This window comes from Accumulibacter sp. (assembly GCF_036625275.1).
Taxonomy (GTDB): domain Bacteria; phylum Pseudomonadota; class Gammaproteobacteria; order Burkholderiales; family Rhodocyclaceae; genus Accumulibacter.
On sequence record NZ_JAZKUD010000010.1, the window covers coordinates 1 to 57,671 of the forward strand.

49 protein-coding genes, 1 tRNA gene and 1 pseudogene (1 of these 51 running past the window's edge) are annotated in these 57,671 nt (G+C 61.1%); 28 read left to right on the plus strand and 23 right to left on the minus strand.

Annotated elements, in window-relative coordinates:
• Positions 1 to 123: 123 nt before the first annotated feature.
• From V5B39_RS06350 to V5B39_RS06370, 5 genes are all read right to left on the minus strand, one after another.
• On the minus strand, positions 124 to 519 hold the full coding sequence (locus V5B39_RS06350; RefSeq protein WP_332342083.1) for a hypothetical protein: 396 nt from the start codon (positions 517 to 519) through the stop codon (positions 124 to 126).
• A gap of 138 nt (positions 520 to 657) precedes the next feature.
• A tRNA-Thr gene (locus V5B39_RS06355) sits at positions 658 to 733 on the minus strand.
• 658 nt (positions 734 to 1,391) lie between these two features.
• Entirely contained in the window at positions 1,392 to 3,335 is a 1,944-nt protein-coding gene (locus V5B39_RS06360; protein WP_332342084.1) for a polysaccharide biosynthesis protein, read from the minus strand.
• Between the two features lie 55 nt (positions 3,336 to 3,390).
• Positions 3,391 to 4,284 (minus strand): NAD-dependent epimerase/dehydratase family protein, encoded by an 894-nt coding sequence (locus V5B39_RS06365; protein WP_332342085.1) that lies wholly within the window; start codon positions 4,282 to 4,284, stop codon positions 3,391 to 3,393.
• Positions 4,277 to 5,191, minus strand: a complete 915-nt coding sequence (locus V5B39_RS06370; protein WP_332342086.1) for a glycosyltransferase family 2 protein — start codon at positions 5,189 to 5,191, stop codon at positions 4,277 to 4,279. The genes V5B39_RS06365 and V5B39_RS06370 overlap by 8 nt, the downstream gene beginning before the upstream one ends.
• Positions 5,192 to 5,450: 259 nt before the next feature.
• Here V5B39_RS06370 and rfbA point away from each other — a divergent pair, with 259 nt between their 5' ends.
• The 7 genes from rfbA to V5B39_RS06405 all read left to right on the plus strand — a co-directional run bounded on the left by rfbA (position 5,451) and on the right by V5B39_RS06405 (position 13,156).
• Complete coding sequence (gene rfbA / locus V5B39_RS06375) at positions 5,451 to 6,338, plus strand: glucose-1-phosphate thymidylyltransferase RfbA (protein ID WP_332342087.1); 888 nt, start codon at positions 5,451 to 5,453, stop codon at positions 6,336 to 6,338.
• Between the two features lie 102 nt (positions 6,339 to 6,440).
• Entirely contained in the window at positions 6,441 to 6,986 is a 546-nt protein-coding gene (gene rfbC / locus V5B39_RS06380) for a dTDP-4-dehydrorhamnose 3,5-epimerase (protein WP_332342088.1), read from the plus strand.
• Positions 6,986 to 7,804, plus strand: a complete 819-nt coding sequence (locus tag V5B39_RS06385; protein ID WP_332342089.1) for an ABC transporter permease — start codon at positions 6,986 to 6,988, stop codon at positions 7,802 to 7,804. Before rfbC ends, V5B39_RS06385 begins: the two co-directional genes overlap by 1 nt.
• The gene (locus tag V5B39_RS06390) at positions 7,794 to 9,260 is read left to right on the plus strand and encodes an ABC transporter ATP-binding protein (RefSeq protein WP_332342090.1); all 1,467 of its coding nucleotides are present in this window, start codon (positions 7,794 to 7,796) and stop codon (positions 9,258 to 9,260) included. Before V5B39_RS06385 ends, V5B39_RS06390 begins: the two co-directional genes overlap by 11 nt.
• Positions 9,257 to 10,351 (plus strand): FkbM family methyltransferase, encoded by a 1,095-nt coding sequence (locus V5B39_RS06395; protein ID WP_332342091.1) that lies wholly within the window; start codon positions 9,257 to 9,259, stop codon positions 10,349 to 10,351. The genes V5B39_RS06390 and V5B39_RS06395 overlap by 4 nt, the downstream gene beginning before the upstream one ends.
• Complete coding sequence (locus V5B39_RS06400) at positions 10,344 to 12,005, plus strand: glycosyltransferase (RefSeq protein ID WP_332342092.1); 1,662 nt, start codon at positions 10,344 to 10,346, stop codon at positions 12,003 to 12,005. Before V5B39_RS06395 ends, V5B39_RS06400 begins: the two co-directional genes overlap by 8 nt.
• The gene (locus V5B39_RS06405; RefSeq protein ID WP_332342093.1) at positions 12,005 to 13,156 is read left to right on the plus strand and encodes a glycosyl transferase; all 1,152 of its coding nucleotides are present in this window, start codon (positions 12,005 to 12,007) and stop codon (positions 13,154 to 13,156) included. The genes V5B39_RS06400 and V5B39_RS06405 overlap by 1 nt, the downstream gene beginning before the upstream one ends.
• A 15-nt stretch (positions 13,157 to 13,171) precedes the next feature.
• On the opposite strand, the gene V5B39_RS06410 is transcribed toward V5B39_RS06405, so the two are convergent.
• Positions 13,172 to 14,233, minus strand: coding sequence for a glycosyltransferase family 2 protein (locus V5B39_RS06410; RefSeq protein ID WP_332342094.1), 1,062 nt, complete (start codon positions 14,231 to 14,233; stop codon positions 13,172 to 13,174).
• A gap of 317 nt (positions 14,234 to 14,550) precedes the next feature.
• Between V5B39_RS06410 and V5B39_RS06415 the strand changes: the two genes are divergently transcribed.
• On the plus strand, positions 14,551 to 15,666 hold the full coding sequence (locus tag V5B39_RS06415) for a VanZ family protein (RefSeq protein ID WP_332342095.1): 1,116 nt from the start codon (positions 14,551 to 14,553) through the stop codon (positions 15,664 to 15,666).
• A gap of 5 nt (positions 15,667 to 15,671) precedes the next feature.
• On the opposite strand, the gene V5B39_RS06420 is transcribed toward V5B39_RS06415, so the two are convergent.
• Positions 15,672 to 16,700, minus strand: a complete 1,029-nt coding sequence (locus tag V5B39_RS06420) for a J domain-containing protein (protein ID WP_332342096.1) — start codon at positions 16,698 to 16,700, stop codon at positions 15,672 to 15,674.
• A 202-nt stretch (positions 16,701 to 16,902) separates the two neighbouring features.
• Here V5B39_RS06420 and V5B39_RS06425 point away from each other — a divergent pair, with 202 nt between their 5' ends.
• Both V5B39_RS06425 and V5B39_RS06430 read left to right on the plus strand, forming a co-directional pair.
• Entirely contained in the window at positions 16,903 to 17,211 is a 309-nt protein-coding gene (locus tag V5B39_RS06425; protein WP_332342097.1) for a (2Fe-2S) ferredoxin domain-containing protein, read from the plus strand.
• Between the two features lie 34 nt (positions 17,212 to 17,245).
• Positions 17,246 to 17,884, plus strand: a complete 639-nt coding sequence (locus tag V5B39_RS06430) for an alpha/beta hydrolase (protein ID WP_332342098.1) — start codon at positions 17,246 to 17,248, stop codon at positions 17,882 to 17,884.
• A 26-nt stretch (positions 17,885 to 17,910) separates the two neighbouring features.
• Here the strand turns inward: V5B39_RS06430 and V5B39_RS06435 are convergent, their stop codons facing one another.
• From V5B39_RS06435 to rlmD, 4 genes are all read right to left on the minus strand, one after another.
• Positions 17,911 to 18,675 carry an energy-coupling factor ABC transporter ATP-binding protein gene (locus V5B39_RS06435; RefSeq protein ID WP_332342099.1) on the minus strand — a complete coding sequence of 255 codons (765 nt, stop codon included), beginning with the start codon at positions 18,673 to 18,675 and terminating at the stop codon, positions 17,911 to 17,913.
• Positions 18,672 to 19,481, minus strand: a complete 810-nt coding sequence (gene cbiQ / locus V5B39_RS06440; protein WP_332342100.1) for a cobalt ECF transporter T component CbiQ — start codon at positions 19,479 to 19,481, stop codon at positions 18,672 to 18,674. The genes V5B39_RS06435 and cbiQ overlap by 4 nt, the downstream gene beginning before the upstream one ends.
• A gap of 50 nt (positions 19,482 to 19,531) precedes the next feature.
• Positions 19,532 to 20,599 carry an energy-coupling factor ABC transporter permease gene (locus V5B39_RS06445; protein WP_332342101.1) on the minus strand — a complete coding sequence of 356 codons (1,068 nt, stop codon included), beginning with the start codon at positions 20,597 to 20,599 and terminating at the stop codon, positions 19,532 to 19,534.
• Between the two features lie 95 nt (positions 20,600 to 20,694).
• Complete coding sequence (rlmD, locus tag V5B39_RS06450) at positions 20,695 to 22,002, minus strand: 23S rRNA (uracil(1939)-C(5))-methyltransferase RlmD (RefSeq protein WP_332342102.1); 1,308 nt, start codon at positions 22,000 to 22,002, stop codon at positions 20,695 to 20,697.
• A 473-nt stretch (positions 22,003 to 22,475) separates the two neighbouring features.
• Between rlmD and V5B39_RS06455 the strand changes: the two genes are divergently transcribed.
• Positions 22,476 to 23,063, plus strand: coding sequence for a TRAP transporter small permease subunit (locus tag V5B39_RS06455; protein ID WP_332342103.1), 588 nt, complete (start codon positions 22,476 to 22,478; stop codon positions 23,061 to 23,063).
• A complete protein-coding gene (locus V5B39_RS06460; RefSeq protein WP_332342104.1) occupies positions 23,063 to 24,571 on the plus strand; it encodes a TRAP transporter large permease in 1,509 nt (502 codons plus the stop codon). Before V5B39_RS06455 ends, V5B39_RS06460 begins: the two co-directional genes overlap by 1 nt.
• 162 nt (positions 24,572 to 24,733) lie before the next feature.
• Here the strand turns inward: V5B39_RS06460 and V5B39_RS06465 are convergent, their stop codons facing one another.
• Positions 24,734 to 25,813 (minus strand): TRAP transporter substrate-binding protein, encoded by a 1,080-nt coding sequence (locus V5B39_RS06465; RefSeq protein ID WP_332342105.1) that lies wholly within the window; start codon positions 25,811 to 25,813, stop codon positions 24,734 to 24,736.
• Between the two features lie 119 nt (positions 25,814 to 25,932).
• The gene (gene pmbA, locus V5B39_RS06470; RefSeq protein ID WP_332342106.1) at positions 25,933 to 27,306 is read right to left on the minus strand and encodes a metalloprotease PmbA; all 1,374 of its coding nucleotides are present in this window, start codon (positions 27,304 to 27,306) and stop codon (positions 25,933 to 25,935) included.
• Positions 27,307 to 27,421: 115 nt separating this feature from the next.
• Between pmbA and yjgA the strand changes: the two genes are divergently transcribed.
• Positions 27,422 to 27,958: a ribosome biogenesis factor YjgA gene (yjgA, locus tag V5B39_RS06475; RefSeq protein ID WP_332342107.1), complete on the plus strand. Its 537-nt coding sequence runs from the start codon at positions 27,422 to 27,424 to the stop codon at positions 27,956 to 27,958.
• Positions 27,942 to 28,625 (plus strand): molybdopterin adenylyltransferase, encoded by a 684-nt coding sequence (mog, locus tag V5B39_RS06480; RefSeq protein ID WP_332342108.1) that lies wholly within the window; start codon positions 27,942 to 27,944, stop codon positions 28,623 to 28,625. The genes yjgA and mog overlap by 17 nt, the downstream gene beginning before the upstream one ends.
• Before the next feature lie 24 nt (positions 28,626 to 28,649).
• Here the strand turns inward: mog and V5B39_RS06485 are convergent, their stop codons facing one another.
• Positions 28,650 to 28,844, minus strand: coding sequence for a YjfB family protein (locus V5B39_RS06485; protein ID WP_332342109.1), 195 nt, complete (start codon positions 28,842 to 28,844; stop codon positions 28,650 to 28,652).
• 285 nt (positions 28,845 to 29,129) lie between these two features.
• Here V5B39_RS06485 and V5B39_RS06490 point away from each other — a divergent pair, with 285 nt between their 5' ends.
• The 3 genes from V5B39_RS06490 (at position 29,130) to mobA (ending at position 33,819) form a co-directional block, all read left to right on the plus strand.
• A complete protein-coding gene (locus V5B39_RS06490; RefSeq protein ID WP_332342110.1) occupies positions 29,130 to 31,865 on the plus strand; it encodes a nitrate reductase in 2,736 nt (911 codons plus the stop codon).
• A 17-nt stretch (positions 31,866 to 31,882) separates the two neighbouring features.
• Positions 31,883 to 32,869, plus strand: coding sequence for a DNA-binding protein YbiB (gene ybiB / locus V5B39_RS06495; protein ID WP_332342111.1), 987 nt, complete (start codon positions 31,883 to 31,885; stop codon positions 32,867 to 32,869).
• A gap of 329 nt (positions 32,870 to 33,198) precedes the next feature.
• A complete protein-coding gene (gene mobA, locus V5B39_RS06500) occupies positions 33,199 to 33,819 on the plus strand; it encodes a molybdenum cofactor guanylyltransferase MobA (RefSeq protein ID WP_434735658.1) in 621 nt (206 codons plus the stop codon).
• Positions 33,820 to 33,941: 122 nt separating this feature from the next.
• Here the strand turns inward: mobA and V5B39_RS06505 are convergent, their stop codons facing one another.
• Positions 33,942 to 35,054: a CaiB/BaiF CoA transferase family protein gene (locus V5B39_RS06505; RefSeq protein ID WP_434735659.1), complete on the minus strand. Its 1,113-nt coding sequence runs from the start codon at positions 35,052 to 35,054 to the stop codon at positions 33,942 to 33,944.
• A gap of 437 nt (positions 35,055 to 35,491) precedes the next feature.
• Here V5B39_RS06505 and V5B39_RS06510 point away from each other — a divergent pair, with 437 nt between their 5' ends.
• The 3 genes from V5B39_RS06510 (at position 35,492) to V5B39_RS06520 (ending at position 40,254) form a co-directional block, all read left to right on the plus strand.
• A complete protein-coding gene (locus tag V5B39_RS06510) occupies positions 35,492 to 37,621 on the plus strand; it encodes a DEAD/DEAH box helicase (RefSeq protein WP_332342113.1) in 2,130 nt (709 codons plus the stop codon).
• Entirely contained in the window at positions 37,618 to 38,280 is a 663-nt protein-coding gene (locus V5B39_RS06515) for a DUF2290 domain-containing protein (protein WP_332342114.1), read from the plus strand. Before V5B39_RS06510 ends, V5B39_RS06515 begins: the two co-directional genes overlap by 4 nt.
• A 774-nt stretch (positions 38,281 to 39,054) precedes the next feature.
• Positions 39,055 to 40,254: an eCIS core domain-containing protein gene (locus V5B39_RS06520; RefSeq protein ID WP_332342115.1), complete on the plus strand. Its 1,200-nt coding sequence runs from the start codon at positions 39,055 to 39,057 to the stop codon at positions 40,252 to 40,254.
• Positions 40,255 to 40,265: 11 nt separating this feature from the next.
• On the opposite strand, the gene V5B39_RS06525 is transcribed toward V5B39_RS06520, so the two are convergent.
• On the minus strand, positions 40,266 to 40,547 hold the full coding sequence (locus V5B39_RS06525; RefSeq protein ID WP_332342116.1) for a hypothetical protein: 282 nt from the start codon (positions 40,545 to 40,547) through the stop codon (positions 40,266 to 40,268).
• Between the two features lie 59 nt (positions 40,548 to 40,606).
• On the opposite strand from V5B39_RS06525, the pseudogene V5B39_RS06530 reads away from it, so the two are divergent.
• A pseudogene (locus V5B39_RS06530) lies at positions 40,607 to 40,813 on the plus strand (IS91 family transposase); the annotation flags it as partial.
• 30 nt (positions 40,814 to 40,843) lie between these two features.
• On the opposite strand, the gene V5B39_RS06535 reads toward V5B39_RS06530, so the two are convergent.
• Positions 40,844 to 42,007, minus strand: a complete 1,164-nt coding sequence (locus tag V5B39_RS06535) for a CaiB/BaiF CoA transferase family protein (RefSeq protein ID WP_332342117.1) — start codon at positions 42,005 to 42,007, stop codon at positions 40,844 to 40,846.
• 176 nt (positions 42,008 to 42,183) lie between these two features.
• Between V5B39_RS06535 and V5B39_RS06540 the strand changes: the two genes are divergently transcribed.
• The 3 genes from V5B39_RS06540 (at position 42,184) to V5B39_RS06550 (ending at position 44,553) form a co-directional block, all read left to right on the plus strand.
• Positions 42,184 to 42,975 carry an amino acid ABC transporter substrate-binding protein gene (locus V5B39_RS06540; RefSeq protein WP_332342118.1) on the plus strand — a complete coding sequence of 264 codons (792 nt, stop codon included), beginning with the start codon at positions 42,184 to 42,186 and terminating at the stop codon, positions 42,973 to 42,975.
• 152 nt (positions 42,976 to 43,127) lie between these two features.
• Positions 43,128 to 43,781 (plus strand): amino acid ABC transporter permease, encoded by a 654-nt coding sequence (locus tag V5B39_RS06545; protein ID WP_332342119.1) that lies wholly within the window; start codon positions 43,128 to 43,130, stop codon positions 43,779 to 43,781.
• A 19-nt stretch (positions 43,782 to 43,800) separates the two neighbouring features.
• Positions 43,801 to 44,553 (plus strand): amino acid ABC transporter ATP-binding protein, encoded by a 753-nt coding sequence (locus V5B39_RS06550; RefSeq protein ID WP_332342139.1) that lies wholly within the window; start codon positions 43,801 to 43,803, stop codon positions 44,551 to 44,553.
• Positions 44,554 to 44,696: 143 nt separating this feature from the next.
• Here V5B39_RS06550 and V5B39_RS06555 read toward each other — a convergent pair whose 3' ends face one another.
• From V5B39_RS06555 to V5B39_RS06580, 6 genes are all read right to left on the minus strand, one after another.
• Positions 44,697 to 45,707: a glycosyltransferase family 2 protein gene (locus V5B39_RS06555; RefSeq protein ID WP_332342120.1), complete on the minus strand. Its 1,011-nt coding sequence runs from the start codon at positions 45,705 to 45,707 to the stop codon at positions 44,697 to 44,699.
• A 41-nt stretch (positions 45,708 to 45,748) separates the two neighbouring features.
• Positions 45,749 to 47,077 (minus strand): TolC family outer membrane protein, encoded by a 1,329-nt coding sequence (locus V5B39_RS06560; protein ID WP_332342121.1) that lies wholly within the window; start codon positions 47,075 to 47,077, stop codon positions 45,749 to 45,751.
• 2 nt (positions 47,078 to 47,079) lie between these two features.
• Positions 47,080 to 48,429: an HlyD family type I secretion periplasmic adaptor subunit gene (locus V5B39_RS06565; protein WP_332342122.1), complete on the minus strand. Its 1,350-nt coding sequence runs from the start codon at positions 48,427 to 48,429 to the stop codon at positions 47,080 to 47,082.
• Positions 48,430 to 48,466: 37 nt separating this feature from the next.
• Positions 48,467 to 50,194 carry a type I secretion system permease/ATPase gene (locus V5B39_RS06570; protein ID WP_332342123.1) on the minus strand — a complete coding sequence of 576 codons (1,728 nt, stop codon included), beginning with the start codon at positions 50,192 to 50,194 and terminating at the stop codon, positions 48,467 to 48,469.
• A 46-nt stretch (positions 50,195 to 50,240) separates the two neighbouring features.
• Positions 50,241 to 51,980 (minus strand): type I secretion system permease/ATPase, encoded by a 1,740-nt coding sequence (locus tag V5B39_RS06575; protein WP_332342124.1) that lies wholly within the window; start codon positions 51,978 to 51,980, stop codon positions 50,241 to 50,243.
• 69 nt (positions 51,981 to 52,049) lie between these two features.
• Positions 52,050 to 52,691 carry a hypothetical protein gene (locus tag V5B39_RS06580; protein WP_332342125.1) on the minus strand — a complete coding sequence of 214 codons (642 nt, stop codon included), beginning with the start codon at positions 52,689 to 52,691 and terminating at the stop codon, positions 52,050 to 52,052.
• Positions 52,692 to 52,972: 281 nt separating this feature from the next.
• On the opposite strand from V5B39_RS06580, the gene V5B39_RS06585 reads away from it, so the two are divergent.
• The 4 genes from V5B39_RS06585 to V5B39_RS06600 form a co-directional block, all read left to right on the plus strand.
• Positions 52,973 to 54,295, plus strand: a complete 1,323-nt coding sequence (locus tag V5B39_RS06585; protein ID WP_332342126.1) for a FecR family protein — start codon at positions 52,973 to 52,975, stop codon at positions 54,293 to 54,295.
• A gap of 13 nt (positions 54,296 to 54,308) precedes the next feature.
• On the plus strand, positions 54,309 to 56,288 hold the full coding sequence (locus tag V5B39_RS06590; protein WP_332342127.1) for a CHASE2 domain-containing protein: 1,980 nt from the start codon (positions 54,309 to 54,311) through the stop codon (positions 56,286 to 56,288).
• Between the two features lie 377 nt (positions 56,289 to 56,665).
• Positions 56,666 to 57,157: an endonuclease domain-containing protein gene (locus V5B39_RS06595; RefSeq protein WP_332342128.1), complete on the plus strand. Its 492-nt coding sequence runs from the start codon at positions 56,666 to 56,668 to the stop codon at positions 57,155 to 57,157.
• Positions 57,117 to 57,671: the 5' end (the start) of a tetratricopeptide repeat protein gene (locus V5B39_RS06600; RefSeq protein WP_332342129.1), read on the plus strand. 975 nt of this gene lie beyond the right edge of the window; 555 of the gene's 1,530 nt are visible here — the first part of the coding sequence; the start codon lies at positions 57,117 to 57,119; the stop codon falls past the right edge of the window. Before V5B39_RS06595 ends, V5B39_RS06600 begins: the two co-directional genes overlap by 41 nt.

Sequence of the window (57,671 nt, forward strand, 5' to 3'; positions counted from 1 at the left end):
CATGCCTGTGGGCCGCCAGTATCGGGTAGATCGCCTCCCATTCTTCGTCGCTGATTTCGAGCCGGTTCACCATCGCCAAAAGGCTTTAACCTTCGCAGTAAACGGTGCTTGTGTCAACAGAACCTAGAATGAGGAACTGCCAAGTGTCCCGAGATCGGTCATACCGACCCCATTCGGGCCGGTGATGAAGGCATGAGAGTCGCCGTTCAGTGTGGTTGCATACCCTACCACCTGCCCGAAGGCATTGACACTGGTGGCACGACTGAATGAACCACCAAGTGTCCCGAGGTCGGTCATGCCGACCCCATTCGGGCCGGTAATAAAGGCATGAGCGGAGGGTGTAAACGCCGTCCCCACCACCTGCTCGGATGCGTTGATGCCGGTGGCAGGACCGTCAAGGGTAGATCCGCCGAAGGTCCCGAGATCCAGGGCAGACCAAGTCAAGGCGCTGGTCGAGGTGGAAAGAACGAGCCCAACGCTCAGTGCGGCAACCAGGGTCAAAGAACGGCGAGTAGTCATCGAAAAAGACCCCGGAGGATACATAGATTGGCGACCGTGATTTTCCCGGAAAAACCTGTCGAAGCGCGGCAAATGTAACCCCGGCGTAACCCCGGAAAAAAGAACGTCCTTGTGATGTGCCCTAAGCGCTTGATTTCTTGGTGCCGCTGCCCGGAATCGAACTGGGGACCTACGCATTACGAATGCGCTGCTCTACCGACTGAGCTACAGCGGCACGGGTATTATTGATGACACCCCATGCAGATTTGAAATTGTAACAGCGGACTCCTTCCTTGAAAATACCCCCGCATTTTCTGGGGTGCGAATGAAAGTGTTGGGAGGTACCGATATGCCCCACCCTCGCGGGGGTGATCACCGATGTCAACGCCTCTCGAGCGAACAAGGCACTTCAACCCACACTGTCATTCGCGTGCGCTGTGCAAAGGCGCCGTTTTCCAGCGGATGCGAAACCCGCCCGGCAACTTTCGCTCCGGCCGGCAGCAACTGGAGCCGTCGTGGAGGAAACGAAACGGCTGAAGCCTCTGGTGTAGAGAGTTCTGTCAGGAACTCGGCGAACATGCCGGCCGTATAAGTTGATTGAACCCTGAGCAGGCCTCGAAAAAGTGTGATGCAAAAGCCGACCCGGCGCGAATACGGGGAAGGCCACTGTGCCAGGTGAACGCGAGCGAAACACAGCCTGGGGTTCTGCCGGGGTATGGGTGACGGCAGGTGGGGAAGAGGAAGACCCCGAGTCAGCGCTCTTCTCCCTACGCGGCGATGTCTTCGAATCACACCCCATTCACTCCGGGGGCTCCCTGGTTGGCTTGGCAGCTTCGCTCGGCGTGGTCGAGCACGTCCCGTCGATCAATCTTGTCGGTCACAGTTTGAGCAGTTCATCCTGTCACCTCCCTGGAGCCTTGCAAGCCTGAGAAATCTGTGGCCAGGCGACGACGCCCGGAGCGATCGCCGGCCACCCGCATCAATACCTGGCGCACGGCTGCCTCATCGCGCGCCTCCAGAGCCACGCCGAGCTGCCCAATCAGCCCGTTCAGCACCTCCGCGTCGAGACAAGGCTCGTCACCTTTCATGATCTTGGGGTGCAAGGTGCCCTCGGCGTTACTGCTGGCGATAAGCAGCTCCTCGTAGAGTTTTTCGCCGGGACGCAGACCAGTGATGGCAATTTCGATGTCGCCTTCGGGGTTGTCCTCATCACGTACCGAATGGCCAGCCAGCCGGATCATGTTGTGGGCCAGATCGAAGATTTTCACCGGCTCGCCCATGTCAAGCAAGAAGACCTCACCGCCGAGCGCCAGGCTGCCGGCCTGGATGACCAGTTCCACGGCTTCATGAATCGACATGAAATAGCGCGTCACTTCGGCGTGCGTGACGGTCACCGGACCGCCCTGGGCAATCTGGTCCTTGAACAGTGGAATCACCGAGCCGCTGGAACCGAGGACGTTGCCGAAGCGAACCGCACAGAATTGCTGACCGCTGCCTTGCGCACTGGCCTGCCGGGCGATGCCCTGGACGACCAGTTCTGCCCAGCGTTTGCTGGCCCCCATGATATTGGTTGGGCGCACCGCCTTGTCGGTCGAAATCAGGACAAAAGTTTGTACACCGGCAGCAAATGCCGCCTGCGCCAGGGTCAAGGTGCCGAGCACGTTGTTGCGGGCGCCTTCGAGGGGGTTGGCCTCGACCAGCGGTACATGCTTGTAAGCGGCGGCATGGTAAATGGTTTGCACCCGATGTTCGGCCAGCAGCCCCGACACCAGAGCGGCATCGCCAACCGATCCCAGACTGGCGATGATCCTGCAGTCCGCGATCGAACGTAGCAGGCGATCGATCTGGTACAGGGCATGCTCGCTCGTTTCCAGCAACACCATCCGGGCCGGGGCGAGAGCGGCGATTTGCAGACACAACTCCGAGCCGATCGAACCGCCGGCACCGCTCACCAGAACGGTCTTGCCGGTGATGCAACGTCCGAGTAGGCTGGGATCGGCGCCAACGGGGTCGCGGCCCAGCAGGTCGCCGATATCCACTTCCCGAACCATGTTCACCAAGTGCCGGCCGGTGGCAATGTCGGTCAGTGCAGGGAGAATGCGTACCCGTACCGGATGCTCCTCGAGAAACGACACGACCTCACGCCGCCGGGCACTGGAGGCAGAAGGCAGGGTCACGATCACATCGTGAATGTCGAAACGCTCGATCAATGCCGGCAGGTGCTCGGGTGGATACACCCGCAGACCGCCCATGTCCTTGCCTTGCAGGGTGGCGTCATCATCCAGGAAACCGGCGGGGAAGAGATCCCGCCCGCGTCGCAGTGAAGCGGCCAGTTGCCGACCGGCTTCGCCGGCACCGTAGATCAGCACCTGCCGGCCGGCAAAACGATTGCGCAGTGGAAACCAGAGCAACCAGCGTGCGGAAAACCGAGAACCACCGACCAACACCATGCCAATCAGCCAGTACAACAGCGGTACGGCCCGGGGTACGCCTTCGAGTCCGGTCATCTGGGTCATGAAGGCCAGCACCGCCCACGACAGTGCTGCCAGCGACATCCCCTTGAACACCGACCACAGCGCTTGTTCGCCCAGGTAGCGAATCACCGAGCGATACAAGCCCATCTTGAGGAAAACGGGCATCGCCAGCAGTGGTGCGACGGCCATCAATACCAGTTGTGAACGGTTGGGAATGAACCACTCGCCCAAACGCAAGGCATACGACGCCCAGACAGCGAATACCAGCAGCAGTGCATCGGCAAGCAGCATCAGACCCTGCTTGCCATGGCGTGGCAAGAGGATCAGTGCGCTCGAAATATGCTCGGGAATGAGTCTAGGCATCATTCCTCCTGACTGGCTGCAAAGGATGGGACGGTGGCACGTGCAGCCTTCGGCTTCATCTCGGCAGGTCCTTCTGCCCAAGCAGAAAAGGGCGAGGGGAAAATCCGAGATCACGCGCTGCGTCGGTATGATCGAACACCAGGTCCCGATTCATGCGTTCAGCCATGCCGCCTGACCAGTGCCGGCATCTGGGCAACAGTCGCAAGAGTGCCAGCACCGACTTGAATGCCGCCAGTGGGATGGCAAACAGCCGCGGTCGAAGATGAAGTGCAGCAAAGACGCGCCTCACCATCTCCCGGTAAGGCAGGGTCTCCCCGCCGGAAATGTTGTATGCCCGGTTTGCCGCGGCAGCACAGTGCAATCCCGCCAGGCATGCCCATGCGACGTCTTCGGCATGAACGGGCTGACGCGCCCCGATTGCCTCGCCCAGCAGCGGAAAAAAACCGAAGCGTTGAATGAAGCGGGCCAGCTCCGCAATGTTCTTGTCCTGCCCGCGACCGTAGATCAGGGTTGGACGCAGGATCACCCATTCCACGCCGTGATCTTCAGCCCAGGCCTGCAGGCGTGCCTCGGCCTCGGCCAGGCGATGGGCCACAGCGCGTTCTTGCTGATCAGAGGAATCATCTTTCGTGAAGCGACTGGTCGAAGACAGGGCGACCACGCGCCGTGCGCCATGCGCCGACAGCAAGGCGAAATGCTCAGGCAATACCCAGATGGGTGCCACGCAAATCCACAAAGGTAAACGCCTTGCCGCGGGCAGAGGCTCGGGGCCGGGGGGTGAGGGAAAAGCCGCGTTCGACAGGCATCTCCACTCCACTCCCTCAGCCACTTGTCCGATCTGCCGTCGCGAGAAGGCGGCGACGCGCCAGCCGGCCTGCGTCAGCAGGGGCAACAAGCATTCCCCCACCAGGCTGGTGGCGCCGAGGACGCCCATCGGGTACTCAGCCACGGCCTATTCCCATTCTGACCAGAGCGTAGTGGATGCCATGATAGCCGGCAACCATGATGAACCGCATCCATACCCCCGCCACGACCAGCCCCCAGAGGAGGCCAGGGTACTGATGATGGTAGAACTTGCGATAGAACCGCAACATTCCATGATGCTTGTGCCATTCCACAAACAGGGGACGGTTGCGGCCACACGCTCCCCGGACATGAACAACCTGGGCATCGGGAACGAACATCACCTTCCAGCCCCGTTGTGCAAAGCGCATGCACCAGTCGAGATCCTCACAATGGAGAAAGTATCCTTCGTCCCAAAGCCCTACGTCCTCGATCGCCGTACGTTTGACCAACATGCAGGCCCCGGAAATTGCCTCGACAGCCACCGGCTGATCAGGCAATGGCTCGGCGTGCTGGAGAAAATCTGAAAACGTTTCCGGGAAGAAGCGGGCCAGGCGAGAGAGGCCAAAAGCCCGCAGGAAGGCTCGCTGGGGGGTAGGGAAAGAACGTCGGCCCCCAGCCTGTTCAGACCCATCGGGATTGCACAGGAATCCGCCGACCATTCCAATCGTCGGTGAAGAATCCAGCACCTCGATCATGCGTGCCAATCCGCGCTCGGTCAGAACACCATCTGGATTCAGGAACAACAAGCGGCTGGCCGATGACGCTCTTGCGCCAATATTGCAGGCAAAGGCAAATCCCAGATTCTGGTGGTTGCAAAGTAGCGAAAGTTTCTTGCTCGGGATGGCACGTTCGAGATATTCCAGGCTGCCATCTGTCGAACCGTTATCCACCACAATGGCCCGCGCGGCATTGGCGTTGAGCACGGAGGAGACGCAGTCGGTCAACAGTTTGCCTGCGTTGTAATTGACGATGACTACATCACAATCAGGAGGGGATGCCGTTGGCGTCAAGAGGCCCCCTGTGGATTGCTTTCCCAGTGTTGTTATTCATTTATGGCAGATTTCCAGGTGATTGCCGAGTGGGCCCGTCTGGCCGGAGAGGGTGAATTCTATCTTGATCCCCTCGCCGTGGTGAGATTGCCAGCTTTTTCGGGTGGTCCGACCGCCAATTTTGGCAACTTCCCCGCTCCGCGTACTGTGTCTGGAAGCTCCCAAGTGGTAGACTCGCAGGCCACTCCAATGATGATCCGTCTTGACTGGAAATATCTGCATGAAACGTAAAGGCATCATTCTTGCTGGTGGTTCTGGCACCCGGCTTCACCCAGCCACCCTGGCAATCAGCAAGCAGTTGCTCCCGGTATTCGACAAGCCAATGATCTATTATCCGCTCAGCACCCTCATGCTGGCGGGAATACGTGACATCCTGATCATCTCGACGCCACAGGACACGCCGCGCTTCGAGCAACTGCTCGGTGACGGTTCGCGCTGGGGTATCCGTCTTCACTATGCCGTTCAGTTCAGTCCCGACGGTCTGGCGCAAGCGTTCATCATCGGGGAGTCGTTCATTGGCGATGATCTGTCGGCCCTAGTGCTGGGTGACAACATCTTTTACGGCCATGACTTCCACCACCTCCTGGCGAATGCCATGGCTCGTGACGAGGGGGCAAGCGTCTTTGCTTACCATGTGAAAGACCCCGAGCGTTACGGAGTGGCCGAGTTTGATTCCTGCGGCAAGGTGCTATCGCTGGAAGAAAAACCCAGGCAAGCAAAGTCCAATTACGCCGTCACCGGTTTGTATTTCTATGATCGACAAGTAGTCGGGCTGGCCAAGAACCTGCAACCCTCGCCGCGTGGCGAACTCGAGATCACCGATCTCAACCGCCTGTATCTGGAACAGGGGAAGCTCAAGGTCGAAATCATGGGACGGGGCTATGCCTGGCTGGACACCGGTACCCACGAATCGCTGCTCGATGCCAGCCAGTTTATTGCCACGCTGGAAAACCGCCAGGGACTCAAGGTGGCCTGCCCGGAAGAAATCGCTTATCGACAGCGATGGATTGATGCCGAGCAACTGGCCAACCTGGCACAGCCAATGGCCAGGAACGGCTACGGGCAATACCTGCTGCGCCTACTGAACGAAAGAAATCTGGCCGGTTGAAGCAGATGCTTCCGGCCGCCTCTATCACCGCCCCTTGTTGCGGCACCGCCGGTCAGGAAGAACTCTGGCCACATCCTCATCACGAAAGGCAGCCCAGACGCAATGAAAGCAACTGCTTTGGCCATCCCTGATGTCATGTTACTCGAACCCAAGGTATTCGGAGACGACCGAGGCTTCTTCTTCGAAAGCTTCAACCACGCACAAATCGAAACCGCGCTTGGCCGGAAAGTCAATTTCGTACAAGACAATCACTCCCGCTCGGCAAAGAACGTACTGCGTGGCCTGCATTACCAAATCAGACAGCCTCAGGCCAAATTGGTACGCGTTGTGCTTGGCGAGGTTTTTGACGTGGCGGTGGATATTCGCAAGTCCTCACACACCTTTGGTCGATGGGTGGGCCAAATCCTGAGCGCAGAAAACAAGAGACAGATGTGGGTCCCCGAGGGCTTTGCCCACGGCTTCGTCGTGCTCAGCGAGACAGCCGAATTCCTTTATAAGACCACTGACTACTGGGCACCGGAGCACGAGCGCTGCATCGTCTGGAATGACACCAATCTGGCGATTAACTGGCCCATCGATGGCGATCCCGTGGTCTCTGCGAAAGATGCGGAAGGTGCCGCATTTCAGGCCGCAGAGGTCTACGCTTGATGCGGAATTTTTCGATCTCACCAAGAGAAATGGCGGCCAGCTTATGGCGCAACCGCACTTTGGTAAAGGCCCTCGTGCAACGTGAGGTTGTCGGCCGTTATCGTGGTTCGCTGATGGGCATCTTGTGGTCACTTTTCAACCCGATTTTCATGCTGATAGTATACACATTCGTTTTTAGTGTCGTTTTCAAGGCGCGCTGGAACGTGGGGAGTGATTCAAAAACCGAATTTGCCCTGGTGTTGTTTGCTGGCCTCATCGTTTTCAACATGTTTGCAGAATGCGTCAACCGGGCTCCCGGCCTGATTCTTGGCAATGCGAACTACGTCAAGAAAGTCGTTTTCCCTTTGGAGATACTTCCCTGGGCGGCCTTGGGGTCAACCCTCTTTCACGGTACGGTCAGCCTGTTGGTTTGGCTGGTCGCTTATGCGATATTTTTTGGAATGCCTCAAATAACGGTGCTGTTGTTTCCATTGGTCATTATTCCTTTGCTGCTATTTATTATGGGTTTGACCTGGGGGTTGGCATCGCTGGGAGTCTACCTGCGCGACATCTCGCAATTCGTCGGTATTGTCACGACCGTGTTGATGTTTCTTTCGCCTGTCTTCTATCCCGCCAGCGCACTGCCGAAAGAATACGGCTACCTCCTCAGCTTGAACCCCCTCACGCCCGCAATCGAGCAGGTTCGCGAGGTGCTATTCTGGGGCAGAGTGCCTGATCTGAAGGTCATGTGCGTGTATCTACTGAGTGCCGGAATCGTCGCCTGGCTGGGTTTCGCCTGGTTTCAGAAGACGCGCAAGGGGTTTGCCGATGTCCTCTGATCGCCAGGACAGGCTGCCTCCGCGAAAACCTTCGAGCGAAAACCGCGGTCACGAGGATCAGGGTGCGCCAGTTCGCGATGATTATGCTATCCGTGTCGATAATCTCTCCAAATGTTACCAGGTTTACGAAAAGCCGCATGACCGTCTAAAGCAGTCGATTTATCCATGGCTGCAAAGACTCCTGGGCAAGCCGACCAAACAATATCATCGTGAATTCTGGGCTTTGAAGGATGTTGCTTTTGAGGTGAAAAGGGGTGAAACCGTCGGCATTATCGGACGCAATGGCGCAGGCAAGTCGACTCTACTGCAGCTCGTTTGTGGCACCCTGGCGCCGACGACCGGAACAATCGAAGTCAATGGGCGGGTTGCTGCCTTGCTCGAACTGGGGGCTGGCTTTAATCCGGAGTTCACCGGTCGTGAAAACGTTTACATGAATGCCTCGATTCTCGGTCTCTCGACAAGGCAAATCGATGCCAGGTTTGAACAGATCGTTGCCTTTGCGGATATTGGCGAATTTATCGACCAACCGGTCAAGGCCTATTCAAGCGGGATGTACGTGCGCTTGGCGTTCGCGGTGATCGCGCATGTCGACGCGGATGTTTTGATTATTGACGAGGCGTTGGCTGTGGGCGATGCATTCTTTACGCAAAAATGTATGCGCTTCATTCGTCAATACCAGGAGAAGGGTGGCACGATTCTCTTTGTCAGCCATGACATGGGTGCCGTGATGAATATATGCCAATCTGCGGTGATTTTATTTGGCGGGGGGCAGAAAAAGGCCATTACGGGACCTGCAGAGACTTTGTGCAAACAGTACCTCAGTCAAGTTTATGATGATCCGACACGCCATCAGGCCGTCGTTGAACAGCGCATGGTGCAGCTCCACTCGCCATCGCGAGACAATGACCGAGCGCCACGGGTGCTCAAGGGAACAGCTCCGGAAGCCAATATCTATTCCGTGTCAGCCTATCGCGACGATACCGAGGCTTTTGGTGTTGGTGGCGCAACGATCATCAATGCGGGTTTTTTTGATGAGAATGAAAAGCAACTCGTGATGCTTACAGGCGGGCACCCGGTTTGTTTTGTTGTGAGGGTGCAGGCAAATCAAAGTATTTCATACCTGGCAGTGGGGCTGATGCTGAAAGACCGACTCGGGCAATATCTTTACACAGAAGGAACCGATCCCACTTTTCGCCACCTGCAGCCCAGCCTCTCGGCAAGGGATATGGTCGATGTCAGATTCCGCTTTACCATGCCAATACTGATCCGCGGTCAATATACGATGAACATAGCTGTCGCCGAAGGTCGGGGCGATGATCATATCCAGCATCACTGGGTTCATGATGCGATGATAATTGAATCGATTTCCGGCCCGGTCGTCCATGGCCTTGGGGGGTTCCTGAATACAGAGATTGCAATGAATTTTTTCCCGCAGCTGCAGGCGGTTGCACCGTGAGCGTCATCAGCACTGCGTATGGTGACTTCCGGATCATCGATGCCGATAGCGTGATCTCACGATCACTGAGTCTGTATGGCGAGTGGGCTCAAAACGAGATTGACATGCTCGTCAATTTCATTCAGACCGGTTTTGTAGTAGTGGATGCCGGTGCGTTTATCGGGACGCATGCGCGTGCCTTTTCGGCGATGGTTGGAGAGTCCGGAAGGGTCATTGCATTTGAACCTCGCCAGAATATCGCAGAGGTTCTCGACCAGAATGCCAGGCTGGCCCCGGTCAACAATATCACGGTGATCAGGGGCGCACTCGGAGCGGCAGAAGATCGGCTATCAGTACCAATTCTTCATCTTGAGGGAAGTCATAACTTCGGTGCCTCCGCACTGGCTGCCTTGGATGACGACGGAGACGATACCAAAGAAACCGTCACCGTCCGACCCCTGGATGATTACCGGCTTGATCGCCTCGATTTTCTCAAGATTGATGTGGAAGGGATGGAACTGGCGGTTCTGGAGGGCGGTCGAGAAACCATCAGACGATGTCAACCAGTCATCTTTGCAGAGTCCAACTCGCTGGCAGCGAGTGCGCCAATCTTCGAGTGGTGTGCACAGGAAGAATATAGAATTTTTGGTGTTTTAAGTTCGGCATATAATCAAGAAAATTTTGCCGGTAATCAGGTAAACATTTTTGGGTCGTCTCTGGAAGCAGGATTGCTGCTGATTCCCATGACTTCGTATGCGAGGTTTGAGGACGTTCTGTCGACAAATAATCTCCCGCCGCTAGAAACGGTTGACGATCTGGCCCTGCTGTTGCTCCATAAACCACAATATCTGCTTGATGTTCTTGCGCATTGTTCAGCTGGAGCGAAACTCTCGCTTACCTATCCATCGCCGCTTGCCGCACTGCTCGTCCAGAACGCCGAGTACGCCAATATCTTGGAACGTCTGAAAGCGACAGAGCACGCCAAGGATATCGCCGAGCGAATGGCCTATGACCGGCAGGCCGAATTGGAAGCGATTCGAGGTAGCATTTTCTGGCGCGTTGGCGAAAAGCTTCGTTTGGCTCCTGCGAACAAGGCCAAAGCGGATGGATAGGGTGCACTTTGGCATTGATTCCCTCGTCTTTCGAGACCAGACGATCTTTGGCTTCGGTTGGTTGTTCCACGCGCTCGAAGAGGTTGCAACGCTGAGCCTGCGCCTTGTCTCCGCAGATTGTCAGGAGGTGTGCGACATCTCCATCGAGTATGGGAAGCCGAGGGCCGATGTGCAGGACTCTTATTCTGCCTCACCCTACTCGCTCAACTCGGGGTTTGTAGTATACGGCGGGTGTGCCAAGAGAATTGATCAGATCACTCGACTTTCACTGGTGGGCAGTTTGGCGGGCGGTGATTGCTTTGAAGTGCACGTCTCCTCCTCTTGTCTGACAAACCTGGATGCCCCGAATGCATCCTGGAGTCATACCCTGCGTTGGCATCGTACCAAGAGTTTTCTCCGGCGTGGATGGGGTTTGATCAAGCAAGGACAGTTTGCGGTCCTCAGCGATAAGGCCAGGCGCCATTTGAGAGGAAACCGGAAATTTTCTGAAGTCAGCGTCGATGCCATCGTCCATAGCCTGACACTCGGCGGCCCTGGGAAGAACGTGCTGGTCATCGATCATGATCTTGGCGGAGGCGCAAATCAATACCGGGATGGGCTGGTGGCGGACAGATTAAGCCAGGGGGCTACGGTTCTGGTCCTGAGTTATCAAGTGGCGACCCTTAATCATATGCTTTTGGTATGCGGCCGGCAGCCCGATCGTCGATATTCTATTCCTGGCCTGAGCTTCGTGCGCGACCTGGCGCACAGGGTGCGATTCGACGAAGTGATCTATAATACTGCGGTATCTTTCGTTAAACCAGAAGAAACTCCAGACCTGATCGTTGCGCTCAAGGCTGAGCAAAATCCTTTTGTGACCATGCTCCTGCATGACTTTTTTACAGTGTGCCCATCGCATTTCCTGCTCAATCATCAAGGGGTATTCTGCAACCTGCCAGAAGGAAAAAAATGTCAGGAGTGCCTAGAAAAAAATCAGCAGGGATTTGCGACGCTTTTTCAGTTGAAGAGTATCGAGCATTGGCGCACCTCCTGGGGCAAGGCTCTGGGTGTGGCGGATCGAATCATTGCGTTCTCGAATAGCTCACTGCAGTTGTTGTCCCGCGCCTACCCGCAACTGGATCTTTCGCATGCAGAGATATTACCGCACAAGGTCGCTCCTCTCCGGAGCGAACCGCTGTTGCCCAGTCAGGTGACTGCCCTGCGTATCGGCGTCGTTGGTCATATTGGCTACCATAAGGGGGCAAAAATTGTACAGGATCTGGCACGAGAAATCGCACGCCGCGATGCCAAGATCCAGATCGTGGTTTTTGGTACTCTTGATGCCAACTGCCCTGAGCGGGTGGTGACGGTGACCGGTCCCTACAAACAGGCTCAACTCCCGGTATTGATCAGTGACCACGGAGTCAATACCTTCTTGTTTCCTTCCATCTGCCCCGAGACCTTTTCCTATGTTGTCCAGGAGTTGATGGAACTTCATTGCCCAGTCGCCTGCTTTGATCTGGGTGCGCCGGCCGAGCGCTTGCGCAACTACTCAAAAGGACTGATATTGCGGGAGCAGGGCGGAAGCGCGGTGCTCGATGCATTGATCGAGTTCCATCGGAAAACATATTTGCTACCGACTGCCTGTGCGATTTCCGCCGAGGATGCTGCTTGATGCTTGTTTATACTTCCGTAACTAAAAGCTATATTCCAAAGGCTCGTGTTCTCGCTCGTTCTGTCAAGCGATTTCATCCCAATTGGAGTTTCCATCTGGTTTTATCGGATAATCTCCCGAGCAAATTTGATCTGGCAAACGAGCCCTTCGATGGTGTCCTTACCATCGACCAACTCGGCATCCCCGGCTGGAAGTCCTGGGCTTTTGGACATTCCATCGTGGAATTGTGCACGGCGGTAAAGGGCGTCGCCGGGCTGTTGTTTGCCGCTCGCCCTGGAGTGGACAAGGTGATGTACCTTGATCCTGACATCAAGGTATTCAATTCCCTGTCGCCACTTGACGAACTGCTTGATCAGTACGAAGTGTTATTAACCCCGCACCTGTTGGTTGCAGAAGAGCAAACCCAGGCGATCATGGATAACGAAATATCAGCGTTGAAACACGGGGTCTACAACCTTGGATTTTTCGCTGCGCGTGCCGGCGGGCAAGGCCGTGAATTCATGGATTGGTGGGCAAAGCGACTGTTGCTATTCTGCATTGATGACATCCCCGGCGGCCTGTTTACCGATCAGCGCTGGTGCGACCTGGCGCCGTGCTTCTTTGATCGCTTACATACTCTGCGCGATCCTGGTTTCAATGTGGCCACTTGGAACCTGGCGCATCGGCCGATCACCAAGGATGTCCATTGGACATATCGTGCCGGAAGTGCGCCACTTCGGTTCTACCACTTTACCGGTTATGATAGCGGCGCTGGCCTGGGTATGCTCATGCGTTATGCTGCAAGTCAGCGGGTGGCGCATGAGCTTTGGAATGGGTATGCTGCTGATCTGAAGCAGGCCGATAACAGCAATCCGATCTACAAGCACTGGACATATGGAAGCTTCAGTAATGGTGAGTTGATCCCATTGCAGGCAAGGCGCATTTATCGCAAACGTGGCGATCTGAGAGCCGCCTTCCCTGATCCTTATCTGGTCGAGAAGCATGATTGTTTCCTATCCTGGTGGAAAGCCAACGGGCAAACCGCCAGCAGTGAGCTGCCAGCCAAGAGGGGATTTCGGCATCGCATCATCAATCTCTTGCCACCTCGCGTTGCCTTCATTGCTCGGCAGGCAAAGCAGAAGCTTGCACTTGGGCGTCCGCGTCGGCCTTGACCGGGCGGGATCCAGTCAGCCAGGGTCAGCGGTGTTCCGTTTGCTCGATCGCTGCCACCAGATCGTGGACAAATCGCACGTCTGACTGCCTCGCTTGGTCGGGATAATGCTCTTATCCATCAAGCGCCAGATTTCACGCACCGTTGTAATCCGGGAGGATTGAATCGAACGCCGTTTCCGCCACATTTTTGGAATACTCTTGAGCGCGTCCCGCTTGGCGCGCAGCATCGTTAGTCCCTGGCCGCGCCATGAGAACACCATCAGGGCGACCAGATTCATCGCCAGATGCAAGGGCAGGAACGCCCAGAACAGTATCCATGGCATGTTTTTCACGTAGGTCCACACCAGATTACGATGCCCGTGATACACGGCAAAATCGCTATGCTGCCCACTGGTCGTACCCGAGCCTACGTGATGGGCCACCGATGTGGATACATAGAGGCAGCGATACCCTGCCAGTCGTAAACGGAAACCGAGGTCCAGATCCTCGAGGTAGCAAAAAAAGTCCTCATCGAAACCACCTGCCTCGACCAATGCGCTTCGCCGATACAGCGCTGCCGCCGCACAGGGGGAGAATGCTTCCCGCGTTTGCTCTGAAACCGATGTGACAGGTGCCCCATGCCCTCGCCGCCAGACCAGGCCGCTGACGTGATAGGCATCACCGGCCCCATCCAATATGGCCGGATCGGCGGCAGCAACCAGCTTGCTACCGAATATTTCAAAAGCCGGATAGTCGCGCGTTGCCAACAGCAATGCTTCCAGCCAGCACGGCTCGACGAAAGCATCCGGATTGAGCAAGGCGATCCATTCAGACTCGGCTGCCGCCTCTTCGATCGCCAGATTATTCCCGCGCGCAAAACCGAGGTTTCGGTCCTGCGCCAGCAAACGTACCGAGGGAAATCTGCGTACGAGGTCGAGCGAACCGTCGGAACTCGCGTTATCCACAAGAATGATCTCATGCGGTTCCACCGTCTGGGCCAGCAGCGCCGATAGACAACGGTCAAGGAATCGTTCGCCGTTCCAGTTGACAATGATCACGGTTACCTTGGGCCATCTCTCATTCATCTGATCATTCAATGTGATTCTTACGAAGACTCAAAAAAACTCTCCTAGCTTACGCGAATGTCACGCGCGCATGCTGGAAAAAATGAGATTTCTGGTGCTCGCCGAACCCCGTCATGTGAAAGTCGCATCAGCGACTCACGAATCTTGCCTACCGCTTGCGGGGGAGGGCTCGTCGATCGGGCGCAGGGTCACCTTCCAGTGTGGATTGTTGCATGTCCAGGCAACCCGGAAAGGACGAGAGGCCAGCCGGTTGTGCGGTTGTGCGATCATCGCGCTTTTTCCAGGTAAGGCGCTAGAATTGTGGATTTGCAACGCTTGGCGGTGACTTGATGGAGCAAACCCCGCAACCGCCACCCTCAGCACCTGCCCGCGCCGACGAATCCCATGCGCCGCCGCCCGCACGATTGTTGCGGCTGTCGCGGTATCTGGCGCTGTCCTACCTCGTGTTGATCATCTACGCGAGCCTCTATCCCTTCGCCAACTGGCGCGATCTCGGCGTCTCGCCGCTGGAGTTCATTGACGCCGCCTGGCCGCGCTACTGGACAATTTTCGACCTGGTGGTCAACGTCGTTGCCTACGTGCCGCTGGGCTTCCTGGTAGCGCTGGCGCTACGCCGACTGCCCGGTGGACGCTGGACCGCAACCATCGTCGCGCTACTGCTCGGCAGCCTGCTGAGCCTGGCCATGGAGTTCCTGCAGAACTGGTTGCCTGCACGCGTGTCTTCGAATCTCGATCTCGCTTGCAATACTGCCGGTGCCGCCATCGGTGCAGTGATCGCGTTCTCCAGTGGCCGGCAAATCTTCCGGCGCATCGGCGAAGTCCAGCAGACCCTGTTGGCGCCGCTGGAGCACCTCGAACTCGGTCTGGTGCTGCTCGGTACCTGGCTGTTGACGCAGCTCTCTCCGGAAACGCTGCTGTTCACCACCGGCGACCTGCGCAGCGTGCTCCAACTGACGCCGGCGGTTCCCTACGCGGCGCACTCGTTTTTCGTTCTCGAAGCCGGTGTCATCGCCCTTAACACCATCGTCATCGGTCTTTTTGCGCGCACACTGCTGGCCGATCGGGCCGCGCCGCATCTCGCGCTGTTGGTCTTCTTCGTACTTGCCTTGGCCATCAGGACGTTTGCCGCCGCGGTCCTGGTTGCTCCACAGGAGGCGTTTGCCTGGCTGACGCCGGGTGCCGAACTCGGGCTGCTGATCGGTGGCGTGCTGCTCTCGCTGCTACTGCTGTTGCCGGCACCCGTTCGTATCGCGTTGGCGGGTGTGGCGCTGATGGCCGGTAGCGCGCTGGTCAATCTGACGCCGGCCAACCCCTACTCGGAAGCGGCGCTGGCCGCCTGGCGACAAGGACACTTCCTCAACTTCAACGGTCTCACGCGCTGGGTCGCCAGTTTCTGGCCTTTCGTCGCACTACCCTATCTGACGGTAGTCGGACGCCACTTGTAGGGCGCTCAAGCGTCACCCGATTGGCGGCGAGCACGCAACTGGCGTTCCCAGGCAGCGAGTTGGGGCGCTCGTTGCTCGATGTCGGCCGCCAGGTGCATTTCGAGTCGTTCAAGCAGCGCAAGGTCCTCGGGGCCCACAGCCTGCGGGAAGATGCACTGCAGATGCAGCACCAGATCGCCGACTGCAGCACCTTGCCTGTGTGGAAAACCCAGGCCTGGCAGACGTTGCTCAAGCGAGCGCTGCGGTAGCAGTTCGAAGCGGGTTGTGCCGCGCAGGGTTGGCACCTCGACATGGCCACCGCCGAGCAGGCGGAAAATACTCACGGGTAGTTGACAATGCAGATCATGGCCATCGAGGATGAACAGCGGATGTGTGGCCAGGCTGATTTCGAGGTAGAGATCGCCAGCGATGGTATTGCCGGGAGTCAGTGGCGCCTGTCGGGCCAGGCGTAGTCGCTCGCCGTCGCGCAGCCCTGGTGGCACGCGCACGGCCAGCGTTCGCCATTCCTGGCGCCAGCCACTGCCCATGCAATCGCTGCAGTCCGTCTCGCGCAGATAACCGCGCCCGGCACATCCTTCGCACACACTCGTGCCGCCCCCTTTGCGAGCGACCCGACCGCAGCCGTTGCAGCGCGGACAAGGCAGCGAGTGCTTGTGCTGCAAGCGACCGCTGCCACGGCAGCCCGCACAGCGAATGTGGTGCAGCAGTTCGATGTGTTTCAGGCAACCCGCCGCCGCTTCTTCGAGCGTCAGCGTCAGGGATTGCGTCAGATCCTCGGCAACCGGAGCGGCGGCGGTCGGGCGGCCCTCCCTGGCCGCTGCCGCCTGCGTCAACCGCCATTCGGCCAGGCGTTGCGGGTCGAGCAGCAGTTCGTAGGCAGCCTGGATGCGCAAGAACTCTTTGCCGGCTGCAGACGAGTGGTTACGATCCGGGTGCCACTGCATGACCAGTCGACGATACGCGCGCTTGACTTCGTCAAGCGATGCATGGCGGTGTACGCCAAGAATGGCGTACGGGTCCTCGCGGATATTCATGAATGGTCAGAATGGGCACTGGTGAGGCGAACGCGGCGGGGGGTCGCGACCATGGACACCAAGGCTACGGGCATTTTATGCGATATCGGTGCTCGTGGTCGGCAGATCTGCAGGCTGATGTGTGCTGCCAGCAACGGCGACAGCAGAATCAGGGTTAGAATCGGGCGCCGCAGCCAGCAATTCACCTGAAGGAGCCAGTCTTATGAGCCATTTCAAGCATCATGTATTTTTCTGCTGCAACCAGCGCGGCGAGGGCGAAACCTGCTGCAACCATGCCGGCGCCACCACCGCTCAGACCTACGCCAAGGACCGCATCGGCGAACTGCGCCTCAAGGGCGCCGGCAAGATCCGCATCAACAAGGCTGGCTGCATGGACCGTTGTGACCAGGGACCGGTGCTGGTCGTCTATCCGGAAGGGGTGTGGTACAGCTACGTTGACTGTGAAGACATCGAGGAGATCATCCAGGAGCATCTGGTACAGGGGCGGGTCGTCGACCGTCTGCGCATCTGAACGGAAGCAGCACGAGATCAGTGAAGGAAAAACGATGAGACCGCAGGCAGAACAACTGCTGATCGATGGACCGGTCGGCAAGATCGACATCACCGTCGAGAATCCCGGCGCGCCGCGCGGTATCGCGCTGATCGCCCACCCGCACCCGCTGTTCGGTGGCGGTAATACCAACAAGGTGGTGCAGACGCTGGCGCGCACCTTCATCCACTTCGACTATGTGGCGCTGCGTCCCAATTTCCGTGGCATCGGCCTGAGCGAGGGAAAACACGACGAAGGCAACGGCGAAAGCCAGGATCTGCTGGCCGTGCTTGCAGAAGCCAAGTGTCGCTACGGCAATCTGCCGGTCGCGCTCGCCGGTTTTTCCTTCGGCGCCTATGTGGTGACCCGCGTCGCCGAAGCCTTGCTTGCCGCCAGCCATCCGGCACAGCGGCTGGTGCTCGTCGGTACCGCCGCGGGTTTCGTCGAAGGCGCTCGCACATACCACACCAAGGCCGTGCCGAGAGACACCCTCGTCATTCATGGTTCGGAGGACACCACCGTGCCGCTGGTCAACGTCATCGCCTGGGCCAAGCCGCTGGACCTGCCGATCATCGTCGTTCCCGGCGCCGACCATTTCTTTCACCGTCGCCTGCACCTGATCCGCGAAATCGTCAGCCACGCATGGCGGCACTGAACAGCACGGGTACCCGCAAGACGTCGTCAGGCGATCCGCCGAACGACCCCACAAACCGGACACCCCTGCATCGAAAACGGCTTCTCCAGCCGGCACCGCGCGAGCAGCGCGTCGTCCCGGAATAGTTCGCGGGTTTCCCCGTCAGCGGCGACTCGTCCCTCGTGGAGAACGACGGTGCGCTCGCAGAGGTCGATCACCAGGTCGAGGTCATGGCTGGCAATGATCCGGGTGTGGCGGAAGCCCCTGACCAGCGCCATCAGTTGCCGGCGCGCAAAAGGATCGAGGCCGCTGGTCGGTTCATCCAGGACGAGAATGTCCGGCGACATGGCCAGCACCGTGGCGATGGCGACGCGCTTTTTCTCGCCCCCGGAAAGCAGGTACGGTGGCTTGCTGCGCAAGTGCCAGGCGCCGACCAGAACGAGGGCATTGCGGCTGCGCTCTTCGGCTTCGGTCGGCGGCAAGCCGAGATTGAGCGGTCCGAAGGCGACGTCGTCCAAGACTGTCGGCATGAACAACTGGTCGTCCGGGTCCTGGAAGACCATACCGACGGTGCGCCGGATCTGCGGCAGGGTTGCCTTGGTCAGTGGAAAGTCGCCCACCCGCACCTCACCAGAACTGGCGACCAGGCAGCCATTCAGGTGCAGCAGCAGCGTCGACTTGCCGGCGCCATTGGCACCAATGACGGCAACGCACTCGCCGTGCGTGATGCGGAGCGAAACCTCGTTGAGCGCAGCAGTCCCATCCGGATAGACGTGGACCAGGCGCTTCAGCTCGACGAGATGGTGACTCACGGCAGCGCCCGCTCGACCAGCGCGCCAAGAAGCTGCGACGCGTCGTACACGCGCAACAGAGCGAAGAGGGCCATCCAGCCAGCGACAAAGGCGACTTCGCTGCTACCGAAATTGCCGGCCTTCCGGCTGTGGAAATCACCGCGGTAGGCCCTGGCAAGCATCGCCATGTGGATGCGATCTGCCCGCTGCCAGGTTCGCAGCAGAAGTAATCCGATCAGCGAGGCGACGGTCGGCAGGCGCGGCAACCGGCCACACGAGCGCAGTTCCAGCGCGCGGGCGCTGCGCCGGGCGTCCTCGATCAGGACAAAGAGGTAACGGTAGAGGAACTGCATCTGCATCGCCAGGACCTTTGGCATGCCGAGGCGTTCAAGCGCTTCACAGACCGCAGGGAATCCGGTCACGCCGATGAGAATCAGCGCTGCACTGAGGGTAAGCACGGCACGCACGACGATCGACGCGCAGGAAATCCAGCCGGCACTGATCGGGATCGACCCCAGCTCGAAAAGCACCCGCTGGTCGAAAAGCGGGTTGAAGAGACCGATTGCCAGCGCGAAGGGGATGGCCACGGCAACGTTCCTGGCGACATACGCCGTTGGCAGCTTGCCGAGTGCGGCCAGGACGACCGGAAAAATAAAAAACGGCAGCAGGGCCGCCACGGTGTATCGGTCGAAAGACGCCACGACGACGATGAAGGTCAGCGTCACCACGACCTTGGCGCGTGCATCGAGACGGTGGATGGCGGTGTCCGCGCGGGCAAGCTGGTCGAGGAGACGAAAGTTGGCGGCCCTGCCCTCGATCGATGCCATGCTGCGCGCTCAGGGGGAAAGCAAAGCGACTGGCGACTGGCCGGATGCCATCAAGGCAAGCCGCCGGCACGCGGCATGCGGCGGACGCGTTTCTTGAGCAGGAAGCCGATTAGGAATGCCAGCAGCAGCGCCAGCAGACCGCCGACGATCCCCGAGACGCTGCTGCCGAGCCGGCTTTCCGGATAGGCGTCGCCGTTCCCATCGCTGCCCCCGTTGTCCTGTATTTGAGCCTCGTTTTTCCGGAAGGCGTAATCCGGGAGGATCGCGATCCTGTCCTGGAGCGCGGCCAGTGCCGCGTGCATTCCCTGCTCTGGCCCCTTGAGCTCGGCCTCACCGCTCACCTGGGCAATCGCCCATTCGAGTCCGTCCGGGTCTTTCGACGCAAACCAGGAAAACAGTCCACCGGTCAGCATGGCCCCGACGAGAAAAGCCAGCAGCAGTTTGCGTAGCGATTGCTGGCCAGGCGTGGCCGTCGGCCGGGCTGCACTGATCAATTCTGGCCGTGCACGATGGACGAACGAGACAATCGCGGCTGTCACCACGCCTTCGACGATTCCGATGGCCAGATGAATGGGCTGCATGAACAGCACGAAAGTGGAAAAGGGTAGCGACGAAATCCCCGAGCTGACCGTCTCGACGACGACCCCGAACGCTCCCAGTTGCAGCCCGACCGTCGCTGCGACGATGGCCGCCACGCTCAGGCGCATTTGGCCTGGTCGCTGACCGGCGATTTTCCGGTAGATCAGGGGGTAAGCGATGAATGCCGGAAAAAATCCCAGGTTGAAGAGGTTGCAGCCGAGAGCCAGCAGACCACCGTCGGCAAAGAACAGCGCCTGCACCAGCAGAACCGAGGCGATGGTCAGGAAAGCGGCATGCGGCCCGAGCAGAATCGCCAGCAGCAGCCCGCCGCCGAGATGGCCACTCGAACCCGTGCCGGGGATGCTGAAGTTGATCATCTGGGCAGCAAAAAGGAAGGCGCCGAGAACGCCCATCAACGGCACCTTGCGCTCGTCGAGTTCGTCCGTGACCTTTTTCGAGCAATAGGCAATGGTGCCCGTTGAGACTGCCCACATCGTTCCGCCGACAGCCGGCGACAACAGTGCATCCGCCATGTGCATGATTTTCTCCCGAGCAATGATTGCACCAACATAGAGGATTCTGCCACAAAGCGAAGCTGTGGTTTGCGGACCTGCGCGGTGCTGCAGGGAGAAGCTCAGGTCGCTGGCGTACGTTCGAAGAGGGCGATCGATTCGACGTGCGAAGTCTGCGGAAACATATTGACCACGCCGGCGCCGCGCAGCCGGTAATGCTTCTGGGCGACCAGAATGCCCGCATCGCGTGCCAGCGTGGCAGGACTGCAGGAAATGTAGACGATCCGCTGCGGGCCGTCCGCGTCGAGCGATTTGATCAGTTCGAGCGCGCCTTCGCGCGGCGGGTCGATCAGCATCCGGTCAAAACGGCCGAGCGCCGCCAGGCTCTCCGGTGTGGTCTCGAAGAGGTTGGCGACGCGATACTCGGCGAGATCGTCCAGGCCATTCGCCGCTGCGTTCCCGGCAGCGCGGCGAACCAGCTCGGTACTCCCCTCGACCCCCAGCACGCGTGCGCCGGAGCGGGCAATCGGCAGCGTGAAGTTGCCCAGCCCGCAGAACATGTCCGCAATCCGCTCACCCGCTTGCGGATCGAGCAGGGCCAGAGCGCGCCGCACCAGCACGCGGTTGATCGCGTGATTGACCTGGGTGAACTCGGTCGGCGAGAAAGCGTGTTCGACCGCAAAATCGGGGAGCCGGTAAGAGAGTGGCGGCCCGTCGAGCGGATGGAAGCGATAAGCCGTTGCCGGCCCCTGCGGCTGCAGGTAGAAGACCACTGCATGGCGGTCGGCGAAGTCGCGCAGCAGGGCCTCGTCCGCCGGATTGAGGGCTTCGAGAATGCGCAGCACCAGCGCCGTCATCCGCTCACCAACGGCCACCTCGATTTGCGGCAGGCGATCCCGGATCGACAACTCGCCGATCAGTTCGCGCAGCGGCAAGAGCATTGCCGACAAGTGTGGCGGCAGAATCTCGCATTGTTTCATGTCGGCGACATAGCTGCTTCTCTTCTCGTGGAAACCGACGAGAACGCCCCCCTTCTTTGGCACCAGGCGAACGGAAAGGCGCGCTCGATAGCGGTAGCCCCAGGGCAGGCCGTAAATCGGCGCGTAGAGCTGGTCTGCCTTGACGCGGCCGAGGTGCCAGAGATTGTCCTCGAGCAGGCGCTGCTTGGCTGCGACCTGCGCCTGTGGATCGAGATGCTGCATGCTGCAACCGCCGCAGACGCCGAAATGCGGGCAGCGTGGCGTCTCCCGCTGCGGCGACGAGGCCAGTATCTGCAGCGTGCGTGCCAGCTCATAGCTGGGTTTCCGTCGATAACTGGCGTACTCGACGCACTCGCCCGGCAAGGCGCCCTCGACGAAAACCGTTTTACCGTCAAGACGGGTCACTCCCCGCGCTTCGTGGTCCAGCGACTCGATGATTCCGGTAGGCATGCGACGCTTCCGCAGAGAAAACGCGCGATTCTATCCCGAATATCTGCCCGGTTCACGGGCTGATTTCCCAGAAGAAGCGAATCACTGGGGGATCGAAGCGGTCTCCGCGCACCGGAAACCCTTCACAAATCCGGTTCCGCTGGATGCCGAAATGTGCGTCAGGGTCTGCTGTGAACCCTGTGCCGGCTCTTTGCGAACGTCACGGGAACTGGCCAAGGGCCCCTTTTTTTGTGATCAATTCACTGATTAAAATGATTTTTCTAATTCGAAACCAATTTTCACAGAGCGCAATCGATCGCGCATGGTTCAATCGAAGATGTGCCATAATCATCGCCTTTGCAGCTTGGATCAAACGGACGCGAGTCCGCATCCTGCAAAGCGGCCTGATGAATTGCCCGGCAATGAGGCAAAGCGCAAGCGATCGGGCCCAGGAGGAGTGAATCTTTGGCTTGTCAATGGAGGAGGAATATCCTGTGAACAGTTTACTCAAGCTTTCCAGCCTGATCGATGGGCTCACCGAGCGCATCGGCAAGGCGATCATCTGGCTGGTCCTGGTGGTTACCCTGATCGGCGCCGGCAATGCGGTCATGCGTTACACCATCAACTACAGTTCGAATGCCTTTCTCGAGATCCAGTGGTACCTGTTTTCGGCGATTTTTCTCTTTGGCGCGGGCTATACGCTGAAGCGCAACGAGCATGTGCGCATTGACCTGATTGCCGGTCGCCTGTCGAGAAGAAGCCAGGCGTGGATCGACATTTTCGGCATCATTTTCTTTCTGCTGCCGATGGCGATTGCCGTGATGTATCTGTCGTGGCCGATCTTTCTGCTCGCACTGCACAACAATGAACAGTCGAGCAACGCCGGCGGCCTGGTGGTCTGGCCCGTGCGCCTGCTGGTACCGATCGGCTTCTTCCTGCTGGTCATCCAGGGCTTTTCCGAGTTGATCAAACGCATCGGTTTCCTGCAGGGAAAATGCCCCGACCCGACCGCCAAGACGCACCAACCAACGCCTGAAGAAGAACTGGCGTTGGCCATCAAGGCCCAGAAGGGAGAACTGTGATGACCGAATTCCTGATCGCCAACATGGCGCCGATCATCTTCGCTTCGATGGTCGTTTTCCTGCTCGTCGGTTTTCCGGTGTCCTTCGCACTGGCGGCCAACGGCATTTTCTTCGGCTTTGTCGGCATCGAACTCGGTCTGCTCGGGCCACAACTGTTTCAAGCATTGCCGGATCGCATCTTCGGCATCATGAACAACGATACCCTGCTGGCGATCCCATTCTTCACTTTCATGGGTCTGATTCTCGAGAGATCAGGCATGGCCGAAGACCTGCTCGACACCATCGGTCAACTTTTTGGGCCGCTCCGTGGTGGCCTGGCGCTCGCGGTGATTTTCGTCGGCGCGCTGCTCGCCGCAACGACCGGTGTCGTCGCCGCCTCGGTGATTTCGATGGGGCTGATCTCGCTGCCGATCATGCTGCGCTACGGCTATGACAAGAAACTCGCCTCCGGCGTCATCGCCGCTTCCGGAACACTGGCGCAGATCATTCCCCCCTCGCTGGTGCTGATCATCATGGCCGACCAGTTGGGCAAGTCGGTCGGCGACATGTACAAGGGTGCCTTCCTGCCGGGCATGACGCTGACCGCCTTCTACGTCGGCTACGTGGTACTGGTGGCGATCTTCAGACCGCGCTGGGCGCCGGCCCTGCCGCTCGAAGCGCGGACCTTGCGCGGCGGCAAGCTGCTGCTGCGTGTGCTGACCACGCTGGTGCCACCGCTGCTGCTGATCTTCCTGGTGCTCGGCACGATCTTTCTCGGCATCGCGACGCCGACCGAGGGCGGTGCGATGGGTGCGACCGGTGCCCTGATCATGGCGCTGGCGCGCCGGCGCCTGTCATGGAAGCTGCTCAGGCAGGCGATGGATACGACCGCCAAGCTGACCACTTTCGTGGTCTTCATCCTGGTGGGCGCGCGCGTTTTCTCGCTGACCTTCTACGGGGTCGATGGCCACAAATGGGTCGAACATTTGCTGACCGGCCTGCCGGGTGGCGAAATCGGTTTCCTGATCGTGGTCAACGTCCTGGTTTTCCTGCTCGCCTTCTTCCTCGACTTCTTCGAGCTTTCGTTCATCGTCGTGCCACTGCTCGGGCCGGTTGCGCAGGCGCTCGGCATCGATCTGATCTGGTTTGGCGTTCTGCTGGCGGTCAACATGCAGACTTCGTTCATGCACCCGCCTTTTGGTTTTGCGCTCTTCTACCTGCGCTCGGTGGCACCGGCGTCGGTCAAGACGACCGATATCTACTGGGGAGCGATCCCCTTCGTCTGCATCCAGATCATCATGGTCGGAATCCTCATCTTCTTTCCGCAACTCGTCACTTTCGGTCTTGACCAGGACGAGAAGGTCGATCTCGATTCGGTACAGATCGAGATGCCAACGTCCGATTACGGTGCACCCGCTACCCCAGCGGGTTTCGAGAGCCCGAAAGAGGCGGCAGTATCCCCTGCCGATTCGGAAGACGCCGCCAGCAAGGCCGTGCGCGATGCGATGAAACAGGATCAGGCGAAGTAACTTCTCGGCGACTGCTCGACGGTCGGAGATCGTCAGGCAACCGCACGGGGATGGCCATCAAAAAGGAACGGAGGCGTCGGCCTCCGTTCCTCCTTTTCCTGCGCAGTCTAGCGGTATGGCGGCAGTGACCAACCTGCCGCCGGCTTCGCTCGATACGCCTGCCTAGCGCTTGCTGTACATGTAGCTGGAGTACGAGCCTTCGGCGATGCGGTGCCAGAGGTTCTGGTCGTCCATGAACTTTTTGTAGTCATCGTAGACCTTCTTGAACTGGGCATTCGATGCCGAGGTCTCGGCGTACAAATCCATTGCCGCCTTGTAGCAGGCGTCCATGACCTCTTTCGGGAACTGTTTCAGTTGCGTTCCCGAACCCACGAGCTGCTTGAGCGCCGTCGGGTTTTTCGCGTCGTACTTGGCGACCATGTCCACATGCGCGTCGGCGCAGGCGATTTGCAGAATGGCTTGGTATTCCTTCGGCAGTTCGGCCCACTTTTTGAGACTGACATAGGCCGACACCTGCGGGCCGCCCTCCCACCAGCCGGGGTAGTAATAGAACTTGGCCACCTTGTTGAATCCAAGCTTCTGGTCATCGTAGGGGCCGATCCATTCGGCCGCGTCGATCGTCCCCTTTTCGAGCGCCGGGTAGATGTCGCCACCGGGGATCTGCTGCGGCACGGCGCCCAGCTTGCTGAGCACGGCACCGGCGAAGCCACCGATGCGGATCTTCAGCCCCTTGAGGTCGGCGGGGGTCTTGATCTCCTTGCGATACCAGCCGCCCATCTGGGTCGTGGTGTTGCCACAGGGGATGGTCATGATGTTCGACTTGGCAAACACTTCGCCAAGCAGTTTGCTGCCGTTGCCGTAACGCATCCAGGCGTCCATCTGGCGGCTGGTCATTCCGAAGGGAACGGCCGTCTCGAGCGCGTAGGTGGGATCCTTGCCAAAAAAATAGTAGGAGACAGTATGCCCCATTTCGACGGTACCGTCCTTGACGGCATCGAACACCGCCGGGCCGGGAACGATTTCGCCGCCGGCAAAAACCTGAATCTGGAACTTGCCGCCGGTCGCTTCGGCAACCCGCTTGGCCATGTGCTCGGCACCTCCGTAGATGGTGTCGAGGCTCTTCGGGAAGCTCGAAGCCAGGCGCCACTTGACCGTCGGGGCGTTCTGGGCAATCGCCGGCATGGCCATCGTACCGACCGCAAGGCCAGCACCCGCATTCTTCAAAAAGGAACGTCTTTCCACAATTTGTCTCCTATAGGTTCTTGTCTTGTAAACGAGTTGCCCCGCAATTATAGCGAAAGCCGTGGAGCAGTGCGCCGCGAAACCCCGCCTTCGCCCCCGCGAGGGGGAGGGGAGATTCGTCAGTCACCCGCCACCTTCATCTTTTCGATGAGCAAAGAACCCACTTGCTTCGAGCCGCGTACCAGGACGTCGTTGCCGACTGCCGCAAGGTTCCTGAACATGTCGCGCAGATTGCCGGCAATGGTGATCCCTTCCACCGGGTGTACGATTTCGCCGCCTTCGATCCAGTAACCGGCTGCACCGCGCGAATAATCGCCGGTCACATAGTTGACCCCTTGACCGAGCAACTCGGTGACCAGCAATCCACGTCCCATCTTTTTGAGCAGGCCCCGCAGATCACGTTTCCCCGGCCGGACGATCAGGTTGTGGCAGCCACCAGCATTGCCCGTGCTCTGCATTCCCAGCTTGCGTGCGCTGTAGGCGCTCAGAAAGTAGCCCTGCAGCCTGCCGTCGACCAGCACTTCACGGTCATGCGTCGCAACCCCGTCGCTATCGAAATAGCCGCTCGCCAGGCCACTGGGCAGATGTGGCCGCTCGCTGATCTGTACCTGCTTCGAAAAGACGCGCTTGCCGAGACTGTCGACCAGAAAGGACGTTTTCCGGTACAGGCTGCCACCGCTGACTGCATGCACGAAATTGCCGATCAGTGAAGAGGCGAGCGGCGCCTCGAAAACGACCGGCACCCGGCAGGTCCTGACCTTGCGCGCGGCGAGTCGTGAGACGGCTCGCCGTGCGGCGATCTCGCCAATCGATTCGGGAGAGCCCATCGCCGAGGGGTTGCGAGCCGTCGAATACCAGTCGTCACGCTGCATGTTTTCGTTCTTGCCGGCAATCACCGAGCACGAAAGATAATGCCGCGAACTCGGGTAGCCGCCCATGAAACCCAGGCTGTTGGCTGAAATGAACTGCCCTTCCTGGATCGACACCGTCGCCCCTTCCGAGTTGCTGATCTGTGGGCTGACGGCAAACGCAGCCTGCTCGCAACGCTGGGCAAGCTCGACAGCCGCTTCGACCGAGAGCAGCCAAGGGTGGTAGAGATCGAGATCCGGCAGGCGGCCGCTGTCGATGGCCAGCAACTCCAGGTCGGGCAGGCCGGCACAGGGGTCGGCGGCTGTAAAGCGGGCAATGTTCAAGGCCGCGTCGACGGTCTCGCGCCAGGCCGTCGAAGAAAAGTCGGAGGTGCTCGCCTGCCCCTTCCGCTGACCCAGATAGACCGAGACCGCAATTCCCTTGTCGCGGTTGTATTCGATGGTTTCGACCTCGCCGCAGCGAACCGTCACCGACTGACCAAACCCTACCGAGACGTCGACCTCGCAGGCGCTGGCCCCCTGCTTGCCGGCATAAGCCATGACGTCCTGTGCCAGTTGCTGGAGAACTTCGAGACGGTGACTGAAGCGTGATTCGCTAACGGCAATGGGGGCTGAACGGGGCATGGGAGCGGTCGCCGGAGGCAAAAAACGCTATCATAGCAGTTCCCCGAAAGACGCCGCGCCGGATCGCCGGCCCTTCCGGTTTCACCCGCACCAGTGAAAGGCACGTTTCAAGCCGATGAGCACCCTCGAAGAAGCGCCCGCACCCCCATCGAAAACACAACGCAAGCGGGCCATGGAAGAACTCCAGGCGCTCGGCGAGGAACTCGTGGAACTGGCCACCGATCGGCTCAACAAGATCGCGCTCCCGGAAGATCTGCTCGCCGCCGTCCGTGAAACCCGGCGCATGTCCCGACACGACGATGCGCGGCGGCGCCAGCTACAGTATATCGGCCGCCTGATGCGCGACGTCGATCCGGCGCCGATCCGCCATGCTCTGGCGGCGGTGCGCGGCGAATCAGCCGAAGAAACCGGCAAACTGCACCGCCTCGAACGCCTGCGCGCCGAACTGATGGCGGATGAGCAGGTCCTCTACCGAATCGCCAGTGCGTCCCCGTCGATCGACCTGCAGCACCTGCGCTCGCTGCGCCGCGCCGCCCTGCTCGAGCAGGCACAGGGCAAGCCACCGCGCAGTTTCCGCGCCATCTTCCGGTTCCTCAAGGAACTCGAGCAGGGCGACCCCTCACCGGACAACAACGATGAACACGAACCCTGATCGAGAATTGCTGATCGGCCTGGTGTCGATCAGCGACCGCGCCTCGCAAGGCATCTATGAGGACCAAGGCATCCCGGCGCTACGCGAATGGTTTGCCGGCGCCTTGTGCAGTCCCTGGCGAATGGAAACCCGCCTGATTGCCGACGACCAGGCGGCAATCGAAGCAACGCTGGTCGAATTGGTCGATGCCGTCGGCTGCCACCTGGTGCTGACCACCGGTGGCACCGGCCCAGCCGCCCGCGACGTCACGCCAGAAGCCACTCTGGCGGTCGCCGACAAGGTGATGCCGGGCTTCGGTGAAGAAATGCGGCGCATCAGCCTCCACTTCGTTCCGACCGCCATTCTCTCGCGTCAAGTCGGGGTGATTCGTGGGCAGGCGCTGATCCTCAATCTGCCGGGGCAACCGAAGTCGATCCGGGAAACCCTGGAAGGAGTCAAGGCTGCCGACGGCACGGTGCTGGCGAATGGCATCTTCGCAGCAGTTCCCTACTGCATCGACCTGATCGGCGGTCCCTACATCGAAACGATTGATGCAGTGATCAAGGCTTTCCGGCCAAAATCCGCGCGCCGGCTGGCCTCGAAGGAGCCAGTGCGGACGCCGGACATGGGCGGCAAGACGAGTACCGCGGACGACACCGCAGCGCGGCCATCCGGCGAGGACGCGTGATTCGACGCTGACGCGCCGTTCACATTAAGCAGAGGTATCGACCCGATTACCCAGATGCGGCGGGTTGCTGGGAGCTGCCTGCGCAGCTGCTTCAACCAGTTGCAGCGCGCCTTGCGCCTGCACGTCGAGCGTCTTTTTCAGTACCGCCATCTGGACCGCATCGGCCGTTCTGGCTTGGCTCATTTCAGTCGCCGCAGCGGCGATTCCGCTTACGTTCATGATCGCTACTCCAATGAATTGATGACCCGTGCGATAGTCTCTACGGCACCTCCGGGCGGATCTTGAGGGCGGGTTATGCCTTGCTCACCGGCTGTCGTTCGCCAGCAGCGCCTCCAGGACCCTCTGCCGAATCGGGTGGGCAGGAACGCCCCGCATTGAGGCAGCCGCGAGACGCGGCGCACCATGACGAGGCGCAGTTGCCGAAAAAACGCCCGCGAGACAGGCCATCCCCATGATTTATCATGGTGGCACGCCTATTGCTCTGCACAATCAGGAGCCATCATCATGAACCAGCAAATCAAATCCACCTGTTGTTACTGCGGCGTCGGTTGCGGGTTGCTGATCGAAACCGAAGACGGACAGATCGTTGGCGTACGCGGCGACCCCGACCACCCCGCCAACCTCGGCCGGCTGTGCAGCAAGGGCGCGGCGCTGCACCTGACGGCAAAGCCGGATGATCGCCTGCTGCATCCGAAACTGCGCCTGGACCGCAGTCTGCCGCGTCAGCGCGTCGGCTGGGACACGGCGCTCGATCATGCGGCCGATCGTTTTGCCGAGATCATCCGCAGGCATGGACCTGACAGCGTCGCCTTCTACGTCTCAGGGCAGTTGCTGACCGAGGACTATTACGTCTTCAACAAGCTCGCCAAGGGGCTGATCGGCACCAACAACATCGACACCAACTCGCGCCTGTGCATGTCGTCGGCAGTGGTCGGTTACAAGCAGACGCTCGGCGCCGATGCGCCACCTTGTTGTTACGAGGACATCGCCCTGACCGACTGCCTGCTGATTGCCGGTGCCAACCCGGCGATCGCGCATCCGATCGTCTTTCGCCGTATCGAGGATGCCCGCGCCGCCAATCCGGAACTGCGGATCATCGTCATCGACCCACGTCGCAGCGAAACCGCCGCCCTGGCCGACCTGCACCTGGCGCTCAGGCCCGGTACCGACATCGCACTCTACAACGGTCTGCTCAACGTCCTGCTCGGCGAGCAACTCGTCGATCGTGACTACATCGCCCGGCATACCGAAGGCTTCGACGAACTCGAAGCTCTCGTTGCCGCCTACCCACCAGCGGCGGTGGCCAGAATCTGCGGCCTCGCCGAAACCGACATCATCCAGGCGGCACGCTGGTTCGGTACTGCCGGCGCGGCGCTGTCGCTATACTGCCAGGGACTCAACCAGTCGTCGCACGGCACGCACAACAACGCGGCGCTGATCCACCTGCATCTGGCCACCGGCCAGATTGGCCGCCCCGGTGCCGGCCCCTTCTCGCTGACCGGACAACCGAACGCCATGGGCGGCCGTGAGGTCGGCGGCCTGGCCAACCTGCTTTCAGCGCACCGCGACCTCGCCAACCCCAAACACCGGGACGAAGTGGCGCGCCTGTGGGGCCTCCCGTCGGTTCCCGCAGCGCCCGGCAGGACCGCGGTCGAACTCTTTGCGGGGCTCAAGCGCGGAGTGCTCAAGGCCGTCTGGATCGCCTGCACCAATCCTGCGCAATCGCTGCCTGACCAGGCCGAAGTACGCGCCGCGCTGCAGGCCGCCGAGTTCGTCGTGTTGCAGGAAGCCTACGCCAATACCGACACGGCCGCCTATGCGGATCTTCTGCTGCCGGCGACCACCTGGGGCGAAAAGGAAGGAACGGTCACCAACTCCGAGCGCCGCATCACCCACCTGACCCCGGCGGTCGCCCCGCCCGGCGAGGCACGCCACGACTGGCAGATCGCCGTCGATTTCGCGCGCCGTCTGGGTGCCCGCCTCGAACAGGCGCTGACCGCGAAGCTGTTTCCCTACACCAACGCCGAGGCAATTTTCATCGAACATCGTGAAAGCACGCGCGGGCGCGACCTCGACATCACCGGCCTGAGCTACGCGCTGCTCGACGCAGCCGGCCCGCAGCAGTGGCCTTTTCCCGAGGGCGCCAGCCACGGACGCCAGCGCCTGTACGAAGACGGCGTCTTCACGACTCCCAGCGGGCGGGCGCGTTTCGTCCAGGTCGAACACCAGCCGACTGCCGAAGGTACCGACGCCAGGCACCCGATCAGCCTGCTCTCCGGCCGTCTGCGCGACCAATGGCACGGCATGAGCCGCACCGGCAGCGTCGCGCGGCTGTTCAATCTCGATGACCAGCCGCTACTGTCGATGCACCCGGACGACCTTCAGCAGCACGGCCTCGCCGCCGGCGACCTGGCACAGGTGGACAGCGCACGTGGCGACATCGTCGTGCGCGTCAAACCGGATGCCGGTCTGTCCCGTGGTTGTGCCTGGCTGCCGATGCACTGGGGCAGCCAGTTCATGAACAGCGCCGGGGTCAACACGCTGACCACTTCGGCACGCGACCCTTACTCGCAACAACCCGAACTCAAGCACGCTGCGGTGGCGGTCAACAAGGCCGACCTGCCGTGGCAACTGGTGATTTTGCGCAAGGCCGGGCCTGGCGAACTGGCCGCGTCTGCCCTGCTCGCCAGGGCAAGGACACTGCTCGGCGAGTTCGCCTTCGCCAGTGTCGGACTCTACGGTCGCGCCGAGCCGCTGGTGATCTTTCGCGCCGCGCACCCGCAGGCACTGCCGGAAAGTCGCCTGCAGGAAATCGACGCCCTGTTCGGCCTCGGCGACAACGCGGCAGCGATCGTCTATGCCGACCCCCGCCGCCAGATCAGCAAACGCGCGCTGGCACCGGACGGCAAACTGACCGGCGTTCGCCTCGCTGGCGAGACGCAGGCAGAGGGGTGGCTCAAGGAGGTGATGGCCGACGACACGCTCGATGCCGAGCTGATCCGCTGGGCTGTCGCGCCGATCGGCCGGCGCCCCGGCAACCTGCCGCCATGCAGCCATGTGGTCTGCAAATGCGCCGATGTCACCGCCGCGCAGATCACCAGCGACCTTGCCGCCGGGGCGACGCTGGCCGTACTGCAGAAGCAACGGAAATGCGGTACCTTCTGTGGCTCCTGTCTGCCGGAACTCCGACAGATGATTTCTGGCCAGGCGCTGCGCGCCAGTGACGCCGCAGTGCTGTGAGCATACCGGGAGGGAGCATGGATTTTGCGTCGATCATCAGGGAAATCGGACGCGGTGCGACAGGCGCACGCGACCTGTCACGCAGCGACGCCCAGCAGCTCTACGGTGCGATGCTCGATGGCGAGGTTCCGGATCTCGAACTCGGGGCGATCGCCATCGCGTTGCGCATGAAGACCGAAACGGTCGATGAAATGGGCGGCTTTCTCGCCGCCGCGAATGCCCGCCTGCCGACCCTGCGACGCCCCCCGTGTGGAAAGATCCGGCCGGTGGTCATCCCGACCTATAACGGGGCACGCCGCAACGCCAATCTGACCCCTCTGCTGGCACTGTTGCTACAACGCTTCGATGTCCCGGTGCTGCTGCATGGCTTGAGCGACGATTACGGGCGGGTCACCAGTGAGCAGATCCTGTGCGAGTACGGCCTGCGGGCATGCGGCAGTGTGCAGGAGGCACAGCGCCTGATCGATCAACGCCGTATTGCCTACCTGCCGCTGCCCTTGCTTTCTCCCGGCCTCGCCCACCAGCTCGCCCTGCGCAGCCGCCTCGGACTGCGCAACAGCGCGCACAGCCTGGTCAAGATGATCGACCCTTTTACAGGCGACTCTCTGCTGGTCACCGCCGCGACACACCCCGATTACCTCAGCAGCATGCGCGCGCTGCTCACCGGCGCCGGCGCCAACGCGCTCCTGTTGCGCGGCACCGAGGGCGAACCCTTTGCCAATCCCAAGCGACGCCCACTGATCGAACATCTCCACGACGGTGTCAACGACATCCTCTTCGAAGCCGAGCACGACAGCCTCAGAAACCTGCCGCAGCTCCCCGAGAACTGCGACGCCAAAGCTACCGTCGCCTGGATGCGCCGCGTTCTCGTCGGCGAAGTCTCGCTGCCGCTACCGATCGCCAACCAGCTTGCCTGCTGTCTTTATGCCTGCGGCCGGGCAAGCAGCTTTTATCAGGCCAAGGCGCTGGTGGCGGTGGAGGGGAAGGGGTTGGCGGTGGTTTAGTGGCCGGGCAGGCAACATCCTGACCCGTCCAGACGGGCGGGATCTGACGATTTAGCGGGCGCTTCACTGGACTACTGCCCACTTCACCGTGTTGGCAATCCGCGCCCGGATTCACGACTTCGGCCACTGCCCAGGCGGCAGCGAGGCGTTGTTCCGCGCCGATCACGCTGAAAAGGACGACGTCCTGCGGGTTTTCGGTGGCGACGCGTTGACCGGTTTCACAACGATCAGATTCTACGTAGTCAACAGGCAGGACCGGCCCCCGCTGACGAATCGCTTGCCACTCTGGTGTAACGATTGTATATACAGGCTTTTTCGGCCATAGACCCATGAGAGAAGACTTGCCTGATGGAGCAGCGCGCATCACCGGCGTCATTCTCGCGGGTGGGCGCGGTCGCCGCATGGGCAGCGTGGACAAGGGGCTGCAGGAATTGTGCGGGCGGCCGCTGGTGGCCTGGGTCATCGAGCGCTTCGGCCCGCAGGTCGACGAACTGCTGATCAATACTAATCGGAACGGCGATTGCTACGCTGTTTTTGGCCATCGCGTCCTTGCCGACCGGATCCCCGATTTCGCTGGTCCGCTGGCCGGTCTGCATGCCGCGCTGACGGCGGCGACGCACTCGCTGCTGGCCACTGTTCCCTGCGACGCACCGTTCCTGCCGGGTGATCTGGTGCTTCGCCTGCTGCAGGCCCTGACCACGAGCGGTGCAGACCTTGCCGTCGCCCGCACCTTCGACCAGCCGCAACCGGTGTTCTGCCTGTGCCGGCGTCACGTCCTGCCGTCGTTGAGCGAATACCTGGAAAGCGGTGGGCGCCGCGTCGACCGCTGGCATGCGACGCTGCAGGTGGTCGAGGTGGCTTTCGACGACCAGGCCGAGGCTTTCGAGAACATCAACAGCCGCGAGGATCTGGATCGTCTGGATCACGTCGAGGGGTCTGGTGCGGGATAGCCCGCGTATCGGCGTACCGTGAACGTCGTTCCAGAGGCTGGTGCGTTTGGCGATCTTTTCCATGGTCTTGGGAGTGGGTGAGTGTAAAAAATACCGACAAGATCTTCCCTGGCTCGTCCCGCTCAGATCACCTTCTGCGCGCGCAAGCCGGCGATCTCGTCGGCACTGAAACCGCTCTCGCGCAGAATCTCCTCGCTGTGCTCGCCGGCACCCGGTGGCGGCAGACGGGCTTCAAAAGGCAGTTCGCTGATCTTGAAGGGCGGTGCGAACTGCTTGACGCCGGCGACTTCGACGATCATTCCGCGCGCCTGCAACTGTTCGTTTTGCAGGTTCTCCTCGAAACGCAGCACCGGTGTGACGCAGCAATCGACGCGCTCGAACAGCGTTGTCCATTCGGCGAAGCTGCGCGTGGCGAAAGTGGTTTCGAGTTCGTGGCGGATGCGCTGGCCTTCGGCACCGGTCGCAAACGCAAAAGGTTTGAGGTCCGGGCGGTCGATGGCCGTGCACAGCATCTGCCAGAACTTCGGTTCCATCGCACTGACCGCCAAATGGCGGCCATCGCTGGTCGCGTAGACACCGTAGCTGGGCATGCCGCCGGAGAGCACGTCCTCGCCGCGGGGCAGCGCCTGGCCGAGCCCGAGTACGGCCAGCAAGGGAAAGATCGTGTGCGCGAAAACCGCGTCGGTCATCACCACATCGACGTAGCGGCCGCAGCCACTGCCGCGGGCATCGTAGACGGCCGCGAGGACGCCGACCAGCGCACTCAAGGAGCCGCCGAGCAGGTCGCCGATCTGGAAGTTCGGTATTGCAGGGGCGCCGCCGGCGACGCCGATCTGGTCGAGCAGACCGCAATAGCCGAGGTAGTTGAGGTCGTGGCCGGCACGGTCACGATACGGCCCATCCTGCCCATAGCCGGTGATCGCGCAGTACACGATGCGCGGGTTGATCGCACACACCGCCTGGTAGCCGATCCCGAGCTTGTCTACCACGCCGGGGCGGAAGCCTTCGAGGATGACATCGGCGGACGCGGCGAGGCGCAGGAATGCCGCGACACCGGCGGCCTGCTTGAGGTCGAGGGTGAGGCTGCGCTTGTTGCGGTTCACAAGCTGAAAGTAGCTGATGTCGCCGTGCACCGCACCGGCGCTGCGCGCGTAGTCACCGGCGCGGGTATCTTCGATCTTGATCACGTCGGCGCCGAGGTCGGCGAGGTGCATGCTGGCTAGCGGCCTCGGCAAGAGGCTTGAGAAGGCGCTGCTCGTACTCGCCGAACGGCCGATCGCAACGGCCGGATCAGACTGGATGCAGTCGTTCAGATTCCTAGGCCACCGGCTGCCACCGACCCAGAGCAGACGGTGGAGGCTCTTGAGAGCGGCTATTCACCGCCCCCCGACAACACGAAAGCCGCCGTTCGTTACTCAGGAGTGCTACTCTTGCGCGATCGGCAGCTTTGAAGAGGAAGCGGTCAGTGGGTGCAGGATGGTGGTCGTCGGCAGCCGGCCATCAAAAGACATAGCGACTGAGACAGAGAATCTGACGCGAGCAGCGGGTAACTGATCGCTAACCGGCCGCCCAGCTCATTGCCGACTCAGGCAAGTCGTCGGCCATTGCAGGCATCGGTGATCTGGCAAATCTACGGCCGCAATGAAATCACAAATAGAGCGAGGCAAGAAGGATGATTGAGGTCATATGGGGTTCGGCGAAGGAGAAGCCCAATTCGTCGAGATCGCTGGCGGAAGACCTGACTGCGATCACTACCGGGGACGGCTACTTGTACCTGGGCTATCCGATCATCGGCACACCGACTGGTCCGATGAAACTGGATGCGCTATTGGTCTCCCCAACCTTCGGGCTCGTAGCGTTCGACTTGGTGGAGGGAACTGACCTTGGTGATTTCGGCGCGCGTCAGGACGATATTGGCTCGATGCTTGAGGTTCGCCTAAAGCCGTATGCCGGTCTCAAGACTGGTCGATCTCTCAAGTTCGACATCAACGTTGTGACCTACGCCCCTGTAAAAGCGCACTTGCCCGATGCCGCGCCACCCTACTTCGTTGCCAACCGAACCGATATCGGCGCGAAGGTCGAAACGTTCCATTGGAACGCTGCTGCTGGGGTCTTCCAGAACCTCGTGGCCGCTGTTCAGGTCGTTACATCAATTCGTGCAGGAAAACAGAAGCGAGAGCCGAAGAAGGCAGATTCACGGGGCGCAAAGCTGAAGCGCGTAGAAGAGTCGATCGCCAACCTCGATCAGCATCAGTCGCAGGCAGTGATCGAAACGGTAGAAGGGGTACAACGTATCCGTGGTCTGGCCGGCTCAGGCAAGACGATCGTTCTCGCTTTGAAGGTCGCTTACCTGCACGCACAGAATCCATCATGGAGAATTGCCGTCACCTTCAACACGCGCTCGCTGAAGGAGCAGTTTCGTCGCCTAATCAATAACTTCACGATCGAACAGACTGGCACAGAGCCCGATTGGGAGTGCATCGACATCATCAATGCCTGGGGTGGCCCCGGCGATGGGGAGCGCGATGGCGTTTATCACAGGTTTTGCCGAGTGAACGGAATACCTTTCCTTGACTTCGGAGCGGCCAAGAGTAAGTTCGCTAAAGGGAATGAGTTCGCAGGCGCGTGCTCTGAAGCTCTTGCAGTTGCCAAGCAACCAGAGCCGTTATACGACTTGATGCTGATCGACGAAGCCCAGGACTTACCCAGCGAGTTTCTGAGTCTTTGCTATCGCTCTCTCTCGTCCCCAGGGCGACTTGTCTATGCGTATGACGAATTACAGTCGCTCACAGGTTCTTCAGTTCTCCCACCCGAAGATCTGTTCGGCAACAGCCCTGATGGCTCGCCGCTGGTGCGGTTGAATCAGGATGAGAGCGGGCCTCGACAAGACATCATCTTGGAGAAGTGCTACCGAAATTCCCGCCCCCTGCTGACCACGGCGCACGCTCTCGGTTTCGGCATTTACAGGCAGCGCGGCCTGGTTCAAATCTTCGATCAAAACACCCTGTGGACCGATGTCGGCTACGTTGTCGAAGAGGGTGAGTTGGCCGGAGGTGAGCAAGTGACTCTGGCAAGAACACCAGACACCTCCCCGAAATTCCTTGAGGACCATTCGGGTCCTGACGACTTGATCCAGTTCCACAAGTTCGAGGGATCGGCGGACCAGACAGCTTGGCTTGTACGGGCCATTCAGACCGATATCCGAGAGCAGGAGCTGCGGCCCGAGGACATTGTTGTCATTAATCCCAATCCGCTCACGACTCAGAAGGAGGTGGGGCCCGCTCGCCACCAGTTGTTTGCGAACGACATCAATAGCGAGCTGGCCGGCGTCAGCACATCAGCCGACATCTTCAGCAAAGCTGGATGCGTCACCTTCACAGGCATCTTTCGTGCTAAGGGAAACGAAGCCGGAATGGTCTACATCATGAACGCACAGGACTGCGCGTCCGGATGGGACAAGACGGCCACGGCGCTCAATCGCAACCGCCTTTTTACTGCAATTACCCGGTCAAAGGCATGGGTGCGCATCCTCGGCATTGGACCCAGCATGGACCTGCTGATGCAGGAGTGGAATACCCTCAAGCAGAACGAGTACAAGCTCCGCTTTCAGTACCCTACTGACGAAGAGAAGAAGCTACTGCGTGTGATCAACAAGGAGATGCAAGGCAGGGCGCAGGCACGGCGAAAAGCAGTGCGCGAACAGCGCGACCAACTGCTGCAGGCCGCTGAGATGGGCGAAGTCGATGTCGATCAGCTCATCCTCGAACTAAAGAACATAAAGCGCACCTCGGGGAAGAAATGAGCCCTGACAGCGTGCGACGGCAGATCGCTGACCTGACCAGTCGCCTACTTATCGCCAGCATCTCAGTAAAGCAGTTCCAACCGACGATCCGGACCGTTGAAGGCGGCGCTATCGAAATTGGGGGAAGGCAGCGCACGACAATAGCGATGCGAGACATTCCATACGAGGACATCTATCGCGAGTTGGACTCACACGACGCGTACCACGTGAAATTGGTTGATGGTGGCTTACTTCTCTTTCAATATTCCTTTCGGCCGGATCGATCTCTGGCCCAGCATCGGCTCGCGTATTTCCCAAGCCCCGTTCTTCCGACGGTCGAGGAAGCCCCGGCGCTCTACGAACAGGATGAGATGTACGGGGATATAACCGCGCGGCGCCTAGTGCGGTTTCCAGTTCGGTTTGACTACGCGCCAGATCAGAAAGTTGACGTTCTTCATCCGGCATCGCATATGACGCTGGGTCAGTACGAAAGCTGCAGAATCCCTGTGGCCGGTCCACTCGGTCCAAGTTCGTTCGGGATGTTCATCATCCGCAATTTCTACTTTCGGGCCTATAAAAAATACAAGAACAACTTTGACCGGCGGCCTGTACAGATTGATCGCATAGTCACTATTTCCGCAAATGAGCAGCGAGTAACCCACATCGTTCATGGGCTGTGAGGGCGGCAATTCGAGGTGCAACTCGCGCTCGAGGCGCCTGTCCTTAAGGATCGCGTTGGCCGACCAGGAGGCATCCGGCTGAATTTCTTGACCGGCGGCTTTCTGTTCCGTAAACGGCCAGCGCACTTCTACTTGCCATTAGTCAGCGACGGGTCGGTGGCTGCCGGTGGCCTAAAAAATCTGAACGACTGCTTCCAGTCTGATCCGGCCGTTGATGCTCGGCCTCGGCGGTTTCCCATCGAGCTGGCCGCTCCGGGACCAGAAGCGGCCACTGAGTTTTCGTGGCTTGCTGTCGGCAACCGACCCACAGCGGTCATCGAGCCTTGGGAGCGTCGGATGACCCGTCCTGCGCCCTCAGCGGACATTCGCTTCGCAAGTGAACAGAACAATCGTCCTCGTCTCCAAAAGATGGCATCACCACCCCCCCGATGCCCGCCCGTGCGCCCTCGCTCTGGGAGATGCAGGGCGCCACCGTGGGCGAGGACGATCCCCAGGCTCAATCGGCGCCTGGTAGGTACTGGATGGAAGTAGCCATGCGCAAAGGTCCAGACTGAAGCAAGACGAGTTGACATCGCCCGTCGTGGGATTCGGATGACTTTTCAGGGGCTCATGGGACTCAATTAGAGATTGACGCCCCTTGACGGAGGCTCATATACTTTCCATGGCGCCGTTGGATTTCCTATCCTTAATAGCCGACTACGGAGATAAGTCATGCTGCGGCAAGCAGTCTTACGTTCAGCCGGGCGCGATCCTGCTATGCTGGGGAAATTCCTCGTGCCATCAGACGGGCGGCGCGCGGACTTCGCCGCGCCGTTGCTGCGCCGGACGGCCTGTGCCTGTGGCGGCAGCTGCCCCCGCTGTGCCGGTCGCTTACCGCCAGGCCTGCCGCTGAGCCAGCCTGGGGATGCACTGGAGCGCGAAGCCGATCGAATGGCGGAGCGCGTCCTGCGCCGCGCCGTTCCGGACGCGACGAGTGCGACGACTACAACGAACGCGGCGACACCGGCGCTGCCTGGGCCGGCTGCTGCTGAAGCTGTCGGGGAAGTTCTACGCTCGCCCGGCACTCCGCTGGACGGTGAGCTGCGAGCCTGGATGGAGCCGCGCTTTGGCCACGACCTGGCCGCGGTGCGGGTGCACACGGATGCGGTCGCCGCGCGCTCGGCACGCGCCGTCAACGCGCTGGCGTACACTGCGGGAGAGCACCTGGTGTTCGCCGACGGTCAGTATCGCCCGGCCACTGACTCGGGGCGCGCCTTGCTCGCGCACGAGCTGGCGCACGTGGTTCAGGGCCGCGCGGCGGGTTTGCCGCGCCTGCTGCGCAGCGTTGCCAGTTGGTCGAATTGCCCGGATGGGGTCAACAGCGCTCCGGACGACGCACGCTTGGCGCTGGCCACGGTCGATTCCCGAGCCGCCGAGATCGCCGCCAACGCCGCCGCGCTGCTCGGCGCGCAGCCGCCGGCGGCAGAGACGCTGGCCGCCTTCGAAGCGCGCTTTGGGCTACCGCCCGAAGTGCGCGGCGGTTTCCTGAACCGGCTCACCGGCCGCGTGCGGCCCGACCATGACACCGCGCTCGGCGAAGAGCTACGAATTCTTGCTCGCCGTTATTCGCTGGTCGCGGGACTGCTGGCGCAGCCGATCCAGTACGTCTGCGCCGGTGACCCGGCTTCGATAGCCCGCGCCCGCGTGCCCAACTGCGAGGCGTTCGCCTGGTCGCGTCGTGGCAGCGGCAGGATGGTTCTTTGCCCCGGTTTCTGGGATGAAATCGCCGACGACGACAGTCGCTCGGCCGTCGTCCTGCACGAGTCGGTGCACATCCTTTGGGGCCGCAACAATCCCCCCGAGCGCGGCGAAATCCGCGACCGGACGGCGTCGGGTCCGGGCGGTGCCTACGTGAACGCTCACTGCTACGACGAACTCGCGGCTGCGTTGATGGGCACAGGCACTCCGCGGGTGCGTTGCACGCCGCCGGCTTGATTTGTGTCACCTCACTCGATTTCGCCGGACCCTATTGGCAGCCCGGCCACGAGCGCGTCTTGATAGTTGCAGACATGGTAGAAATCGACGAGAAAGTGGCCTTGGAGTCCGAAGTGCTCACTCACCTGATCGGCAATCCAGGAGGCGCCGTCACCGACCGCATGGACCTTGGTGTTCCGCCCCAGTCCGGCCTGAACCGCCCTGCGCAACAGCGTCTCTCCGACCTGATCGGGCGGGCCCACGGTGGCGCCGAACACCGGGGTGACCGAGCCCGGCGCATGGACCAGACTCAAGCGCGCTTCCTTCCAGCCCACCTGGCGCGTCTTGCGGCGGTCCGCTTTCGCGTTCTGGTTGGTCGTGCAAAGGCCGCGGCGTCTGTCCCGCTGGTAACACCCGGCGGATGGTCGAAACCGCCGCCCATCTGGCCGACCACGTTGTTCCACCGTTGCCGGTCCGCCAGTGGGTGCTGTCGGTTCCCAAGCGGCTGCGTGATCACCTCGAACATGATCCCGCGATCGAGACGCTGGCGCTGCGCATTTTCCTGAGCGTCGTGGAACAAGCTCCGCTCCTGCCTTGAAAGGGATGCCTCTCAGATCACCTTCTGCGCGCGCAAGCCGGCGATCTCGTCGGCGCCAAAACCGCTCTCGCGCAGAATCTCCTCACTGTGCTCGCCGGCACCCGGTGGCGGCAGACGGGCTTCAAAAGGCAGTTCGCTGATCTTGAAGGGCGGTGCGAACTGCCTGACGCCGGCGACTTCGACGATCATTCCGCGCGCCTGCAACTGTTCGTTCTGCAGGCTCTCCTCGAAACGCAGCACCGGTGTGACGCAGCAATCGACGCGCTCGAACAGCGTTGTCCATTCGGCGAAGCTGCGCTTTGCGAAAGCGGCTTCGAGTTCGTGGCGGATGCGCTGGCCTTCGGCGCCGGTCGCAAACGCAAAAGGTTTGAGGTCCGGGCGGTCGATGGCCGTGCACAGCATCTGCCAGAACTTCGGTTCCATCGCACTGACCGCCAAATGGCGGCCATCGCTGGTCGCGTAGACGCCGTAGCTGGGCATGCCGCCGGAGAGCACGTCCTCGCCGCGGGGCAGCGCCTGGCCGAGCCCGAGTACGGCCAGCAAGGGAAAGATCGTGTGCGCGAAAACCGCGTCGGTCATCGCCACATCGACGTAGCGGCCGCAGCCACTGCCGCGGGCATCATGAACGGCCGCGAGGACGCCGACCAGCGCACTCAGGGAGCCGCCGAGCAGGTCGCCGATCTGGAAGTTCGGTATTGCAGGGGCGCCGCCGGCGACGCCGATCTGGTCGAGCAGACCGCAATAGCCGAGGTAGTTGAGATCGTGGCCGGCACGGTCACGATACGGCCCGTCCTGCCCATAGCCGGTGATCGCGCAGTACACGATGCGCGGGTTGATCGCACACACCGCCTGGTAGCCGATCCCGAGCTTGTCTACCACGCCGGGGCGAAAGCCTTCGAGGATGACATCGGCGGCGGCTGCGAGGCGCAGGAATGCCGCGACACCGGTAGCCTGCTTGAGGTCGAGGGTGAGGCTGCGCTTGTTGCGGTTCACAAGCTGAAAGTAGCTGATGTCGCCGTGCACCGCACCGGCGCTGCGCGCGTAGTCACCGGCGCCGGTATCTTCGATCTTGATCACGTCGGCGCCGAGGTCGGCGAGGTGCATGCTGGCCAGAGGCCCCGGCAAGAGTCGTGTCAGGTCGAGTACGCGCAGGCCGGCGAGAGGGAGAGAACGCATGGGAATGGGCTTTCGGGAAAGTGTTTTACTGGGAAAAAGGCTTGAAGGGCCCATTTTCCGGGATAATCGCGGCCTGTTCGATATTTGTACTCGCCACGCTCAAAAAAAGTCGGTCGGCTGCCGGGACAACAGGCGATTGCGTGTTTCTTCATGTCCATTCAATCAGGGTAAAACGGATGAAAATTTCATTACTGCTCGGCGCGCTGGCTACCAGCGTCCTGCTCATCGGTTGTGGCAAGCAGGAGGCGCCGAAGTCGCAGGCGGCAGCCCAGCCGGTTGCGGTCACCAGAATCGTCGTCGGCCTCGACGACAACTTCCCGCCGATGGGTTTCCGCGACAAGGAGAACAAGCTGGTCGGTTTCGACATCGACCTCGCGCGTGAAGCCGCTAAACGCCTCGGCGCCGAGGTCGAGTTCAAGCCGATCGACTGGAACGCCAAGGAGGCCGAACTTAACGGCAAACGCGTCGACGCCCTCTGGAACGGTCTGACGATCACCGAGCAACGCAAGGAAAAGATCGCCTTTACCACGCCTTACCTGGAAAACCGGCAGATCGTCGTGGTCACGGCCAAGTCGCCGGTCAAGAACAAGGCTGACCTGGCCGGCAAGGTCGTTGGACTGCAGGAAGGCAGCAGCGCGGTCGAAGCGGTCGAGAAGGATGGCGTCGCCAAATCGATCAAGGAAGTCAGGAAGTACGGCGACAACGTCACGGCGCTGATGGACCTGTCGACCGGTCGCCTCGACGCACTGGTCGTGGACGAAGTCGTCGGCCGCTACTACCTGGCCAAGAAACCCGGCGAATACCTCGTTCTCGAAGACCATTTCGGCACCGAGGAGTATGGCGTCGGTGTCCGCAAGGACGATACCGAGTTGCTCGGCAAACTGCAAAAGACCATGGACGAAATGAAGAAGGACGGTGCCGCGGCCCGCATTTCCAGCGAGTGGTTTGGCAAGAACATCGTCAAGTAAATTCTGTTTCTTGCCGATCGGCAGGCATGCCCGGCAAGAAACAGAAGGGGATGCTCGCGCTGCCTCTGACGCGGCCAGAGATTCTGCGCAAGCGGCGTTTCGCTGCTGCTTGCCGGCAAGCGCTGTGCCTTCCGGCTGACTAAGCTGACCCCATGGACTACATCCTCCAGATTCTCGGCCCGCTGCTCGCGGGAACGGCGGTGACGCTGCAGGTCTTCCTGCTGACCTTGCTGCTCTCGGTGCCGCTCGGGCTCGTCCTGGCGCTGCTGCGCGTCTCGCACTTGCGCGTTGCGAGCGGCATCGTCAACGGCTACATCTGGCTGATGCGTGGCACGCCGCTGATGCTGCAGATGCTTTTCATCTATTTCGCCTTGCCCTTCGTGCCGGTGATCGGCGTTCGGCTGCCCGATTTTCCGGCGGCGATCGTCGCTTTCGTCCTCAATTACGCCGCTTATTTTGCTGAAATCTTTCGCGCCGGCATCCAGTCGATCGAGCGTGGGCAATACGAGGCGGCCAGGGTGCTCGGCCTCACCTACGGTCAGACCATGCGCCGCATCGTCCTGCCGCAGGTCGTCAAACGCATCCTGCCGCCGATGAGCAACGAGACCATCACCCTGGTCAAGGACACCTCGCTGATCTACGTCCTGGCGATGAACGACCTCTTGCGCGCCGCGCGGGGGATCGTCCAGCGCGATTTCACGACCATGCCCTTCGTCGTCGCCGCTGCTTTCTACCTGCTGATGACGCTGCTCCTGACCTGGGGATTCCACTACCTGGAGAAGCGACATGCCGTCTACGACGAATGAGTGGCCCGGCGCGGCGCCGATGATCGTCGCGCGTGACCTCCGCAAGCGTTTTGGCGTCGTCGAGGTCCTTAAAGGCGTGTCGTTGAACCTCGAACGGGGTGACGTCGTTGCGGTCATCGGCCCGTCGGGGTCGGGCAAGAGCACCTTTCTGCGCTGCCTCAACCACCTCGAAAGGATCGATTCCGGTGCCGTCGCGATCGCAGGCGAAACGCTGGTCAGCACCGACGCCGCTGGTGTCTGCCGTTACGCGCCGGACGGCGAGTTGCGCCGAATTTGCCGCAAGATGGGAATGGTTTTCCAGCAGTTCAACCTGTTTCCGCACCTCACCGTGCTGCAGAACATCATCGAAGCGCCGATCACCGTCAAGGGTCTGGCGCGCGCGACGATCATCCCCCAGGCCGAGGAATTGCTGCGCAAGGTCGGCCTGCTCGACAAGCGCGACAGCTATCCCGCACGCCTTTCCGGTGGCCAGAAACAGCGCGTCGCCATCGCCCGCGCACTGGCCATGGAACCCGACATCATGCTCTTCGACGAGCCGACCTCGGCGCTCGACCCCGAACTCACCGGCGAAGTCCTGCGCAGCATGCGCCAGCTCGCCGAAGAGCACATGACGATGCTCGTGGTCACCCACGAAATGGCTTTCGCCCGCGAGGTGTCGACCAGCGTCGTCTTCATGGACCAGGGCGAGATCGTCGAAGCGCGTCCGGCGGGCGAAATGTTCGCGAGTCCGAAGCATCCGCGTACGCAGGCTTTTCTCGAACATATGCTTTAATGTCAAAGTCGCGTCAGCGACTCATGAATCTCCCCTCCCCACTCGCGGGGGAGGGGTCGGGGGAGAGGGAAACGGTCATGACTTTCATGATCAAGGGTGCCTGAGAAAGTCATGACCGTTAATGTCAAAGTCGCATATGCGAATCACGAATCTCCTATTGCCCGCAAGCGGGAGAGCTTGCCCTCCACGCCGCTCAGGCCGTCGCGCAGGCCGCACCACATCATGCGCAGATTGGCCAGGCGGTTAGGGGTCAACAGGCCGAAGAAGAAGAGCATCTGGAACAACCGCGACAAATCCGCGCGCCGCCACTTTTTCGGCATGTACGATCGACGACGAAGCAGGATGCTGTTGCGAAAAATATAGTAATAGCGGAACGGCGCATGAACCGGGACCCTGCGCCAGCGCAGGAACCAGATCGCCACTCTGCGCTCGCCGAGGGAGTGGCGCATGATGGCGTCGCACACACCGAATATCCCGAAGCCGAGGGAACGCGCCCGGAAGCACCATTCGGTATCGACATGGTCGATATAAAGCCCCTCGTCCATTCCCCCAATGGTTTCGATGGCGGTCATGGACAGCAAGGAACCGGAGGAAATCAGAAAATCGGCTTCAACGGTGCCCCCGTTCTCCCCACAGCCGACGCGCTGGAATCTGAAGCAGCTGGCTCGGACAAATTGCGAAAGCGATGCGTCGCTGGCGTCGCGATAGCGTGGCCCGACCGCAGCCGCCATCACGCCTCGCTGGGCGAGGTCGAGATGTGCGGCGCGAAGCTTGGCGACCGTCCCGAACTCCAGCTCGCTGTCCTGATCAAGCAGCAGCACAAACACGGCCCCACGCGATCGCGCCTTGTCCAGTCCGACATTGTAACCCGCTCCCAATCCCAGATTGTCCTCCTGGACCAACACCTCGACATCCGCTCGAAAGTTCCGGCTGGCGTCACCGATCCAGCCTTGGGGGAAGTGTTCCGACGCGTTGTCGACGACGACAATCGCGGCAACCTGACGTGCGACGGACTCGAGCGCAGGCAGCAAGGTCTTCGTGGTCGGATTGTGGGTGACCAATACAGCCACGACATCCGGGCAATATTCGCTCTCTGCGAGAGTGGAGGTTGGCCGCACGGCAAGCGGTTCGGCGCTTATCGATCGATCGCTCAAGAGGGTCGAATCCAGGGTCGAATCCAGGGTCGAATCCAGGCCTATGGCCGCGGCAGGAGCAGCCCCGCGATCTCGACGATATCCTTTTCCGACAGAACGCCGGCAGCCGTTTTCAACTGTAGCGTGCTGACCAGGAGCTGGTACCTGGCCTGTGCAAGATCCCGTTTGGCAACGAACATCTGGCGTTCGGCGTCGAGGACATCAGTATTGGTTCGAATTCCGGCCGCCATTCCCCGCTTCATTCCCTCGGCCGCCACCACGCTGGAATTGACCGCATCCTGATAGGCTCTGACCTTGCTGGCACCCGTCTCGACCGCCATGAACTGGCGCTTGACTTCAACCAGAACGTTGTCCACGGCAGCATCCAGTTCAGCCAGGGCACGCTCGCGGTTGGCCACTGCCTGCCCGGTCAGTGCGTTGACCCGCCCTCCCGCAAACAGCGGAATGTTGAGTTCTATGCCTACCGAGTTAGTGTTGATTTTCTGGTTGAGCGTGTCGACCGTTTGATTTTCTGTTCGTATGCTACGCGCAACGAAATCGACCTGCGGGAGATGGCCGGCGCGATTGCGATTCACTTCCAGGCTGGCCATCTCGTAGGCCTTGCGCTGAGCGCGAATCTCCGGATTGTTGTCCTGTGCCAGCACGTTCCATTCGTCAAGTTGACTCGGCTGTACGCCGTTCGGCATGAAATCCGGTCGCAGAATCCAGAGTTCTCCCATCGGCGTGCCGGTCATGCCTTCGAGTTTACGCATCGCCACCGCGACCCCGTCGAGCGCGTCGGCACGATTCGCGCGCGCAAGCTGAAGCCTGGCATCCGTTTCGGCCACCTCGGTCACGGTGCCTTCGCCACCCTTCCGACGGCGCTCGGCAAGCTGGCGCTGCGCACCATAAGCGGTGATTTCCGCATCCGCCAGGGCCAGCTTGTCGATGGCCAGCAAGGCATCGAAATAGGCGGCCGAGAGCTTGACGGCCATTTCCGCAGCTTTCCGGTCAAACACCGCATCGCTGTAGGCGACCTGGACACTGCCCTGTTGGTAGCGTACGAAGCTCTCATAATTGAACAGGGGCTGCCGCAGTGCAATGGTGGTATAGGTATAGTGGTAATCCAGTTGCTGGGTCACATTGACCACGGTCGACGATCGCTCGCCGGTGGTCTTCGAGTAAGAGCCTGCAATCGAAATGTTCGGCAACAGGCCGGCCAGACCGACGTCATAGTTGTACTGGCCGGCCTCCCGCTCGTAGCGGGCGGCCCGGAAGGTCGGATCGTTTTGCCGGGCCGCCTGATACGCGTCCAGCAGGCTTGCGCCGAGTACCCCCGAAGCCATCAGCGCCAGCGCGCAGCCGGTCAGCCTGGCAGTCCATTTTCTCATGCTCATTCCTCGGTCAATGCGGGCTTCGCCCGATCCAGCAGCGGCTTGACGATATAGTTGAGCAGTGTTCGCTCACCCGTCTTGATGATCACCTCGGCAGGCATGCCGGGTTTGATTTCGTGCGTGGTCAGCTTTTTCATCCCTTCCGGGGTCACCACCACCTGCCCGAGATAGTACGGCGGCATTCTGCCCTGCGGATCGGTCGTCGCGTCGGCGGCCACCTGCCCAAGCTCGCCCGGAATATTGGGCGTCACCTTCTGATTGAAAGCCGGAAAAATGATGTCCACCGGCAACCCCGGCCTGACCTTGTCGATCAAGGTGGTGGGAATCATGACATCGATACGCAAGGGCTCGTTTTTCGGCACCACCTCCATCAAGGGGGTGCCCGAAGCCAGCACCCCGCCGATGGTGTGCACTTTCAGACCGACGATGATGCCTTCCTTGGGGGCGCGGACTTCGGTATTGGCCAGTTCGAAAGCCAGTCCCTTGAGGCGGCTGTCAAGAGCGCTGACCTCTTTCTGGACCTCGGCCAGCCCGTTCTCGACCTCCTTGCGGTAATCCTGCTGGCGCGCCAGCATGCGCATCCGGATTTCGCCGATGCTCCGCTGCGTACGCCCCAGGTTTCCCAGGTCCTCGGAGATGGCCCCACCGAGTTGGGCCAGCAGCCGTTCCTGCTCGGACAGGCGGTTGCGTGGCAGGTAGCCCTCGGCCGCCATCTCCCGCAGGCCTTTCAGTTCCTCGAGCAGCAGCTTCGACTGCTGTTCCTTGGCGCGCCGGGTGGCCTCCAGACCGGTGGCGGAGGACTGCAGGCCCGCCAGCGTATTCTCCATGGCGCCCAGTTCAGCCTGCAGGGCAGCGCGGCGGGAACGCAGCAACTGCGTCTGGATGGCCATCGCACTGGCTGCTCGCGGATCGTCCTTGTCCTTCAACAGGTCTTCGGGGAAAGTGATCTCCGAGCGGCCCTGGACATCGGCCAGCAGCCGCGCTTCGACAGCTTTTGCCACCAACCACTGGGCGCGTGCCACCTCGTACTGCGAGCGGGCCTGTGTCGGGTCGAGTCGAAGCAGCACGTCGCCCTCCTTGACCTCGTCCCCGTCCTTGATCAGGATGGCGTCGACCATTCCTGGCGCGAGGTTTTGCACCGTCTTGCGATTGCCGGTCACCACCACCTGCCCGCTGGTTGGCACCCCCTGGTCCAGCGGTGCCAGGGCAGCCCACAACAGGAAGCCACCGAAGCCCAGTCCGAGCACCCACAGGCCGACGCGCATCGGATGGCCGGTATCCATCGGCAGATCAGCTTCCCCCTCAAGGGTCATGGGCAAGGCCTTGGGCCCCTGGAGACGATTCAACATATTGCGAATAGCCATAACGATGGTCCTGAATCAGAAATCAAGCGGGTTGAGGAGTGGGAACGCCGGCACTCTGGACGGGTGTCCGCGGCTGCGAAGCCGCCATCACCTGCTGGCGTGTGCCATAGGTCTGGATCACCCCGTTGTCCAGAACCAGTATCCGGTCTGCGACGGCGAGAATGTTCATGCGGTGGGAAATGAAGATCACCGTCTTGCCCTGGGCCTTCAGATCCAGGATGGCATGGATCAGCGCTGCTTCGCCTACGTCGTCCAGATTGGCGTTTGGCTCGTCGAGTACGATCAGGCTGGGATTGCCATACAGCGCCCGTGCCAGACCAATGCGTTGCCGTTGTCCTCCGGAAAGGAAGCTGCCAGCTTCCCCCATGGGCGTGTCGTAGCCACGCGGGAAGCGCAGAACCATGTCGTGGATGCCCGTCCGCTGTGCGGCTTCGATGACCTGGGTCGAGTCAATCTCGCCGAAGCGGGCGATGTTTTCCGCGACAGTGCCTTCAAAAAGCTCGACATCCTGTGGAAGGTAGCCAAGGAATGGCCCCAGTTCCTCCCGGTCGAGACTTTCGATCGGCCTGTCATCGAGCAGAACCCGACCCTGGACTTCCGGCCAGATACCCACCAGGCAACGCGCCAGAGTGGATTTTCCGGAACCGGACGGGCCGACGATGGCAATCACTTCCCCAGCGGGAAAGTCGGCAGTGAGCCCCGCGAGGATGGGTTGTGCACGATTCGACGCCGTCGCCACGAGGTTCTCGATGCGCACTGCGCCGCGTAGCGCCTCGTGGATCAGGCCGGCCGGCCGCTCGGGATGGTCCCGCAGCAGGGACTCCAGCGCTTCGAAGGCCTTGCGGGCCGATTGCCAGCCTGCCCAGCTACCGACAATCGTATCAATCGGTTGCAGGCAGCGGCTCATCAGGACATTCGCCGCAATCATCCCGCCAACGGTCAGTTCGCCCTCGATCACCAGCAGGGCGCCGGCCCCCAGCATCAGGGATTGCTGGCTGTAGCGGATGAACTTGCTCAAGGCCTGAATGCGCCGCTGTCGATCCTGCGACGCCGAATAGAGCGACATATGCCGTTGATGGTGACCCAGCCAGCGTTGGCGCAGGTTGCCCAGCATGCCCAGGGATTCGATGACTTCGGCGTTGCGCAGCTTGCTGTGCAGATACACCGCCTCCTTGACCCCGGCTTCCGTGGTTTTCTGCGTCGGCGTCTGGGTCACCCGGTGGCTGAAGATCGCTACCCCGGTCAGAATGCCGGCGAACACTAGGGAAAGAACGCCCAGCGACGGATGCAGCATGAACAGCACCAGCAGGTAAATCGGACTCCAGGGCGCGTCAAAGAACGCGAAGATGCCATTGCCGGTGATGAACTGGCGAACGTTGGTGAGGTTGCCGAAAGCCTCCACCGGGTTGTCCCGGCTCTGATTGAGGTGTGATTCGAAGCAGGCATTGAACACCCGGCTGTTGAGTCTTTCGTCCAGGCGCACGCCCAGGCGAACCAGCAGACGGGAACGTGACCACTCGGCGAAAGCGATCACGGCGAAGAGAAACAGGACGATCAGGGAAACCGCGACCAGGGTCGATTCATTGCGGCCGGTCATGAACCGGTCATAGACCTGCAACATGTAGATGGTCGGTGTCAGCATCAGCAGATTGACCACCAGGCTGAAGATCCCGACGACCAGGAACTCCCGCCGGAAGGACCAGAGCGTGGCCGTCAGCTCGCTGCGCTGAAAAAAGGAAGGTGTTTTCATGGTGAGCCGTAAATCGTGGAGGAATCTGAAAGTCGCTTGCGGATCGTTACGCGGCGGGGGTGGCAGCAAGACCAGCCGCGGGTGCCGCAGCCGGTGCCGTTGCCGCCTTGTGCAGAGCCGCCAGCACCTCGTCACGCGGCCCGGCGATCTGTACTTGTCCATCGCGCAACACCAGCATCAGGTCTGCAGCAGCCAGGACGCTGGTGCGATGGGTGATGACGATCAGAGTCGTGCCTTGTGCCTTGAGCCCCAGCAAGGTATTGACCAGGGCCGCTTCGCCGGCCTCGTCGAGGCTGGAATTCGGTTCATCGAGCACGACGAAGCGGGGGTTGCCATAAATGGCGCGTGCCAGCCCCACGCGCTGACGCTGGCCGCCGGAAAGAAAACAACCCTCGTCGCCGATGAGCGTTTCGTAAGCGTCCGGCAAGGCCAGGATCGCCTCGTGCAGTCCCACTGCACGCGCTGCCGCCTCGACCTTGGCCATGTCCACCTCGCCGAAACGCGCGATGTTCTCGGCAAGAGAACCGCCGAAGAGTTCGATGCCCTGCGGCAGGTAGCCGATGTGAGGTCCCAGTTCCTCCTTGTTCCAGGGGTGGATATCGACCCCATCGAGCCGTACCTTGCCGTTCGCGGCCGGCCAGAGACCCACCATCAGACGTGCCAGAGTCGATTTTCCGGAGGCCGAAGGGCCGACGATGGCCAGAATCTGTCCGGCCGGCAAACTGAAGGAAACCCCGCGGATGATCGCCACCTGTCCACCGGGGGCCGAGGCGACGACCCCTTCCACCGCGAGATTGCCCTTGGGCGCAGGCAGGGGCATGCCTTTCTGGCGCTCGGGCAAGGCTTGCAGGAGCTTGTCCAGGCGTTGATAGGCATCCCGTGCAGTAACGACACTCTTCCAGAGCGAAACCACCTGCACCAGTGGCGCCAGTACCCGTGGCCCGAGCACCCAGGCGACGATCATCATGCCAGCGCCGCCAGCCAGTTCTCCCCTGACCGACAGCCAGGCGCCCAGGCCGAGGAGCGCCGCCGAAAGGGTGGTCTGCAGCATCTTGGAGAGCGCGGCATTGCTGCCCGCATGATCGGAGGCCTCCGCCTGCAGGCGCAGGAAGCTGCGCTGCTTGCTCATCCAGCGCTGATGGATGCTGCGCAGCATCCCCATCGCCTCGATCACCTGCGCGTTGCGCAGCGTGCCGTTGGCGTAGTTCTGGGCAGCGATGGCGTCCTTTTGGGCAGCCACCAGGGGAGGCTGGGTATTCTTTTCGGTGAGGTAGGTCAGCAAGACCTGGAGGAGGGCAGCCAGCACCGAGATCCAGCCGAGCAACGGACTGATCATATAGATCAGAATCAGGAACAGCAGCGAAACCGGCGCATCCATCAGCGCTGTGAGTGCTGGCGTCGTCAGGAACTCGCGGATGCTGCGCAGGTCATTCAGGGCCTGACTGGTGCCACCGGGAATACGGCGCAGGTTGGCTTCGAAAATCGCGCTGAAGACCCGTTCCCGGAGCTTCCGGTCGAGCGCCTGGCCGGCCTGATGCATGACGCCGCCGCGCGCCCATTCGAGCAACTCCATGATCACGTAGAACCACAGCACGAGCAGGGTCAACATCAGCAAGGTACCGGAATTGCGGCTGTTGATGACACGGTCGTACACCTCGAGCATGTAGCCGGTGGGGGCCAGAATCAGCAAGGTGCAGAAGACGCTGAAGAAAGCAGCCTTCTTGAAGAAGGGCTTCAGTTCGAGGATCGCTGCACGGAGTTCAGAGCGGCTTTCAGCAGGAGTCATGAGGATTCTCTCGGAGTGCCAGGAACTGCCGGATGGCCGGTTCTTTAGCGGTTGGGTCGAAAACGGGGCTCACGACAGCGCCGCCGTGGCTTGCTGGATCGCCGGAGTGGCTTCCGGTTGGCTTGCGTGCACCACCACATATTCCGGCAGCTCGGTTTCCAGTCCGGCCGGCCTGTCCTCATCGACATCCACCGCCGCCAACCAGAAGGAAAGCTGGTACCCCTGCGGGGTGCGTGCCAGGACGATCTCCCGCAACTTTTCGTGCTGGAAACGCCGCTCATCCTCGGCCTTGAGCGTCAACTGGAAACGCATGCGCCCATCAAGGGTATACATTGAGAGCAGGCCCTCCTTGAGGCTGAGGGTGTGCCGGTCGAAATAGACCGGGGCACTCGGAAGAAACTGCAGCAGAGGCAAGGGGCGATCCGGATGGCTGGTGATGTTGAACGGGCTATTGGGGTGTTGCAGGATCAGACGGCAAGTACGCGAGACCGAATAGATCGCGTTGCAGACCATCTGCGATCCCACCTGCGGGAAGCGCTGACGCAGGTCATGGTAGGTGATGTGGTGCAGGGCCACCCGGTTCCAGCATCGGGTTTGCTGCACCACCGGCGCCAGCGCATTGCAGACCTCGGCGAACGCCACCTGCAAAGCCTGCAGGCGTGCCGTTTGCTCGGCTGTGGTGGTGAGGATGATATGCAACGGGGAAGTCATATAGGAGATGATACCACAAGCTCCTATATGAAAACACGGGAACCGTAAATTTTTTGTGGAAGTCGTGGCCGCAACCGCCTGCCGCTGGCTTGTGATTCAGGAAGGTTGCATATGGAAATTAGCCTTGAATCAGTCAATTGCAGATCATGTCTAATCCAGGTTATGAACTGCAACCCATTGATTCATATGGTCGTGCGATTGCCATGGCTTGTGATTCCGCGCACATCGTACAAACCGGGCAAAGGCTTATACTTCCGGACGTTGAACAGGAAAGGATTGTGATGATGTACGAGCTGCTTCGCCCAACCCTGCTGTTGCGCCTGCTGCTGACGATCGGGATGCTTCTGGCGCTGGCGTCGGTCGCGCGGGCGTCCACTTCCGTGGGCGAAGTGACCCTCAGCATCGGCAGCAGCCAGGTCCAGCGCGAGGGCCGGAGCGAACCCGTTGCCAAGGGATACCGTATCGTTCCCGGCGATGTCATTCGCACCACCACCAACGGGCACGTGCATGTCCGATTCGTCGATGGCGCACTGGTCAGCGTTCGTCCGGACTCGATATTGCAAGTGGTCGAGTATCGTTATGATCCGGCCAATCCTTCGGCATCATTGATCAAGTTCTACCTTGAAACGGGGACCATGCGCGGCATCTCGGGGCTGGCCGCACAAGCGGCTCGTGACAAGTTCCGCCTGAACACCCCGCTGGTGGCGATCGGCGTCAAGGGAACCGACTTCGTCACCCAGGCCGATGCCAAGCGCGCGGTGGTTCTGGTCAACCAGGGGGCGGTCGTCCTCGCTCCGCTCGATAACGCCTGTCTTGTTGACGGTTTCGGGCCCTGTGCCACCCCCCGTGCACGGGAACTGGCGGCGACCATGGACGGCATGGCGCTGGTGTATCGCCAGGCGGCTCGCGAGCCGCTGCTGCAGCCGGTCAATTCGCTGCAGGGAGGGGACAAGATCACCCCGACCTTGTTCCAGGAACGGATCGGCAGCGCCAGCACGGCGACTGCGGTGGCAGACAGCCGAAGCCCCGGACAGGTCCTGGCGCGGGAAGCGGCTGCGTTGGCGGAAATCCGGGCGCGGGCCGAGCGAGCAGAGACACCCCCGCTGACCAACAGCCTGATCTGGGGACGCTGGGGCGACAACGTCAGACCGGGCGACAACCTGACCGTTCCCTTCAAGGAGGCGCTGAGCGGTAATCGTGTCACGGTCGGCGACGGCTACTATTTCCTGTTCCGCAACGAGACCATCACCAATACCCTGACCAACGCCAGCGGCCTGGCGAATTTCCGCCTCGAAAGCGGCACGGCTTCCTATCGTGATCCGTCCAACGTGGTCTCGGCGGCGATCGTCGATGGCGGTTCGCTGAGCATCGATTTCGGCCGCAATACCTTTGCCACGCAGCTTGCCGTCACCGCCCGGAGCGTCGGGACCCAGGCGGTCACCGCATCTGGAACAATCGACCGGAACACCGGATACTTTCTCAGTAACGGTGCCGCTGACCGGGTGGCCGGAGCCGTCTCTCTGGATACCAGTCAAGCCGGCTATTTCTTCAGCAAATCCGTCGGGAATGGCGCCTTGATGGGTGCCACGCTTTGGCGTCGCTGAAGGAGCCATCCCCATGATTGACCATCTCAGAGGGATTTTTCGTCGCATCTCTCCGGCATTCGCCGCGGGCCTGCTGCAAAAACCGGCGCGGCTGCGACTCGCCGCCCTGTTCGCCGCCACGGTCCTGACGCTGCTGGCCACCGGCCTGTCGGACCTGTCCCAATGGGACGAGCTTGCGGCCAGCCTGTCCTGGCGAATGGCCGACCAGCAAGCCGTGGAGCGGCGCATCGTGGTCATCGATATCGATGAAAAAAGCATTCAGGCGATCGGCGCCTGGCCGTGGCCGCGCGCCCGCCAGGCCGAGCTGCTCGAGAAGCTGGACCAGGCGGGCGTCAGCCTGAAAATTCTCGACATCCTCTTCGATGGCCCCAGTCCGGACGATGCCCGCCTGTCGGACGCGCTGGCGAGCGCGGTGCCTACGGTCATGGCGCAACTCTTTTCCCTGTCGCCCGAGCCGGCAGTACACAGCGGCCAATTGGCGGGTGCGCTGCCCTTTGCCGCCTGTCCCCGGCCGGCCGAGCGGGCTTATGGCTACATGGCCAGCGACGCGCAGTTGCGCGCGTCGCCTTTCGCCGGCCACATCACGCCGCTGGTGGACCCTGACGGCGCGATCCGCCAGGTGCCGGCGCTGATCTGTCACGATGGCAAAACCTATGCCTCGCTGGCGATTGCCGGTGTCATTGCTGCAAGTCAGGCCGTTCCCGAACTGCACCCCGGCGTATCGCTGCTCGATCCGCCCTGGTGGCTTGACCTCGGCGGCCTGCGTCTGCCGCTCGACGGAGCCGGTCACCTGCGCGTCTCCTATCAGATGCCACGCGTCGGCCTGCTGGCGATCTCGGCCGCAGACGTGCTGCAGGGCAGGGCGCCGGTCGACCTGCTGCAGGGCGCCTGGGTGTTGGTAGGCGCCACCGCTTTCGGCGCCCGTGACGCCATCCCCACCCCGCAGGGGCGCGCCGTCAGCGGTGTCGAGGTGCACGCACAGTTGCTCTCCGCAATGCTCGACGATCGCACGCCCTATCGGCCACGCGGCGCCGCCCTGTGGTCCTGGCTGCTGGGGGGGCTGAGCGCGTTGCTGTTGCTCGCCGCCCTGCGCCTGGCGCCGCGCGGCACAGCGCTCGTCCTGCCCATGGTGGCCCTGACCAACCTCCTGGCGATTTTTGGTTTGAGCACCCTGATGCTGCTCAACCAGCACCTCTGGCTGGGCTGGGTGGCTCCCGGTGTGTTCACCGTGTTCGCCGCCATGCTGCTCAGTGCTGGCGAATTTGCTCGCCTGCGCTGCGAGCGCGAGCGCCTCTATTCCCATCTGGCCAGCTACCTGCCCGAACCGGTGGCACGTCAGGTGGCCACCCAGGAGCCGTGTGCGCAGGTGCGCGCCACACGCTGCGAAGCGACCGTGCTGCACGCCGACCTGCGCAACTTCTCCGCCTATTGCGCAGGCCGCCCGCCGGAGGAAACCGCCATGGTTCTGCATCTGTTCTTCACCACGGCCAGCCGCATCGTCGAAGCGCATGGCGGGGTGGTCGAACAGATGGTCGGCGACAGCCTGCTGGCGGTCTGGAACGGCTCGGCGCCCTGTACCGACCACGGCGCTCGCGCCCTCGATGCCGCGGAAGAACTTTGGCGGGTCTGTACGCCGCAGTTACCGCGCATCGCTTCACGGCATGTGCCGCCGCTCGACCTGGGCATCGGCGTTGAAACCGGCACGGTCCTGATCGGATCTTTCGGGCCGGCCGCCAGACGTACTCATGCCGTATTGGGTGAAGCAGTGACCATCGCCACTCGCCTGCAAGCGCTCACCGGCGAATTGGCCCATCCCATCCTGGTCGGTTCGGCGGTTGCCGGCACCGACCCTGAACGCACCCACCGGCTCGGCGATTTCCTGCTCGCCGGAATGACCGAGCCGCGCACGGTGTATGCGATCCCTGTAAAATATCCCAAGGGTCATCTGCGCCTCGTCTTCGACGCGGAAGCCGAGCAGCAGACTACCGGCTGACTTCGATGCAGCGGCATTGGCTGCTGTCGAGTACAGACTCCCCAACCCCTTCCACGGCCCGCGCTGCAGCGGCACGGAGCAGTGCTCCGCGAAGCCCCGCCTTTGCCCCCGCGAGGGGGACGAGAGCATGTGATCGAAGGTCTGCATGTCGGGGAAGGTCGAAAAGGTCAAGGTCGAAAAGGTCGAAAAGGTCGAAAAGGCCGAAAAGGCCGAAAAGGCCGAAAAGGCCGAAAAGGCCGAAAAGGCCGAAAAGGCCGAAAAGGCCGAAAAGGCCGAAAAGGCCGAAAAGGCCGAAAAGGCCGAAAAGGCCGAAAAGGCCGGGAAAATCGCTAATCTCCCCTCCCCCCTCGCGGGGGAGGGGTCGGGGGAGAGGGGGAATGGTGACACAAAAAATCGTCAAATCCCTGCGCCAGCACATGACCGAAGCCGAACATCTGCTCTGGCAGCACCTGCGCGGACATCGGCTGAACGGGGAAAAGTTCAGGCGGCAGCAAGCGATTGGTCCGTATGTGGTGGATTTCGTGCATTTCGGTGCTCGTGTCGTCATAGAAGCCGACGGTGGGCAACACAATGAATCGCCAGGCGATGAAAGACGCGAGGCATGGTTGAAGTCACAGGGGTTCCGGGTCCTGCGGTTCTGGAATAACGAGATCTGCAATGAAACCGCGGCCGTTCTCGAGGCCGTGCTGGCTGCGGTCGAGCACAGCCCCCTCTCCCCCAACCCCTTCCACGGCCCGCGCTGCATCGCGGGCCGGCTGCGGCGGCACGGAGCAGTGCTCCGCGAAACCCCGCCTTCGCCCCTCGCGAGGGGGGAGGGGAGCATGAGGGTTGAAGGACTGCATGCCGAGGAGGGTCGGGGAGATCGCTGATTGCCCTCCCCTTGGTCGCCCCTCCCCCCTTGCGGGGGAGGGGTTGGGGGAGAGGGGGGAATGGTTGCACAAGAATTCGTCAAATCTATCCACCCAACCCCTTCATTTGTACCCCATCACCATGAGCCGGTCGACCTTTTTCCGCTTTTCCCCCGGCTCCATGATCCTCTGCGGAATCGCGCTGTGGGCTGCGGCCGTCGGCCCGGCGGCGGCATCCGGGCCGGCTGCCAGCGACACCACCTGCCCTCCCTCCTTTCCCGTCCAGCCTCCCCTCCAGCCGGCCCAGCGCGAAGCCGAAGCGGCGCGTCTCGCCGGTCTGGAAGATCCCTGCCAGAACCGGGCCGATTATTTTGCCTACCAGGGAGTGCTGCTGCTGACCCTCGGGCGCCCCCAGAAAGCGGCCCTGGCGCTGGAGAAGGCCCTGCTGCTCAATCCCGACCTGGCGGGCGCGCAGCTCGACTACGCGCAGGCGCTCGCAGAAATCGGCCAACGCGATTCCGCCATCAGCCTTGCC

Excerpts from the sequence above, each read along its gene's own strand:
- V5B39_RS06350 (WP_332342083.1), bottom strand. The coding sequence starts at position 519 with ATGACTACTCGCCGTTCTTTGACCCTGGTTGCCGCACTGAGCGTTGGG.
- V5B39_RS06360 (WP_332342084.1), bottom strand. The coding sequence starts at position 3,335 with ATGCCTAGACTCATTCCCGAGCATATTTCGAGCGCACTGATCCTCTTG.
- rfbA (WP_332342087.1), top strand. The coding sequence starts at position 5,451 with ATGAAACGTAAAGGCATCATTCTTGCTGGTGGTTCTGGCACCCGGCTT.
- rfbC (WP_332342088.1), top strand. The coding sequence starts at position 6,441 with ATGAAAGCAACTGCTTTGGCCATCCCTGATGTCATGTTACTCGAACCC.
- V5B39_RS06385 (WP_332342089.1), top strand. The coding sequence starts at position 6,986 with ATGCGGAATTTTTCGATCTCACCAAGAGAAATGGCGGCCAGCTTATGG.
- V5B39_RS06390 (WP_332342090.1), top strand. The coding sequence starts at position 7,794 with ATGTCCTCTGATCGCCAGGACAGGCTGCCTCCGCGAAAACCTTCGAGC.
- V5B39_RS06400 (WP_332342092.1), top strand. The coding sequence starts at position 10,344 with ATGGATAGGGTGCACTTTGGCATTGATTCCCTCGTCTTTCGAGACCAG.
- V5B39_RS06405 (WP_332342093.1), top strand. The coding sequence starts at position 12,005 with ATGCTTGTTTATACTTCCGTAACTAAAAGCTATATTCCAAAGGCTCGT.
- V5B39_RS06415 (WP_332342095.1), top strand. The coding sequence starts at position 14,551 with ATGGAGCAAACCCCGCAACCGCCACCCTCAGCACCTGCCCGCGCCGAC.
- V5B39_RS06420 (WP_332342096.1), bottom strand. The coding sequence starts at position 16,700 with ATGAATATCCGCGAGGACCCGTACGCCATTCTTGGCGTACACCGCCAT.
- V5B39_RS06425 (WP_332342097.1), top strand. The coding sequence starts at position 16,903 with ATGAGCCATTTCAAGCATCATGTATTTTTCTGCTGCAACCAGCGCGGC.
- V5B39_RS06430 (WP_332342098.1), top strand. The coding sequence starts at position 17,246 with ATGAGACCGCAGGCAGAACAACTGCTGATCGATGGACCGGTCGGCAAG.
- cbiQ (WP_332342100.1), bottom strand. The coding sequence starts at position 19,481 with ATGGCATCGATCGAGGGCAGGGCCGCCAACTTTCGTCTCCTCGACCAG.
- V5B39_RS06445 (WP_332342101.1), bottom strand. The coding sequence starts at position 20,599 with ATGCACATGGCGGATGCACTGTTGTCGCCGGCTGTCGGCGGAACGATG.
- rlmD (WP_332342102.1), bottom strand. The coding sequence starts at position 22,002 with ATGCCTACCGGAATCATCGAGTCGCTGGACCACGAAGCGCGGGGAGTG.
- V5B39_RS06460 (WP_332342104.1), top strand. The coding sequence starts at position 23,063 with ATGACCGAATTCCTGATCGCCAACATGGCGCCGATCATCTTCGCTTCG.
- pmbA (WP_332342106.1), bottom strand. The coding sequence starts at position 27,306 with ATGCCCCGTTCAGCCCCCATTGCCGTTAGCGAATCACGCTTCAGTCAC.
- yjgA (WP_332342107.1), top strand. The coding sequence starts at position 27,422 with ATGAGCACCCTCGAAGAAGCGCCCGCACCCCCATCGAAAACACAACGC.
- mog (WP_332342108.1), top strand. The coding sequence starts at position 27,942 with ATGAACACGAACCCTGATCGAGAATTGCTGATCGGCCTGGTGTCGATC.
- V5B39_RS06485 (WP_332342109.1), bottom strand. The coding sequence starts at position 28,844 with ATGAACGTAAGCGGAATCGCCGCTGCGGCGACTGAAATGAGCCAAGCC.
- V5B39_RS06490 (WP_332342110.1), top strand. The coding sequence starts at position 29,130 with ATGAACCAGCAAATCAAATCCACCTGTTGTTACTGCGGCGTCGGTTGC.
- ybiB (WP_332342111.1), top strand. The coding sequence starts at position 31,883 with ATGGATTTTGCGTCGATCATCAGGGAAATCGGACGCGGTGCGACAGGC.
- mobA (WP_434735658.1), top strand. The coding sequence starts at position 33,199 with ATGAGAGAAGACTTGCCTGATGGAGCAGCGCGCATCACCGGCGTCATT.
- V5B39_RS06510 (WP_332342113.1), top strand. The coding sequence starts at position 35,492 with ATGATTGAGGTCATATGGGGTTCGGCGAAGGAGAAGCCCAATTCGTCG.
- V5B39_RS06515 (WP_332342114.1), top strand. The coding sequence starts at position 37,618 with ATGAGCCCTGACAGCGTGCGACGGCAGATCGCTGACCTGACCAGTCGC.
- V5B39_RS06535 (WP_332342117.1), bottom strand. The coding sequence starts at position 42,007 with ATGCGTTCTCTCCCTCTCGCCGGCCTGCGCGTACTCGACCTGACACGA.
- V5B39_RS06540 (WP_332342118.1), top strand. The coding sequence starts at position 42,184 with ATGAAAATTTCATTACTGCTCGGCGCGCTGGCTACCAGCGTCCTGCTC.
- V5B39_RS06545 (WP_332342119.1), top strand. The coding sequence starts at position 43,128 with ATGGACTACATCCTCCAGATTCTCGGCCCGCTGCTCGCGGGAACGGCG.
- V5B39_RS06550 (WP_332342139.1), top strand. The coding sequence starts at position 43,801 with ATGATCGTCGCGCGTGACCTCCGCAAGCGTTTTGGCGTCGTCGAGGTC.
- V5B39_RS06560 (WP_332342121.1), bottom strand. The coding sequence starts at position 47,077 with ATGAGAAAATGGACTGCCAGGCTGACCGGCTGCGCGCTGGCGCTGATG.
- V5B39_RS06565 (WP_332342122.1), bottom strand. The coding sequence starts at position 48,429 with ATGTTGAATCGTCTCCAGGGGCCCAAGGCCTTGCCCATGACCCTTGAG.
- V5B39_RS06570 (WP_332342123.1), bottom strand. The coding sequence starts at position 50,194 with ATGAAAACACCTTCCTTTTTTCAGCGCAGCGAGCTGACGGCCACGCTC.
- V5B39_RS06575 (WP_332342124.1), bottom strand. The coding sequence starts at position 51,980 with ATGACTCCTGCTGAAAGCCGCTCTGAACTCCGTGCAGCGATCCTCGAA.
- V5B39_RS06580 (WP_332342125.1), bottom strand. The coding sequence starts at position 52,691 with ATGACTTCCCCGTTGCATATCATCCTCACCACCACAGCCGAGCAAACG.
- V5B39_RS06585 (WP_332342126.1), top strand. The coding sequence starts at position 52,973 with ATGATGTACGAGCTGCTTCGCCCAACCCTGCTGTTGCGCCTGCTGCTG.
- V5B39_RS06590 (WP_332342127.1), top strand. The coding sequence starts at position 54,309 with ATGATTGACCATCTCAGAGGGATTTTTCGTCGCATCTCTCCGGCATTC.
- V5B39_RS06595 (WP_332342128.1), top strand. The coding sequence starts at position 56,666 with ATGGTGACACAAAAAATCGTCAAATCCCTGCGCCAGCACATGACCGAA.